Genomic DNA, 56,931 nt, shown 5'->3' with positions numbered 1-56,931 from the left:
ACGAGGGCGTCGAGGCTGGCATCCGGCAGCGGCATCGCCTCGGCGGAGCCGGCGAGCGCGGTGACACCCGGCACGGAGGCGGCGAGCCTGTCGCGCATCGCGTCGACCGGCTCGATCGCCGTCACCTCGGCGCCGGTCGCGGCGATGAGGCGGGTGAACTTGCCGGTCCCGGCGCCGAGATCGGCGGCCCTGCGGCCGGGCCCGAGACGCAGGGTGTCGCGCAGCCAGGCGCCGAGCGCCCCCGGATAGTCGGGCCGGCCCCGCGCGTAGGTCTCGGCACCGGAGGCGAAGCCGGTCGCGGCGGCAGGGTGCAGGTCGCTCATGGGTGATCCTCCGGTCAGCGAAGCCAGCCCTTCAGCCGCCGCACCGCCTCGTGCGCCTCGGCCTCGCCGCCGGCGAAGGAGAGGCGCAGGTGGTGGGCGCCGGCCTCCGGGTCGAAATCGAGACCGGGGGTCGCCGCGACGCCGGCCTCGTCGAGCATGCGGCGGCAGAAGCCGATCGAGTCGTTGGTGAGCCGCGCGACGTCGGCGTAGAGGTAGAAGGCGCCGTCGGCCGGATGCACGTCGCCGAGTCCGATCGACGGCAATTCGTTGAGCAGCAGCGCGCGGGCGCGGGCGTAGTCGCCCTTGACCGCTTCCAGCTCCTCGGTCGCCTCGAAGGCGGCGAGAGCCGCGACCTGCGACAGGTAGGGCGCCGAGATGTAGAGGTTCTGCGCCAGCCGCTCGATCGGCCGCACCAGGGATTCCGGCACCACCATCCAGCCGATGCGCCAGCCGGTCATGCAGTAGTATTTCGAGAACGAGTTGATCACGACCGCGTCCGGATCGACCGCCAGCGCGGTGGCGGCCGGCACGCCGTAGGTCAGGCCGTGATAGATCTCGTCGGAGATGAAGCGGATGTTCATCTCGCGGCAGGCCTCGGCGAGGGAGCGCAGGCCCGCCTCGTCGATCATCGTGCCGGAGGGGTTCGCCGGGCTCATCACCAGCAACCCGGAGAGCGGCGACACCGCGTGCGCCGCCCGGAGGCCGGCCGCCGTCGGCACGAAGCCGTCCTCGGCCCGCAGGGTGAGGCCGACCGGCTCGAGATCGACCGCCTGGAGCACCGAGCGGTAGGCCGGATAGCCCGGCGCGGCGATCGCCACCCGTCCGCCGGCGTCGAACAGGCTGAGGAACGCCAGCACGAAGCCCGCCGAGGAGCCGGTGGTGACGACGACGCGCTCGGGCGCCACCGTCACGCCGTAGGCCTCGGCGTAGTGGCGGGCGATCCGCTCGCGCAAGGGGGCGATGCCGAGCGCCTCGGTATAGGGGATGCGGCCGGAGGCCAGCGCCGCCTGCGCCGCCGCGATGGCGGGTTTCGGTGCCGGAGCGGAGGGCTGGCCCACCTCCATATGGACCACGCTGTCGCCGGCCCGCTCGCGCCGCGCCGCGGCGGCGAGCACGTCCATCGCCAGGAAGGGCGCGACGCGGGCGGCGCGGCGGGAGACGAGGGAGGAGGGATCGGACATGACGGGCCTTGGACGACAGGGGCGCGGGTGCGCCCCCGCACATAGCGGGATTTGCACGCGATTGCGCCCCGCCCCCACCGCAGGCGTGATTTGACAAGGCCGCCGCGAAACCGCCTAACCGAGGGATCAAGGAGCGCGCCAGGATTGCGCGCCACCGACGGTGGACGACCCCCGATGAGGACGACGATGCTGCCCCTGCCCCGCCTTCTGCCCGCCCTCGCCCTCGCGGGCCTCGTCGCCGCGGTTGCCCCGACGCAGGCGCAGTCGCCGACCACCACACCGGCGGCCCCCGCCGCTCAAGGACCCGCTGCGACCGCGATGCCGGATGCCCAGCGCCAGGCGATCGAGGGCGTGGTGCGCGATTACCTGATGAAGAACCCGGAGATTCTCCAGGAGGCGATGGCCGAGCTGGAGAAGCGCCAGCAGGAGGCCCAGAAGGTCGCCCAGGCCAGCGCCCTGAAGGAGACTCGCGACACGCTGCACAACTCGCCGCACGGCTTCGTCGCCGGCAACCCGAACGGCGACGTCACCCTGGTCGAGTTCTTCGACTACAATTGCGGCTACTGCAAGCGGGCGCTCAACGACCTGCAGACTCTGATCAAGGGCGACCCGAAGCTGAAGGTGGTCCTGCGCGACTTCCCCGTGCTCGGGCCCGATTCGCTCGAGGCCAGCAAGGTGGCGCTCGCGGCGAAGCAGCAGCTCAAGGGCGACAAGCTGTTCGACTACCACACCCGCCTGCTCGAGAGCCGCGGCCGGGTGAACGGCGAGCGGGCGATCGCGGTGGCCAAGGAGATGGGCCTCGACGTCGCCAAGCTGCAGAAGGACATGCAGGCCCCCGACATCCAGGCGGCCCTGCAGGAGAACGTGGGCCTGGGCGACAAGCTCGGCCTGTCGGGTACCCCGGCCTTCATCATCGGCGACGAGATCATCCCGGGCGCCGTCGGCGTCGAGCCGATCCGCAAGACGGTGGCGGGCGTCCGCCAGTGCGGCCACGCCACCTGCTGACGCACGCTTGCCCGTCGCGCCGGCGCCACTATCGCGCGCCGGCCGCATGGTTTATGAGGCCCGCCGATCGCCCGCCGGACTTGTGACGCCCCCCGCGTCGTCCGATCCCGGGTTCCGGCGGGCCAACCCCCGCCCCTCCTTGACGAGTGCCGAAGACCGCCGTGCCCTCCAACAACAAGCATGACCCGTTCGACCCCGAGCTCGTGCGTGAGCTCGCGACCCTGATCGCCGAGACCGATCTCAGCGAGATCGAGGTCGAGAAGGGCGACCTGCGCATCCGCGTCGCCCGCGAGCGCGCCGTGCAGCAGGTGCAGGTCCCGGTGGCGGCCGCCATCGCCCCGCCCCTGCCCGCCGCTGCGCTCCCCGCCGCCGCGCCCGTCGCCGACGCCGACCCGAAGGCCCTCGCCGCCCATCCGGGCGCGGTGCTCTCGCCGATGGTCGGCACCGCCTACCGCAAGCCCTCGCCGGAGGCGAAGAACTTCGTCGAGGTCGGCTCGCGGATCGAGAGCGGCGCCCGGGTCCTGCTCGTCGAGGCGATGAAGACCTTCAACGACATCGTGGCGCCGCGCTCCGGCACCGTGACGGCGATCTTCATCGAGGACGGGCAGCCGGTCGAGTTCGGCGAGCCCCTGCTGCTGATCGAGTGATCGCCCCGCGGACAAACCGCTGGCGCGCCACCGCTTTGTCCGCGCCGTTCCTTGTTTTGCCGCAGGTTTTCACCGCGAGACCGGCGGCCATTTTTGCGGAACCTGCTTAGGCGCCCATGTTCGACAAGATCCTGATCGCGAACCGGGGCGAGATCGCGCTCCGCATCCTGCGGGCCGCCAAGGAGCTCGGCATCGCGACCGTGGCGGTGCACTCCACCGCCGACGCCGACGCCATGCACGTTCGGCTCGCCGACGAGAGCGTGTGCATCGGCCCGCCGCCGGCCCGCGACAGCTACCTCAACATCCCGTCGATCATCGCCGCCTGCGAGATCACCGGCGCCGACGCGGTGCATCCGGGCTACGGCTTCCTGTCGGAGAATGCGCGCTTTGCCGAGGTGCTCAACCACCACGGCATCGGCTTCATCGGCCCGAAGGCCGAGCACATCCGCGTGATGGGCGACAAGATCGAGGCCAAGCGCACCGCCAAGCGCCTCGGCATCCCCTGCGTGCCCGGCTCCGAGGGCGGCGTCACCGATACCGACGAAGCGAAACGCGTCGCCGCCGACATCGGCTACCCGGTGCTGATCAAGGCGGCGTCGGGCGGCGGCGGCCGCGGCATGAAGGTCGCCCGCAGCGAGGCCGACCTCGAGACCGCGCTGATGACCGCCCGCACCGAGGCGAAAGCCGCCTTCGGCGACGACGCGGTCTACATCGAGAAGTACCTCGAGAAGCCGCGCCACATCGAGGTGCAGGTGCTCGGCGACGGCCGCGGCAACGCCATCCACCTCGCCGAGCGCGACTGCTCGCTCCAGCGCCGGCACCAGAAGGTCTGGGAGGAAGGCCCCTCCCCGGCGCTCAACGCCGAGATGCGCGAGCAGATCGGCGGCACGGTCGCCCGGGCGATGCAGGAGCTGGGCTATACCGGCGCCGGCACGATCGAGTTCCTCTACGAGGACGGGCAGTTCTACTTCATCGAGATGAACACCCGGATTCAGGTGGAGCATCCCGTCACCGAGATGATCACCGGGATCGACCTCGTCAACGAGCAGATCCGGGTGGCGGCCGGAGCGCCGCTCTCGGTGCGCCAGGAGGACGTGCGGGTCGAGGGCCACGCCATCGAGTGCCGCATCAACGCCGAGCACCCGGCCACCTTCCGCCCCTCGCCCGGCACGATCACCTATTTCCATCCCCCCGGCGGCCTTGGCGTGCGGGTCGATTCGGCGGCCTACCAGGGCTACCGCATCCCGCCGCACTACGATTCGCTGATGGGCAAGCTCATCGTCCACGGCCGCACCCGCAACGAGTGCCTGATGCGCCTGCGCCGGGCGCTCGACGAGTTCGTGGTCGCGGGCATCGACACGACCCTGCCGCTGTTCCGCACCCTGGTGCGCAACGCCGACATCCAGAACGGTCTCTACGACATCCACTGGCTCGAGGAGTTCCTCAAGACCGGCGGTCTCGAGATCGAGTAACCGGCCCCGCGAAGCGGCGTCGCGACAAGGGGCATCCTCGCGGGTGCCCCTTCGCATGTCGGCTCGGGAAATCCCGCCGTTGCGGGTGCGGCATCGCAGCAATCGATGGCGCGCAAGTTTTTTGCGGGCGCTGCGGAACGGCGCGGCGCTCCGCCGGTTCTCCCCGCGACAACGGTCGGAACACCTGGATCGTCCCTGCGTCAGGCAGTGAACAGGTCATTCTGAACTGTAACGGTCGCAGTCGAGAACCGAGAGAGACTGTTCCATGCGCATCATCACGCTCGCCGCCATGGCCGCCCTGCTGGCCACTCCCGCCCTCGCCCAGGCTCCGGCCTATCAGGGCCCTGCCTATCCCGGCCCGGCCGCCCCGGTGGTCGATCCGCTCACCACCGGCACCGTCGTGAACCCCGCTCGGCCCGCCCCGGTCGGCGGCGTCGGCCGCAACACCATCGAGACCGAGATCGACTCGGCCAAGGGCGGCAATGCCGCGATGCCGAGCCGCCTGAACCCGAATCTCGGCCAGACCTCCGGCGGCCCCTCGAACTGAGCCGGGCCAGACCCCGTCGACTTCGGGTAAAACGGCCCGCGGCCAGCCGCCGCGGGCCGTATCTCGTTGCGGGCGGCCCCACGCCCTAGTTCGACCGGGCCTACCCGTGTCCGACCACCCTTTTCGAAAAGTCGGGCCGGGGCGAGAATGCCGTCCCCGCACCCAGTGCCCGGAACCCCTGTCGATGCACGGCAGCCTGAACGTCGAGATCACCGCCGAGATCCTGCTCAAGGCCTATGCCGCCGGCATCTTCCCGATGGCGGAGGATGCCGACGACCCGACCCTGTACTGGGTCGAGCCGAAGGAGCGGGGGATCCTGCCCCTCGATCGCTTCCATCTCGGCCAGCGCCTCGCCCGCACGGTGCGCAAGGGCGATTTCGAGGTGGTGACCGACCGCGACTTCGACGCGGTGATCGAGGGCTGCGCCGCCCCGCGGCGCGACAGCGACCGCACCTGGATCAACGCCCGCATCCGCGCCCTCTACGGCGAGTTGTTCGATCTCGGCCATTGCCACACCGTCGAGGTCTATGCGGGCGAGCCCCGGACCCTGGTGGGTGGGCTCTACGGCGTGTCGCTGGGCTCGGCGTTCTTCGGCGAGAGCATGTTCCATCTGGCCCGGGACGCCTCGAAGGTCGCTCTCGTCCACCTCGCCGCGCGGCTGAAGCGCGGCGGGTACACTCTGCTCGACGCGCAGTTCGTCACCAGCCACCTGGCGCAGTTCGGCGCCGAGGAGGTGCCGCGTCAGGCCTACAAGGCGATGCTGCGCGCCGCCATCGAACGGCCGGCGCAGTGGGACGGTGCGCCGCTCACCGGGTCCGAGGCGGTAGCAACCCTCGGCCATCCGTGACACGATTCGCCCGATCCGGATCGGCCGCATCGAAGTCGATCGAGCAGGAAGATTCGGCAATCCCTACTGCCAAACTTTCCCTGACGCGACGTTGTCGACCCGGCGGATTGTTGCAGGACCGTCACTGTGCCCGGGGTTCGCGCGCCGATCCTGGCCCGGTACTTCCTAAGAGTGCCGTATGACCTTTGCCGGGATTGCGGCGAAACGGTGAAGCTCGTTATCTCTCCTCCAATTCGCGGCGCCGTGCGGCACCGCACGAGTCGGATACCGGCGGGGGGAGTATGTCGGGCATGGTTGCGTCGCGCTGGGGACTTCTCGTCACGACCGCGCTCGTGTCGGCGGCGCTCGCCGCGCCGGCATCCGCTCAGGGGACCATCGCCCTCGAGACCATCGACGTCGTCCCGGTGACGCCGGTGGCCGGTTCCGGCGGCACCGGCCGCTCGGCCACGGGCGAACGGATCGAGAGCGGCGGCGCCCTGCCGCTCTCCAAGGTGCCGTTCACCGTCGAGACCGTGACGGCCCGGAAGTTCGAGCAGGACCGCGCCACCCTCGATCCCACCTTCACGCTCGCCCGCACCACGCCCGGCGTGAACCTGTCGGACGGCCAGGGCAACAGCTTCCGCCAGACCCTGACCTATCGCGGCTTCGACGCCTCGCCGCTCCAGGGCGCGCCGCAGGGGCTGGCCGTCTACCAGAACGGCACCCGCATCAACGAGGCCTTCGGCGACGTGGTGAACTGGGACCTGATCCCCCAGGTCGCGATCAACCGCATCGACATCGTCACCGGCAACCCGATCTTCGGGCTGAACGCGCTCGGCGGCGCGGTCAACATCGAGATGAAGAACGGCTTCACCTGGCAGGGCAAGGAAGTCTCGGTGATGGGCGGCTCGGACGGCCGCATCCTGGGCACCCTGCAATACGGCGAGGTGGTCGGCCCCTGGAGCTTCTACTTCGCCGGCGAGGGCCTGCGCGATGCCGGCTGGCGCTACAAGTCGCCGTCGGAGATCGGCCGGGTCTACGCCGATATCGGCCACCGCACCCTCGATTCCGAGTTCCACGTCATCGCGTCCGGCGCCCGGACCTTCTTCGGCGCCGCGGCCGCCACCCCGGTCGACTTCACCCGCGACAACGAGCGGGCGATCTTCACCTCGCCGCAGACCACCACCACCGAGGTCGGCCAGATCCAGGTCACCGGCAAGGTCAACATCTCGCCGACCTGGGATCTCGCCGGCAACGCCTATGTCCGCCGCTTCAGCCAGCAATACATCGACGGCAACGACGGCAACTTCGAGAACTGCTCCTCGCGCTCGAACTTCCGCGGCAACCTGTGCTTCGAGGATGACGGGTTCTCGGCCGCGCCGGGCCAGACCCAGGCGCAGTTCCGCAACCAGTTCCTGATCCTCGGGCCGCAGAACCAGCGGATTCCGTTCCGGGCCGGCGTGCCCTACGGCACCCTCGACACCGTGCGGACCGAGGCGACCGGCTACGGCGGCACGCTGCAGGCGACCAACCGCGACAAGTGGTTCGGCCACGGCAACACCTTCATCGTCGGCGGCAGCATCGACGTCGCGAACTATTCGTTCAAGTCCGGCAGCACGCTCGGCGTCATCAACCCGGACCTGAGCATCACCACGGATCCGAACAACCCGACCTACGGCAACATCCCGGGCCTCGGCGTCGGGCCGATCCGCACCGCCGGGGCGCTCGGCATCGCGCCGAGCGCGGTGACCGGCTCGAACCTCTATATGGGCCTCTACGCCCTCGACACGTTCGACGTCACCGACCGGCTCTCGCTCACCGCCGGCGCGCGGCTGAACTTCGCCCGGATCAACACCCAGGACCTGACCGGCTTCTCGCCCGACGTCACCGGCACGCACTACTTCAACCGCATCAACCCGGTCGCCGGCCTGACCTACCGGTTCTACGACTGGCTGACCCTGTACGGCGGCTACTCCGAGTCGAACCGGGCGCCGACGCCGCTCGAGCTCGCCTGCGCCAATCCGGACCGGCCCTGCCTGCTGCCGAACTCCCTCGTCGCCGACCCGCCGCTCAAGCAGGTGGAAGCGCGCACCTACGAGGTCGGTTTCCGCGGCGCGGTGCCGAACTTCTACGAGGGCGGGCTGCTCAACTACAAGCTCGGCGCCTTCCGCACCGACCTCACCAACGACATCCTGCAGATCGCGGTGCCGGGCAACGCGGCGCGCGGCTACTACGTCAACGTGCCGGCGACCCAGCGCCAGGGCATCGAGGTCGCGGCCGAGTACGTCACCGAGCGCCTGAACCTCTACGCCAACTACGCGCTGATCGACGCCACCTTCCAGTTCCGCGGCGACCTGTCCTCGCCCAACAACCCGCTCGCCGATGACGGGCTCATCACGGTACGCCCGGGCAACAAGGTGCCGCTGGTGCCCGCGCACCAGTTCAAGGCCGGCTTCGACTACGCGATCACGCCGTTCTGGCGCTTCGGCATGAACATGCAGGCGTTCTCGTCGTCCTACTTCCGCGGCGACGAGTCGAACATCAACCGCAAGCTGCCGGCCTATTTCACCGCCAACCTCAACACCAGCTTCCAGCTGACGCAGAACGTGCAGATCTTCGGCCTGGTGACCAACCTGTTCAACAACCGCTACGCCAATTTCGGCACCTTCCTGGAGCGCAGCAACGACTTCGCCGGCCGCTACGTCCTGAACGACCCCCGCACCACCACCCTGGTGCAGCCGCTGTCGGTCTATGGCGGCGTGCGGATGACCTGGTAGGACGACGGCCAAGCAGGTTTCGCCGAAGCGGATACCGGTTCGGCGGCAAAAATCTGCGACAAAACAGGAACCTGAGCGAGCGAGGCGTCGGCCTGCCGACGCAAGTCTGCTTAAGGCGGACGGAGCGCCGTCCGCCGCGAGACCCGAACCGCTCCCCGCACCGACGCCCCGGTGCGGGACAAAGACCAAGCCGCGTCAGGCGGAATTGCGCGGAGCAATTCCGCCTGACGCGCGTCCGTCGCATTGACAGCGAGCCCGCCCCCAGGCTCGTGTCGCGGGGTTTCCCCGCTCCCCCGAGAGCCCGTTGTTTCCGCGCCCCGCCCCCACACCGCCGTTCCCCGAGACCGACGGGGCCGATCCGCACCGTCCGGTGCCGGTCGGCATTGCCGCTGGACGCGGGCTGGTGCCCGCCCTTTGGTCCGGCCGGCCGATGCGGGCGCGGCTGATGGTGGTGGTCGTCCTCATCAACCTGGTGGCGGCGGCGATCTCCGGCGCGGTCATCATCCACAAGGCGCGCAGCGCGACCGAGGTCGAGACCGCGGCCTCGCTGGCGGTGGTCGAGCCCCTGGTGGCCGAGACCCTGCAGGCGCTGCAGGACGCCCCCCTGCCGGGCCTCTTCCGCACCCTCGCCTTGCGCTTCCAGGGCCTGCGCCACGTCCGGGTGACCCTGCTCGATGCCGGGAACCGGCCGGCCGGGGCCGGGCCGCAGCGGGAGGGCAAGCGACGCGCCCCGCGCTGGTTCGCGGCGCTGATCGCCCCGCCGGCGCAACGCCACGAGGTGCCGCTGGTGCTGCGCGGCGCCCGCATCGGCACCGCGCTCGTCACCGCCGAGCCCTCGGACGAGATCGACGAGGTCTGGGGCTACGCCCTGGCGCTCGGCCTGACCGGCCTGTCGCTCAGCCTCGCCATGCTGGCGATCCTGCACGTCGCCTTCGGGCGGATCCTGAGCCCCCTCGCCCAGCTCGCCGGCGGGCTGACGCGGCTGGAGCAGCAGGATTACGGCGCCCGGGTCGATCGGCCCGACACCCGCGAGCTCGCGGTGATCGCCGCCCGGTTCAACCGCCTCGCCGGGGCGCTCGGGGCGGCCCGGGCCGCCAACCTCCGGCTCCACCGCCGGCTCCTCACCGCCGAGGAGGACGAGCGCCGGCGCACCGCGCTGGAACTCCACGACGAGTTCGGCCCGTGCCTGTTCGCGCTCGAGGCCAATTCCTCGTCGATCGCCCGCATCGCCGGGACCCTGGACGAGCCGGCGCGGGGCCGCCTGACCCAGCGCACCGACGACATCGCGGCGATCGTCAAGCGGGTGCAGACCATCAACCGGGCGCTGCTCAACCGCCTGCGCCCGGCCGGCCTCGGCCAGGTGCCGCTCGCCCGGTGCCTCGAACTCCTGGTGCGCGAGGCCGCCCGGCACCACCCGGAGATCGGTGTCGAGGGCCGCTTCGCGCCGCTCAAGGACGGCTACGGCGATCTCGTCGACCTCACCATCTATCGCTGCGTGCAGGAGGGGCTGACCAACGCGCTCCGCCACGCCGGGGCGGAACGGGTGGTCGTCGCGGTCGCCGAGGAGGCCGACGGCCGCCTGCGCCTCACCGTCGAGGACGATGGCGGCGGCTTCGGACCGCAGCCGGGCGAAGGGCCGACCGAAGGGCAAGCCGAAGGATTCGGCGAAGGCCGGGGCCTCGCCGGGATGCGGGAGCGGGTCGAGGCGCTCGGCGGCCACCTGGCGCTGGCCCCGCGGGCGCCCGGCACGGCCCTGCGGATCGTGCTGCCGGCCGGCCCCGAGACACCCGAGGAGGAGTCGCCGTGACCCGCATCGTCGTGGTCGACGACCACCCGATCGTGCTCCGCGGGGCCCGCCGGCTGCTCGAGGATACGGGCGCCGAGGTGCGGGAGGCCGCGAGCCTGTGCCAGGGCTACCGGGCGATCCTGCGCCACGAGCCGGACGTGGCGGTGATCGACCTCACCTTCCCGGGCCGCGACCTCGGCGGGCTCGCGCTGATCGGGCGCGTCCGCAAGCGGGCGCCGACGACCCGCATGATGGTGTTCAGCATGCATGCCGACCCGGCGGTGGTGGCCCGGGCGCTCGCCGCCGGCGCCGTCGGCTACGTGCTCAAGGACGCGCCCGCCGGCGACCTGGTGCGTGCCTACGAGCAGGTCCGGGCCGGCCGGCCCTACCTCGACGGGACGCTCGCCACCGCGGTCGCCCTGCTCCAGGCCGACCCGCGCCGCACGATGCTGACCACCCTCACCAAGCGGGAACGCCGCGTCCTCACGCTGCTCGCCGAGGGCCGGGGCTACACGGCGATCGCCGAGGACCTGTCGGTCAGCTACAAGACCGTGACCAATGCCTGCGCGGCCCTGCGCCAGCGCTTCGGGCTGGCGAGCCTGACCGAGCTGACGCATTTCGCCGTGCGGCACGCGGGGGATCTGCGCTGAAGCGCTCGGAGCCCGGATCGGTTCGGGTTTTCGCCGAGGGGATGGTCGTCGCCGACCGTGTGCGGAAGCCGGCACTTATCCCCGCCTCGATCTGTGACGAGGCGTGGCCGGGTGATCGGGACGGGCGGACGGTCGTCTGTCCGCTCGGCGGCACGGTGAGGTGCGAGCGGACGCCTTCCATCGACGGGGCCGGCAGGTGGTCGGGCCTTTCACGATGTCGGGAGACGCCGTCCCGCCGGGGCGACGTCACGGGCGGTTAAGCTCGCGCGTCGTAGAGCCGTCGCCGCGTTCTCGCGGCGGCGAGGCGAGGTGGGGGCGGAGCGGCGCATGTCGGACAACGAGCACGAGACGCTCCGGCAGAAGGCCCTGGCCGAGATCGCCCTCCTCGATACGCCGCCCGAGCGCGAGTTCGATGCCCTGGCGAAGCTCGCGCAGCGTATGCTCGGCACCAGCATGTCGTCGATCACGCTGATCGCCCCGGAGCGCCAGTGGTTCAAGGCCTATTGCGGGCCTCTCGCCCCGCAGACCCCCCGGGATCGGGCGTTCTGCCCGATCGTGGTCGAGACCGGGGCACCGCTCGTTGTCGCGGATGCCCGCCTCGATCCTCGCTTCGCCGGCAGCCCGTTCGTCACGGGCGCACCGAACATCCGCTTCTACGCGGGCGTCCCGGTCCGCGTTCAGCGGCCCGGCAGAAGCCCGGTGACGGTCGGGACGCTCTGCGTCCTGGACGAGCGGCCGCGGGAGCCGACGCCGACCGACGTGGAGGTTCTGGAGGGTCTGGCCTGCCTCGCCGAGGCTCTCATCGAGGCGCGATCCGTCGCCCGTCGCGCTGCCGAGGCCGCAGAGGAACACCGTCTGACCGCGGAGCGGCTGGAGCGCGAGCGCCGTCAGTTCAAGCAGGCCGAACGCATGGCGGACATGGGGTCCTACCGATACGACATCGAGAGGCAGTCCACGGCGTGGTCGGACGGCGTCTTCGCCATCCATGAACGGCCGATCAGCGGCGGCGTCCCGACCGACGAGATCCTGAACCACTTTCCCGAGCCGGACCGCACCGCGTTCGTCGCGGCGGTGATGCGCACGCTGGAGACGGGCGAGCCGTTCGAGCTGGATGCCGATTTCGTCACCGCGAAGGGCAATGCGCGGCGCGTGCGATGCTCCTGCGAGATCGAGCTCGCGAAGGGCAGGCCCGTCGCCCTCATCGGCCTGATCCAGGACATCACCGAACGGCACGGCTTGGAGCAGCGCCTGCGTCATCTGGCTCGCACCGACGATCTGACCCAGCTGGCCAACCGCGTCGAGTTTCACCGGGTTCTCGATGCCCGGCTGCGGGCGGCACGCGCGGCGGACGGCGACGTGGCCGTCCTTCTGATCGACCTCGACGGTTTCAAGGGCGTCAACGACGCCCTCGGCCATGCCGCGGGCGATGCGGTGTTGCGCCGTGTCGCCGATCGGCTGCGCGCCTCCTGCACCGCCGGGAGCTTTCCGGCGAGGCTCGGGGGCGACGAATTCGCCGTCGTGCTGTCCGCCGATGTCGACGGCGTGGGAGTGGATCGCACGGTGCGGCGCCTGCTGCACGACCTCGAGATCGTCATGGAAGGCTCCGGTCACATCGCTCGGGTGACGGGAACGATCGGGATCGCGTGGTCGAGCACGGCCGGGCAGGACCGCGATCGGCTCCTGCGTCAGGCCGATGCGGCCCTCTACGCCGCCAAGCGCACCCGGAAGGGAACGGCGGCGACCTACCGTGCCGACGCCGATTACCGGCAGGCGGGTTGAACCCGCCCCCCGCTGCGACGCGCGGGAAAGCGTGCCCTGGCGCTACAACGCCTCCCCCCGCATCAGCCGCGGCTGGCGCCCCCGCAACCCCGCGGCTTCGCGAATGAACAGGCGCTTGAGGCCCGGCATCCGGTCGACGAGGCCGAGGCCGAGGTCGCGGGCGAGGCGCACCGGGAGCGCGTCGGTGGAGAAGAGACGGTTGAGGCCGTCGGTGGCCGCGCCCATCGCCAGAGTGTCGAAGCGGCGGCTGCGCTCGTAGGCTTCCAGCGCCTCGGGGCCGCCGGGGTCGAGGCCGAGGCGCATCGTGTCGGCGAGGGATTCCGCCAGGGCGGCGGCGCTGCGCAGGCCGAGATTGAGGCCCTGCCCGGCGATCGGGTGGATGACGTGGGCGGCGTCGCCCAGCAGCAGCAGGCGCTTCGCGCCGAAGCGCCGGGCGATGCCGAAGGCGAGCGGATAGGCCCTCAGCGGCGATTCGAGGGCGATTTGTCCGAGCGCCAGGCCGAAGCGGCGCTCGACCTCCATCAGGGCCTCCTCCGGCCCGCCGCCGAGGAGCGCCGGCACGTCGGCCTGGCGCTCGGTCCAGACGATCGAGGAGCGGTGGCCGAGGGGCCCGCCGGGGGGCAGCGGCAGCACCGCGAAGGGGCCGGAGGGCAGGAAGTGCTCGATCGCCCGGCCCTCGTGGTCGCGCTCGTGCGCCACCGTCGCGACGATGCCCGATTGCGGATAGGACCAGCCGACCCAGCCGATGCCGGCCGCCTCGCGCAGGCGCGAGCGGGCGCCGTCGGCCGCCACCACGAGGTCGGCCCGGATCGTGCGCCCGTCCGGCAGGCGCGCGACGATGCGGTCGGCGTCCGGTACCGCCGCCTGGACCGGGCTTGCCTCCAGCACCACGCCGGCCGCCGCGGCCGCATCCCGCAGGGCCGCGAGCAGGCCGCCGCCCTCGACCATGTGGGCGAAGGGCTCGCCCTCGGCCACGTCGCCCTCGAAGGTCAGGAAGGTCGGCCGCACCGGGTCGGCGAGGCGGCTGTCGGTGATCACCATCTCGCGGATCGGCTGGGCGCTCGCGCAGACCGCGTCCCAGACCCCGAGGCGCTCGAGCATCCGCCGGGCGGCCGCCGCCACCGCGTAGGCGCGCAGGTCCCGGGGGGCGTCCGCACGACCGAAGGCCGGGTCGCAGACCGTGATCCGCACCGCCTCGCCGAGGGCCTGGCGCAGGGCGAGCGCCAGGGCCAGCCCCGGCAGCCCGCCGCCCGCGACCACGATCTCCCGTGCCGCCGCCCGCCGCCCGCTCACGCCTTCGCCCTGCGCCATGTCGCCAATGCCCGCTGCTCAATCCTCGGGCAGGGCTCTTAGCACGTCGGGCGGCGGGTTGCGTCGCTTGACGGCGCGCATCGGCCTGCGTCAGCTACGCGCCCCTCCCCTGGCCCGGATCTCTTCCCTTGCGCGCGGTCGCCGAACTCCTCGACATCCTCGATCTGGAGACGCTCGAGCAGAACCTCTTTCGCGGCCGCTCGCCGAAGGACCGCTGGCAGCGGGTCTATGGCGGGCAGGTGATCGGCCAGGCCCTCGTCGCGGCGACCCGCACCGTGCCGCCGGAGCGCCGGCCGCACTCGCTCCACGCCTATTTCCTGCTCGGCGGCGACCCGAAGGTCCCGATCGTCTACGAGGTCGACCGCATCCGCGACGGCCGCAGCTTCACGACGCGGCGGGTGGTGGCGATCCAGCACGGCCGGCCGATCTTCTCGATGTCGGCCTCCTACCACGTCGAGGAGCCGGGCTTCGATCACCAGGCCCCGATGCCGGCGGTGCCGATGCCCGAGGACCTGCCGGGCGAGGGCCTGCTCAAGGCCTCGATGATGCCCCGCATGCCCGAGCCGGTCCGGGCCTATTTCGAGCGCGAGCGGCCGATCGAGCTGCGCCCGGTCGAACCCGAGCGCTACGGCGAGCGCAAGCCCGGCTCGTCGCGCTTCCACGTCTGGATCCGGGCGACCTCGCGGCTGCCGGACGATCCCGCCATCCACCAGGCGGTGCTGGCCTACGCCTCCGACATGACGCTCCTCGACACCTCGCTCAGCCCCCACGGCCGCACGGTGTTCGAGAGCGAGATCCAGCCGGCGAGCCTCGACCACGCCCTGTGGTTCCACCGGCCGTTCCGCGCCGACGAGTGGCTGCTCTACGCCCAGGACAGCCCGAGCGCGTCGGGCGGCTGCGGCTTCGCCCGCGGGCTGATCTTCACCCGCGACGGCACGCTGGTGGCCTCGGTCGCTCAGGAGGGCATGATCCGCGAGAAGCGGACGGCTCCGACGCCCGAAGCCTGATCCATTCTGCCTTATTCCCAGGCATATGCTGATTTTTTGAACTGCAATGCCGCCGGGAGCGGCTTCAATCTCCGCAATCGGCCCAGGAACCGGGCAGCGTAGCCGCATCGAGCGGTCCGCTCGCTGGCACGTTCCTTGATTGGATGTCCCCGAGACCGGCGCCGGGCCCCGATGGGTCCGTTCGGGCGCCGGATCACGCCCCGACCCGGCCGCAAGCCGGCGGGAGCGCCAATCGAAAGGGGGCTCGTCCCATGAAGATCGTCATGGCCATCATCAAGCCGTTCAAGCTGGAGGAGGTCCGCGACGCCCTCACCAGCATCGGCGTGCACGGCCTGACCGTGACCGAAGTGAAGGGCTACGGCCGGCAGAAGGGGCACACCGAGATCTATCGCGGGGCCGAGTACGCCGTCAGCTTCCTGCCCAAGCTCAAGATCGAGGTGGCGGTGGCGGTCGACCTCGTCGCGAACGTCGTCGACACCATCGCGGCCGCCGCCCGCACCGGCCAGATCGGCGACGGCAAGATCTTCGTGATGCCGCTCGAGAAGGCCGTGCGCATCCGTACCGGCGAGACCGACGTCGACGCCCTCTGAGACCTTGCCCGCGCGGGGCGGCTTTTCGCGCCCCTCGCCCCCTTTCCCGTCATTGCCTTCGATTCCATCGGGAGTTTCTCTTCCATGAAGCTACGCAACGTCCTGGCTCTGGGCCTGGGAGGCGCCGCGCTCGCGCTCCTCCTGGTGGAGCCGTCCCTGGCGCAGACGCCGACCGTCGAAGCGGCCTCGTCCGCGCCGGCCGCCGCGGCAGCGGCGGCGCCGGTGCCCAACAAGGGCGACACGGCCTGGATGCTGATCTCGTCCGCGCTGGTGCTGATGATGTCGGTGCCGGGCCTGGCGCTGTTCTACGGCGGCCTCGTCCGCACGAAGAACATGCTGTCGCTGCTGACCCAGGTCTTCGCCATCGTCTGCGTCGCCTGCATCGTCTGGGTGTTCTTCGGCTACAGCCTCGCCTTCACCAATGGCGGCGGCCTCAACGATTTCGTCGGCGGCTTCTCGAAGGCGTTCCTGCGCGGCGTCGACGCCAACTCGGTCGCGGCGACCTTCTCGAACGGCGTCGTCATCCCCGAATACGTCTATATCTGCTTCCAGATGACGTTCGCGATGATCACCCCGGCGCTGATCGTCGGCGCCTTCGCGGAGCGGATGAAGTTCTCGGCCCTGCTGCTGTTCAGCACGCTGTGGCTGATCTTCATCTACTTCCCGATGGCGCACATGGTCTGGTACTGGGGCGGCCCGGATGCGGTCGGCAACGCCGCCAAGGCGCTGGCGGCGGCCACCGACGAGGCCTCCAAGAAGGCGGCCCAGGACGCCCTCGACGCCGTCAACGCCGATGCCGGCCTGCTGTTCAAGTGGGGCGCCCTCGACTTCGCCGGCGGCACCGTGGTGCACATCAACGCGGGCATCGCCGGCATCGTCGGCTGCCTGATGCTCGGCAAGCGCATCGGCTACGGCCGCGACCTGCTCGCCCCGCACTCGCTCACCATGACGATGATCGGCGCCTCGCTGCTGTGGGTCGGCTGGTTCGGCTTCAACGCCGGTTCCAACCTGGAGGCCAACGGCTCGGCGGCGCTCGCCATGATCAACACCTTCGTGGCCACCGCGGCGGCCGGCCTGTCCTGGCTCCTCGTCGAGTGGGCCGCCAAGGGCAAGCCCTCGCTCCTCGGCATGCTCTCTGGCGCGGTCGCCGGCCTCGTCGCCGTCACCCCGGCCTGCGGCTTTGCCGGTCCGATGGGCTCGATCGTGCTCGGCCTCGTCGCCGGCGCCGTCTGCTTCGTGATGTGCTCGACGGTCAAGAACGCGCTGGGCTACGACGACTCCCTCGACGTCTTCGGCGTGCACTGCGTCGGCGGCATCCTGGGCGCGCTCGCCACCGGCATCCTGGTCAATCCGGCTCTCGGCGGCGTCGGCGCACCCGACTACGCGACGAAGCCCGGCGAGCTGGTGGCCGCGGCCTACGAGTTCGGCCCGGCCTTCCTGGCCCAGGCCAAGGCGGTCGGCTTCACCATCATCTGGTCGGGCGTCGGCTCGGCGATCCTCTACAAGATCGTCGACGTGGTGGTCGGCCTGCGGGTGACGCAGGACGAGGAGCGCGAGGGCCTCGACCTCGCCGATCACGGCGAGCGGGCCTACAACTACTGAGGATTGGATGCGCCGGGGCGGTCGCCGCCCCGGCGCATCGGAGACGAGAGAAGCCCCGGCGCAGTCGCGCTGGGGCTTCTTTTCTGTGGCATGACCGTCAATCGGCCGTCCGGGGAAGCATGTCGCCCCTCAGGAGCCGATCTTGGATTGCACCTCCGCAAGCAGGGCCTCCGCCTGAGCGACGGCCCATGCTGCCTCGTCGGAACCGGGCGGCTCGGAGGTATCGTCGGCCAGCATCCTGATTTCGTGCACGCGATTGAGCGCCCGTCCAAAGGCGGCATCGCCGTCATCATCATGCATGCCGCGGGCGCGGCTGCCGAACAGCACGACGTCCTTCACCGGATAGCGCCCAACGAGGTGCCGTACGAAGATCCGTGCCGCCCGCGCGGTCTCGGGAGCGGGCAGGACGGGAGCGGGCAGGACAGAAGCGCGCATGACAGAAGCGGGCATGGGCGCCTCACGCGTTCATGACGGGATTTGATCCGGTCACCCGGAAAAGTCCAGCAGAGCCAGCGGCTTCCCGCCGGTCTCCCGCAATGCCGCAAGATCCAGTTAGCCTTAAACCACCATTAACCGCACCGCCCCATCCTCACGGTCCAGTTCCGCGTACCCGGTATCGTCCCGCATGCGTTCGCTTCGTCGCTCGGCATCGCCCTACGATGGCCTCATCGACACGCTCCGCGCGTTCCTGACGCGGCGGGCGACGGAGGTCACCGGCCTCGCCCTGCTCGTCGGGGCGGCGTGCTTCACCGTTGCCCTGGCGACGTGGTCGATCGACGACCCGAGCCTCAACCACGCCACTTCGCGCGCCGCCCGCAACCTGCTCGGCTTCGGCGGCGCGGTGGTGTCGGATCTCGGCATGCAGCTCCTGGGGCTCGGGGCGCTCGCCTTCGCGCTGCCGCCGGCGGTGTGGGGCATGCGGTTGCTGCGCACCCACCGGCTCGCCCGGATGCAGCTGCGGATCGTGCTCTGGATCATCGGCTTCGGGGCGGCGAGCGGCATGGCGAGCGCCCTGCCGCCGACCGCCCGCTGGCCGCTGCCGACCGGGCTCGGCGGGGTCGCCGGCGATGCGCTGCTGGGTGCCGCCAAGGCGATCGCCGGGCCGGCCGGAGCCTTCGCGGGCTTCCTCTACGCGGCGGTCGCGGTGATCAGCCTGACCGGCTCCTGCGGCTTCGGCCTGATCGAGGACGAGGACGGGGACGACGAGGCCGAATCCTTCGCCCCGGTGGTGAGCCGCTACGACGAGCGCCAGCCCCGCCGCGGCACCGCGACGCCGCACGACGACGAGTCGCCCGGCCTCGGCCTCGCCTCCCTGGGCGCGCTGGCGCATCTCGCGATGAGTGCCAAGTCGGCCGTGGTCCAGCGGGTCGATGCGATCCGCGACGGCTCCTGGCGCCAGACCGGCCACGATCCCTATGCCGGCAACTCGCCGGCGCTCGCCGCCCGGCGTGCCTTCGCCGAGCCCGGCGAGGCCGAGGCCTGGGACGAGCCCGAGCCCACGGCCGAGACGCCCGCCCGCGTCAAAGGGTCGGCCAAGGAGGCATCCAAGGTTCCGGCCAAGGGCGGGCGGCGCGAGCCGGTCTTCACCGATGGCGCGCCGCGCCGGGCCGAGCCGGCCTTCGATGAACCGGAGGACGACGAGGACGGGCTCGCCGCCGAGGCCGCGCCGCGCGGCCGGGTCGCCCCCCCTCCCCCGCCGATCCAGACCCGCCGCGCCCCGGCCCCCGGGCCGGCCTCGCCGGATTCCTACGATCTGCCCGCGCTGACGCTGCTCGCCGAGCCGCGCCACCCGGCGCCGAGCGCCGCGGTCTCGACCGACGCGCTGGAGCAGAACGCCACCCTGCTCGAATCGACGCTGGAGGATTTCGGCGTGCGCGGCGAGATCCTGGCCGTGCGCCCGGGCCCCGTCGTCACGCTCTACGAGCTGGAGCCGGCGCCCGGCACCAAGTCGAGCCGCGTCATCTCGCTCGCCGACGACATCGCCCGCTCGATGTCGGCGGTCTCGGCCCGCGTCGCGGTGGTCCAGGGCCGCAACGCCATCGGCATCGAACTGCCGAATGCGCGCCGCGAGACCGTGTACCTGCGCGAGCTCCTCGCCTCCCCGGCCTTCGCCGAGACCAAGCAGAAGCTCGCGCTCTGCCTCGGCAAGAATATCGGCGGCGAGGCGATCATCGCCGACCTCGCCCGCATGCCCCACCTGCTCGTCGCCGGCACCACCGGCTCGGGCAAGTCGGTCGCCATCAACACCATGATCCTGTCGCTGCTCTACCGGATGACCCCGGAGGAGTGCCGCCTGATCATGGTCGATCCCAAGATGCTGGAACTCTCCGTCTACGACGGCATCCCGCACCTGCTCTCCCCCGTCGTCACCGATCCCAAGAAGGCGGTCATCGCCCTCAAATGGGCGGTGCGCGAGATGGAGGAGCGCTACAAGAAGATGTCGAAGCTCGGCGTTCGCAACATCGACGGCTTCAACGCCCGGGTGGCGGAGGCACGGGCGCGGGGCGAGGTGATCACCCGCACGGTCCAGACCGGCTTCGACCGCGAGACCGGCGAGGCGGTCTACGAGGACGAGATGATGGATCTCGCCCCCCTGCCCTACATCGTGATCGTGGTCGACGAGATGGCCGACCTGATGATGGTGGCGGGCAAGGACATCGAGGGGGCGATCCAGCGCCTGGCCCAGATGGCGCGCGCCGCCGGCCTGCACCTGATCATGGCGACGCAGCGCCCGTCGGTGGACGTGATCACCGGCACGATCAAGGCGAACTTCCCGACCCGGATCTCCTTCCAGGTGACGAGCAAGATCGATTCGCGCACGATCCTGGGCGAGATGGGCGCCGAGCAGCTGCTGGGCCAGGGCGACATGCTGTTCATGGCGGGCGGCGGGCGCACGACGCGCGTGCACGGCCCGTTCTGCTCGGACGACGAGGTCGAGCAGGTGGTGGCGCACCTGAAGCGCCAGGGTCGGCCCTCCTACCTCGAGGCGGTGACCGCCGAGGAGGGCGAGGAAGAGCCGGACGCGCCGGTGATGGACCAGGGCGGCTTCGGCGAGCCCGGCGCCGATCTCTACGACCAGGCGGTGGCGGTGGTGCTGCGGGACAAGAAGGCGTCGACGAGCTACATCCAGCGCCGTCTCCAGATCGGCTACAACCGGGCCGCCTCGCTGATGGAGCGGATGGAGCGCGAGGGCATCGTCGGCCCCGCCAACCATGCCGGCAAGCGCGAGATCCTGCTGGAGGAGCAGGACGGCTGAGGCCGTCCTGCTCCGGAGCGCGGTTCAGCGCTGGCCGAAGCTCGCCTCCTTGAACAGGTCCTTCAGGTGGTGGGGCTGCGAGCGCCAGTACTGCTTGGGCGCACGGACCCGGGCGCCGAGTTCGGCGGCAGCGTGCCAGGGCCAGCGCGGATCGTAGAGCAGCGCGCGGGCGAGCGAGACCGCGTCCGCCTTGCCCTCGACCAGGATCGCCTCGGCCTGGCGCGCCTCGGTGATGAGGCCGACCGCGATGGTGACGAGGTCGGTCGCCGCCCGCACCCGCTCGGCGAAGGGCACTTGGTAGCCCGGCCCGATCGCGATCTTCTGCCGGGGCGAGACGCCGCCGGTGGAGACGTGGATGGCCGCCGCGCCCCGCGCCTTCAGGGCCTGCGTGAACGCGATGGTCTGCTCGACCTCCCAGCCCTCCTCCACCCAGTCCGTCGCCGAGACCCGGGCCCAGACCGGCTGGCCGGCGGGAAACACTTCCCGCACCGCCTCGAAGACCTCGAGGGGGAAGCGCATCCGGTTCTCGAGGCTGCCGCCGTATTCGTCGCTGCGCTGGTTGGCCACCGGCGAGAGGAACTGGTGCAGCAGGTAGCCGTGCGCGGCGTGGATCTCCGCCGCCTCGATGCCGAGGCGTGCCGCGCGACGGGCGGTGGCCGCGAACCCGTCGCGGATGCGCTTCATGTCCTCCCGGTCGAGCATTCGCGGCGCGACCTCGCCCTCGGCATGGGCGAGCGGCGACGGCGCCTCGGTCAGCCAGCCGCGGGGTGACTCCGGCGCCACCTGCTGGCCGCCGCGCCACGGCGCCTCGCTCGACGCCTTGCGGCCGGCATGGGCGATCTGGATGCAGATCGGCACCGGCGCGTAGTCGCGCACCGCATCGAGGACCTTGGCCAGCGCCCGCTCGGTGCCGTCGTCCCATAGCCCGAGATCGCCATGGGTGATCCGCGCCTCCGGCGACACCGCCGTCGCCTCCAGGGTCAGGAGCCCGGAGCCCGACATCGCGAGCTGGCCGAGATGCATCATGTGCCAGTCGGTGGCCTCGCCGTCGCGGGCCGAATACTGGCACATCGGGGCGACGATGATCCGGTTCTCCAGCTCCAGGCCGTCGAGGCGAAGGGGCTGAAACAGGGCGGGACGGCTCATGCGGGAACTCCGGGTGAGGATGGCCGCACTGTGCCGCGCCCCGCCCGGTCGTGCCAGCGCGGGCGCTGCAGGGCGCCTGCGCGTTAGCGCCTGCTCATCGGGTGCGGCGGCGCACTCACCACCCCCGGCCGAGGCTCACGGCGATCCGGCTCGGCCGGGTGCCGACCAGGGCGGCGGCGAGGCGCTTGCGCGCGCGGGTCGCCGCGCCGCGCGCCGCGGCGGACGCGCGCGAGCGGAGCGACGGGGCCGCGATCTCGGCCAGCCGCTCGCCTGCGCTCACCACCCGCTCCACGGCCTGGAGGGTCTTGGGGTCGGCCTCGGTCAGGGCGCAGATATCCGACAGGCTGCTGCGGAGCGCGTGCATCGCCTCGCGCGGATCCGCGCCGCGGGCGAGATCGAGGATACCGTGCTCGATGCGCTCCAGAAGCGCCCGGAGCGGCTCCGGCACCACGGCGACGGACGCGACGGCCTCGACGCCTTGGCACGACGACGCCCCACGGACATCCGAAGCGAGCATGACGGTCCCTCACCACGCGGGAACTGAACGCAGGTCACACTTCCATCGTGCCAAAGCCATCAAGAGAATTCAACCACTTGTGTGGTCCGACCGGCTCGGCTAGACGTTCAATGCCTTGCTAAATTCAATATTCCAAAAGCGGGCGCCAGAACAAAGATATCGCGATGTATCTGCCTGCGAACTCCGCCAAGAATGCAAAACATTGTCACGATGTTACATCGTCGACCACGCTGACAAGTCGATCCAAACTTACCCTGCTGAAGCGTCTGCAATATTCGGCAAGACACAAAAAAATTTCTTGAATACGTCGTGACCCCGATGGATCCGGATCGTACGATGCCCCTGCGCCCCGTTTTCGGCGATCATCCCGGCAGCACCAGCGAGCAGGTCCTGTCCGTCCTGCGATCGGTCCGTCGCCACCTGGCGATGGATGTCGGCTTCATCTCGGAATTCGTCGCAGGCGACCGGGTGATTCGCTTCTCGGATGTCGGAGGCCCGGCGCCGAACCCCGTCGTGGTCGGGACCTCCGCCCCGCTCGAACAGAGCTTCTGCTACTACGTCGCCAAGGGCCTGATGCCCGGGCTGATGCCGGATGCGGCGCGGGATCCGGTCGCCGGTACCATGCCGGTCACCCGCGACATGCCGGTCGGAGCGCATCTGAGCGTCCCGCTGCGCCACGCCGACGGCGAGCCCTACGGGACGCTGTGCTGCTTCAGCTACACGCCCGACCGCAGCCTGACCGCCCGCGACCTCGGCATGCTGCGACTATGCGCCGACATGGTGGAGTCGATCCTCTCCCGGGACCGCGACGCCGCGCGCGAACGCGAAGGCAAGCGCCGGCGCATCGCCGCCCTGCTCGACACGCAGGCGATCGAGATGGTCTTTCAGCCGATCTACCGCACGGCGGATGCGAGCCTCGCCGCCTTCGAGGCCCTGGCGCGCTTCCCCTCGCCGCCCGGACAGGGTCCCGACATCTGGTTTGCCGATGCGGCGGAGGTCGGCCTCGGGGAACAGCTCGAATTCCTCGCCCTGCGCAAGGCCCTGGCGGCCTTCCCGGCCTTGCCCGCCGGGGTCAAGCTGTCGGTGAACCTGTCGCCCTCCGCCCTCGCCGCGCCGGGCCTGATCGAGGCCCTGGGCGACGCGCCGTCCGAACGGCTGGTGATCGAGCTCACCGAGCACGCGGCGGTGGCGTCCTACGAGCAGCTGCGCGCCGTGCTCGATCCGCTGCGCGCCCGCGGCCTGTTTCTGGCGATCGACGATGTCGGGGCCGGGCACGCCACGCTGCGGCACGTGCTGGATCTCGCGCCCGAGATCATCAAGCTCGACATGAGCCTGATCCGCCACATCGACACCCATTCCGGCCGCCGCGCCCTGACCGAGGCGCTGACGGGCTACGGACGGCGCATCGGCTGCGAGATCGTCGCCGAGGGGGTGGAGACGCAAGCCGAATACGCCGTGCTCCGGGGCATCGGCGTGACGCGGGTGCAGGGCTTCCTCACCGGCCGGCCGCTGAGCCTCGACGCCGCCGCGGCGCTGCCCCCGGTCGGGCCGGCGGCCCTCGAGGGGGCGTCGGAGGGCTGAGCGGACCGCCGCTCAGCCGAGACCCCGCTCCCGCAGCGCCCCGCCGATCTCGTCGAGGACGCCTGGATCCTCGATGGTCGGCGGCATCGCCCATTCCTCGCCGTCGGCGATCTTCTTCATCGTGCCGCGCAGGATCTTGCCCGAGCGGGTCTTGGGCAGGCGCCCGACGGTCAGCGCGAGCCGGAAGGCCGCGACCGGGCCGATGCGCTCGCGCACCAGCGCCACCAGCTCGCGCTCGATCGCGTCCGGCGCCTGCGACACCCCGGCCTTGAGCACCACGAAGCCGCAGGGCGCCTCGCCCTTGAGGCTGTCGCGGATGCCGATCACCGCGCATTCGGCGACCGCCGGGTGGGAGGCCAGCACCTCCTCCATGCCGCCGGTCGAGAGGCGGTGGCCGGCGACGTTGATGATGTCGTCGGTGCGGCCCATCACCGAGACGTAGCCGTCGGAATCGAGGAAGCCCGCATCCGAGGTGTTGTAGTAGCCCGGATAGGTCGTGAGGTAGCTCTCGCGGAAGCGCTCGTCCTGCTGCCACAGGGTCGGGAGGGCGCCGGGGGGCAGCGGCAGCTTGATGGCGATGGTGCCCATCGTGTCCGGAGGCAGCGGCTTGCCGGCCTCGTCGAGCACCTGCACGTCCCAGCCCGGCATCGCCACCGTCGGGCTGCCGTGCTTGACCGGGAGCGCGCCCAATCCCACCGGGTTGGCGGCGATCGGCCAGCCGGTCTCGGTCTGCCACCAATGGTCGATCACCGGCACGCCCAGGATCCGCTCGGCCCAGGCGACGGTGTCCGGATCGGCCCGCTCGCCGGCGAGAAAGAGGGTGCGGAAGCGCGAGAGGTCGTGGCCCTGCATCAGCCGAGCGTCCGGATCCTCCTTCTTGACGGCCCGAAGCGCGGTCGGCGCGGTGAACAGCGCGACCGCCCCGGTCTCGGCGATGACGCGCCAGAACGCGCCGGCATCCGGCGTGCCGACCGGCTTGCCCTCGTAGAGCACGGTGGTGCAGCCGTGGATCAACGGCCCGTAGACGATGTAGGAATGGCCCACCACCCAGCCGACGTCGGAGGCGCACCAATAGGTCTCGCCGGGGGCGACGCCGTAGAGGTTCGGCATCGACCAGGCCAGGGCCACGAGGTAGCCGCCGGTGTCGCGCACCACGCCCTTCGGCTTGCCGGTCGTGCCGGACGTATAGAGCACGTAGAGCGGGTCGGTGGCGGCGACCGGCATGCAGGGCGCGGTACGGCCCTCGGCCTTGGCCTGGGCCACGGCCTGCGCCCAATCCCGGTCGCGTCCCTCGACCATCTCGGCGACGGCTTGCGGCCGCTGCAGGATCAGGCAGGATTCGGGCTTGTGCGAGGAAAGCCGGCAGGCCTCGTCGAGGAGCGGCTTGTAGGCGACGACCCGGGCCGGCTCGATGCCGCAGGAGGCGGCAAGCACCACCTTGGGGGTGGCGTCCTCGATCCGGGCGGCGAGCTCGCGGGCGGCGAAGCCCCCGAACACCACCGAATGCACGGCGCCGATGCGGGCGCAGGCCAGCATGCCGAACAGCGCTTCCGGCACCATCGGCATGTAGAGCACCACCCGGTCGCCGCGCCCGACGCCGAGACCCTGGAGCACGGCGGCGAGGGCCGCGACCTCGTCCAGAAGCTCGGCATAGGTGATCCGGCGCTTGGTGCCGGTGACGGGAGACTCGTACAGGATCGCCGCCTGGGCGCCGCGTCCGGCCGCGACGTGGCGGTCGACGGCGTTGTGGCAGGCATTGACCTCGCCCCCGGGAAACCAGCGGCCGTAGGCGCCTTCCTCGGGGGCGAAGACCCGGGCGGGCGGCGTCACCCAGTCGATCGCCCCGGCGGCCTGCCCCCAGAACCCCTCCGGGTCGCGCTGCCAGGCGGCGTAGGTCTCCGGGTAGCGGCTCGGGCTGGCCATGGCGTTTCCCTCCGGCGCGCCGCTCGTCTCGGGGCGATCCTGCGCCTCAGATAGAGCAGCGACGGCGATCACCGGAAGTCGAACTTTCGTAAGGAGCGAGACGGATTGATCGCGGCGTCCTCGTGGTTACTCTGGCCGGACAGGCAGCAGGACGATCCATGACCGGCGCGACCCTCTACGACCACGGCCTCGACCGGAATCCGGCCAACCACCAGCCGCTGACCCCGCTCACCTTCCTGGAGCGGGCGGCGGCGGTCTTCCCCGAGCGGACGGCCGTCATCCATGGCGCCTTGCGGCGCGACTACCGCGACCTCTACGCCCGCTGCCGGCGCCTCGCCTCGGCGCTCAAGGCCCGCGGCATCGGGCGGGGCGACACGGTGGCGGTGATGCTCGCCAACACCCCGGCGATGATCGAGTGCCATTACGGGGTGCCGATGGCCGGGGCGGTACTCAACACCCTCAACACCCGGCTGGACGCCGCGATCATCGCCTTCTGCCTCGACCACGGCGAGGCCAAGGTCCTGATCACCGACCGGGAATTCGCCCGCATCATGGGCCCGGCCCTGGCGCAGGCCGGGGTGACGCCGCTCGTCATCGATTACGACGACCCGGAATATGACGGCCCGGGCGAGCGCCTCGGCACGATCGAGTACGAGGAGTTTCTCGAAGCCGGCGACCCCGCTCACAAGTGGGCGATGCCCGCCGACGAGTGGGACGCGATCAGCCTCAACTACACGTCGGGCACCACCGGCGATCCGAAGGGCGTGGTCTACCACCATCGCGGCGCGTCGCTGCTCGCGGTCGGCAACGTGGTGGCGGGCCATCTCGGCCGGCACCCGGTCTATCTCTGGACCCTGCCGATGTTCCACTGCAACGGCTGGTGCTTCCCCTGGACCCTGTCGGTGGTGGCCGGGACCCATGTCTGCCTGCGGCAGGTCCGGGCCAAGGCGATGTACGACGCCATCGCGGATCACGGCGTGACGCATCTGTGCGGCGCGCCGATCGTGATGTCGCTCCTCATCAACGCGCCGGCGACCGAGCGGCGCGACCTGTCGCGCCGGGTCTCGTTCCTCACCGCCGCCGCGCCCCCGCCGGAGGCGGTGCTCGCCGGGATGGCGGAGGCCGGGTTCGACGTGACCCACGTCTACGGGCTGACCGAGACCTACGGCCCGGCGGTGGTGAACGAGTGGCACGCCGACTGGGATGCCCTGAGCAAGGACGAGCAGGCGGCCCGCAAGGCGCGCCAGGGCGTGCGCTACCCGCCGCTCGAGGCCCTCGACGTGCTCGATCCCGAGACGATGCAGCCGGTGCCCGCCGACGGCGAGACGCTCGGCGAGGTGATGTTCCGCGGCAACGTGGTGATGCGCGGCTACCTGAAGAACCCGACCGCGACCGAGGCCGCCTTCCGGGGCGGCTGGTTCCACTCGGGCGATCTCGGGGTGAAGCACCCGGACGGCTACATCCAGCTCAAGGACCGCTCGAAGGACATCATCATCTCGGGGGGCGAGAACATCTCGTCGATCGAGGTCGAGGAGGCCCTGTTCAAGCACCCGGCGGTGGCGGCCGCCGCCGTGGTGGCCAAGCCCGACGAGAAATGGGGCGAGACGCCGTGCGCCTTCGTCGAGCTGAAGGGCTCCGAGATGATCTCGGCCGAGGAGCTGATCGGCTGGTGCCGCCAGTCGCTGGCCGGCTTCAAGGTGCCCCGGCACGTCGTCTTCACGGAACTGCCCAAGACCTCGACCGGCAAGGTACAGAAATTCGTGCTGCGGGAGATGGCGAAGGCGCTGTGACGGAGCCGCGAGCGCTCGGGCTTCCGGATGGGAACTCGGGCGCTTCGGGCCCGCGCGCCGGAGCGTCGATGCCTGTCAGGCTCGACCTCGCCCGATGGTGCGGGCGGGAGCTTCCGGGATCGGAAAAATCACGGTTGCCGGCGGCGCTGGCGGGACTCACCTCCGCGTCGCGCACCCTGCGCATGTCGTCTAGCGGGAGCAAAACCCGCCGGCCGTCGTCGCTATGAAAATGGTCGCAATGAGCGGGGGCCGCCGCGTCGATACGCCGGCGCGGCGGCGCGCTGAATTCTGCCGGGCTAGTGCATCACGCGAGTGGACGTCGTCCGCAGGCGACTGATCTCATCCTTCAGGTGAAGCTTGCGCCGCTTGAGTTCGACTATTCGCAAGTCGTCGGTGGAGAGGTGGGTGCAGGCGTCCTGAATCTCGCGCTCCAGGGCTTCGTGCTTACGCTCGAGCTCGGTGAGATGCGTGTGCAGCGACATCAGCCATTGCCTCCTGTCATGTAGGTGACACACGAAGCCTGCCACAGCCCGCGGCCGATGTCTAAGGCATTCCGTATTGCAATTGCGTAATGTGCACCGCAGCGCGGCGCCGCCGAGAGGCTGCACAACCCCCGCCGAGCCCCCGCGATGCCCTTGCCGGAGGGCGGGCCCTCGTTCATTCTTCGCCGCATCATCCCAGGGCTTAGGGCGGCGATGGCGTTCGAGTTGAGTGCGGAATCGACGGCGGAGTACGAGACCGAGCTGGCGCGGCTCCGGGAGGAGCATCGCGACCTCGACGACGCGATCGAGGCGCTGGCGGGCGTGATGGCCGGCGACCGGCTCCAGCTCCAGCGCCTGAAGAAGCGCAAGCTCGGGATCCGCGACCGCATCTCCTTCCTGGAAGACCAGCTCACGCCGGACATCATCGCCTGAGGGCGGCGTCCCGCGGCGGCTTGCGGGAGCGCGAGCGCGCCGCTACTGCGGAGGGATGACCGGTCGCGGCCCGTTCGCGCGGCTTAGCGGCGCTTTTGCGAGAGGATGCGCTTGACGATGGCGGCATCGCCCCCCGTCGCAGTGATCATGGGCAGCCAGTCCGACTGGGCCACCATGCGCCACGCGGCCGAGACCCTCGACGCCCTCGGCATTCCCTACGAGGCCCGCATCGTCTCGGCCCACCGCACCCCGGACCGCCTGGTGGCCTTCGCCAAGGGCGCCAAGGCGGCGGGCGTCAAGGTGGTGATCGCGGGCGCCGGCGGCGCCGCCCACCTGCCCGGCATGGCCGCCGCGATGACGCCGCTGCCGGTCTTCGGCGTGCCGGTCGAATCGAAGGCGCTGTCGGGCCAGGACAGCCTGCTGTCGATCGTGCAGATGCCGGCCGGCATCCCGGTCGGCACGCTGGCCATCGGCCGGGCCGGCGCCGTCAACGCGGCGCTCCTCGCCGCCGCCGTCCTCGCCCTGACCGACGCCCCCCTGGCCGAGCGGCTCGATGCCTGGCGCGCGCGCCAGAGCGCAGCGGTCGCCGAGCACCCGGATACGAGCGCCCCGTGAGCAAGCCCCTCATCGCCCCCGGCGCCACCGTCGGGATCATCGGCGGCGGCCAGCTCGGCCGCATGATCGCGGTCGCGGCGGCGCAGTACGGGCTCAAGGCCCATATCTACTGCCCCGACCCCGACAGCCCGGCCTTCGAGGTGGCGGGCCGCCGGACCGTGGCGGCCTACGACGACGCGGCGGCGCTCCGGGCCTTCGTCGAGTCCGTCGACGTCGTGACCTACGAGTTCGAGAACATCCCGAGCCGCACCGCCGAGATCCTGGCCGCGCACCGGCCGCTGCACCCGAGCGCCTCGGCGCTCGCGACGACGCAGGACCGGCTGACGGAAAAATCCTTCGTCGCGGGCCTCGGCATCCCGGTCGCGCCGTTCCGCGCGGTGGACGACGCCGCCGGCCTCGCGCAGGCCGTGCGGGAGATCGGCCTGCCGGCGGTGCTGAAGACCCGGCGCTTCGGCTACGACGGCAAGGGCCAGCTCATGCTGCGCCAGGAGGATTTCGGCGAGGCGGGCTTCGACCCCGCCGCCGCGATGGCCTCCCTGCACGACCAGCCCTGCATCCTGGAGGGCTTCGTGCCGTTCGAGGCCGAGGTCTCGGTGGTGGCGGCCCGCAACGCGGAAGGGCGCTTCTCGGCCTACGCCCCCTGCGCCAACGAGCACCGCCACCACATCCTCGCCCGCACCGTGGTGCCGGCGCCCGGCATGACGCCGGAGACCGCCGCCGAGGCGGTGTCGATCGCCCGCGCCATCGCGGAGGCGCTGGACTATGTCGGCGTGCTGGCGGTGGAGATGTTCCTGGTCCGCGGGGCGGACGGGCGGGCGGGCGTCGTCGTCAACGAGATCGCGCCGCGGGTCCACAATTCCGGCCACTGGACCATCGAGGGGGCCGAGACCTCGCAATTCGCCCAGCACGTCCGGGCGATCTGCGGCTGGCCGCTCGGCAGCCCGGCCCTGACCGGCCGCTCGGTCGAGATGCTGAACCTGATCGGCGACCAGGCCGACAACTGGACCCAGATCCTCGCCGAGCCCGGCAGCCACCTGCATCTCTACGGCAAGGGCGCGGCCCGGCCCGGGCGCAAGATGGGCCATCTCACCCGGGTCGCGACCGGCGCCTGACCCGGCGCCCGGCACCGACGGGTGAGGCCGCTGGGCCACACCCGTCGCCACGCAGCGCCCTCCCCTGCCGCAACGGCGCCGGGAGCCACACCTTCGCCACATCGTCCCGCTCAAGCGGAGAGGCGCACTGCCTTTAAGCCGGCCTTCACCTCGATCGAGGAAGGGTCGTCCGGCACCAGGACCGCTTCGAGGCGGCGCGTGCGTGCGGATTGCGATGGTGCGCGGCGCAACGCGGATGCGCCGCCCCGGGGGAGCGGGTGATGAACAACGTGATCGGCTGGAGCCGTGTGACACCGGCGGCCCGGATGCTGGGAGCGACCGTGCTGACCGCGCTCGCGCTCGCCGGCTGCGACACCGTCAGCCGGGCCACCGCGACGCGACAATTCGCGGTGGTCGAGGCCGACAAGTCCGGCGCGACCGAGGTGAACATCGCCTCCCTGTCGGACGTGATCCAGCGCAACCCGAGCGACGCGGCGGCCTACAACACCCGCGGCGCGGCCTATGCCCGGGCGGGGAACTTCGATTCGGCGATCGCCGACTTCACCAAGGCGATCCAGCTCGACCCGAACTCGGCCTCGGCCTACGGCAACCGGGCCCTGGCCTATCGCCAGTCGGGCCGCAGCGACGCGGCGCTGCAGGACTTCACCAAGGCGATCAACGCCGACCCGAACTACACCGCCGCCTATATCGGGCGCGCCAACCTGCAGCGGGCGCAGGGCAACTACGAGGCCGCCTACAGCGACCTCAGCCAGGCGATCCGCCTGACGCCGGAATCCGCCGAGGCCTACCACGCCCGCGGCCTGGTGCGGCAGGCGCAGGGCCAGCACCGCTCCGCGATCGGCGATTTCGACGCCGCCATCGACCGCAACCCCTTCGTGGCGGCGCCCTACGCCGCCCGCGGCCAGAGCCTGATCGCCACCAACCAGTACGACAAGGCGATCGAGGACTACAACGCGGCGCTGAACGTCAACAACAAGGACGCGGATTCCTGGGCCTATCGCGGCCTCGCCTACGAGAAGTCGAACCGCCGCCAGGAGGCGGTGGAGAGCTACCAGCGCGCCATCGCCATCGATCAGGGCAACCCGATCGCCAAGCAGGGCCTCGGCCGGATGCAGGGCGGGATGGCGTCGCTGTTCCGGTAAAGTCCGGAGCAGATTTGATAGGTTTCCAGGGCTCCCGGCGGTACGCTGGGAGCCTTTTTCGTCGCCGCGATTACTGTGCCTCGTCCTATGGCCCTGCCGAGAAGGGCAAGGCGAACAGCCCAAAACCGCTCGACCATGAGCGTCGGGGCGTGTTCGACTGGATTCCACAGGGCCGGAGCTCTCTTGCTCGTTCCGGGCCGTATCATGCTACGGTGATGGAATGTCTCGCATGCGAACCAGAGTTTCCGAGAAGAAGACGCTTCGGCCCTGATCCCCTCGAATAGAGCGCAGGGGCGCTCGGGGTCAGGGCCTGCGTCAGAGGCTCTTTTGGAAAAGCACCATCGTGGTGTGCGTCGACATCACCGTGCGCGGCTGATGAAGACCCGCGAGGATTATCATGGCGGAGCGACTGGCCGGCGGCTTTCGCCCCAGGCTATTCTCTCCTTCTGGTCTCGAACGCCGACCCCATGCTCGTGCTGGATGTGCGGCAATCCTCGCCGATGGCTCGATGAGGTCACGGTACAGGAACGCCGGGCCTTCCAGGCGGATGAAGCAAGAAACGAGGCTGCAGTCGAGCAGATTGCGGAGCGGTGACGGACAGAGCACGAAGACCAGGTATCGCTCCCCTGGCTTCGTGCTCAGGCACTTACCCGTAGCTCGCACCTCGCGGGCGCCGTCCCTGACCGCTGCACCAACCCGAATCTTTGCATCCCACAACCGGCCATCGCCGAGGCGGGAGACCCGCCGGAGATACGCGGGGAACCTTCGGCGCGATCGTCACAGCACCTTCCGGTACTGGATGAATCCCGGCCGGTCGGCCAGCGTGTCGTAGAGCGCCCGGGCGGTGACGTTGGCCTCCTGGGTCAGCCAGTAGACCCGGCTCGCCCCCGCCTCCTTGGCGGCGGCGTAGACCGCCTCGATCAGCGCCCGTCCCACCCCCTGCCCGCGGGCGGCCTGCGCGGTGAACAGGTCCTGGAGGTAGCAATAGGGCCCGGCGGTCCAGGTCGAGCGATGGAAGATGTAGTGGACGAGGCCGGTGACGGTGCCGTCCTGCTCGGCCACGAGGGCGTGCATCGGCTCCGATGCGTCGTGCAGGCGGGTCCAGGTGAGGTCGGTGACCTCGGGGGCGACCGTGGCGCCGTAGAAGGTCAGGTAGCCCTGCCAGAGCGGATCCCAGGCGGCGCGCTCGTCGGGGCGCAGCGGACGGATGATGGGGCTCGGCATGAGCGGCGAATCCTCGGGTGAGAGACGCCGCAGGGTCGCGGGGAAAGGCCCCAGGATCAAGGGGCCGATCAAGGGGGCAGATCAAGGGGGCCGCACCGGGATCCCGGCGCGGCCCCGCTCGGAAGAATCCTACTTCAGGTGGAACTTGTCGAAGTCGCGGTGCTCGGCCTCGATCCGGCGCACGGTGCCGGTATGCGAACGGTAGACCACCGTCTCGGTGCGGATGGTGTCGCGCCCGAACTTCACGCCCTTGACGAGCGCCCCGTCGGTCACGCCGGTCAGCGCCACCACGACGTCGCCGCGGGCGAGGTCCTCGAGGGAATAGATGCGGTTCGGATCGGCGACGCCCATCTTGGCGGCGCGGTCGCGCTTCTCCTCGGTGTCGAGGATCAGGCGGCCCTGCATCTGGCCGCCGATGCAGCGCAGCGCGCCCGCCGCCAGCACGCCCTCGGGCGCCGCGCCGATGCCGAGATAGATGTCGATGCCGGTCTCCTCCGGCATCGTCGTGAAGATCACGCCGGCGACGTCGCCGTCGGAGATCAGGCGCACGCCCGCGCCCGTCCGGCGGATCGCCGCGATCAGGTCGGTGTGGCGCGGCCGGTCGAGGACGAGGGCGGTGATCTCGGACGGCGGCACGCCCTTGGCCTTGGCCAGCGCGTGGATGTTCTCCTCGGGGGTCGCGTCGAGGTGCACGGTGCCGACCGGGTAGCCCGGGCCGATGGCGATCTTGTGCATGTAGACGTCGGGCGCGGCGAGCAGGGTGCCGCCCTCGGCCATCGCCATCACGGCGACGGAGCCCGGCATGTCCTTGGCGCACAGCGTGGTGCCCTCGAGCGGATCGACCGCGATGTCGACCTTCGGGCCCGAGCCGTTGCCGAGGGTCTCGCCGATGAACAGCATCGGGGCCTCGTCGCGCTCGCCCTCGCCGATGACGACGGTGCCGTCGATCGGCAGGCGGTTCAGCTCGCGGCGCATGGCGTCGACGGCGGCCTGGTCGGCGGCCTTCTCGTTGCCCTGGCCGCGCAGGCGCGCCGCCGCGACGGCGGCCCGCTCGGTGACGCGCACCAGTTCGAGGGTCAGGATGCGCTCGATGACCTGGCTCGGCCCCGGCTTCTTGGCGTCCGACATGCGTTCGTGATCCTCGTTCTGGTCCTTGGGGCCGGGTCTTAGAGGAGAAACCGGCGCCGCTGAACTGAATTCTGTCAGTCGGCCGGCCGATCACCGGTGGAGGGTGCGGGATCGGCGGACGACGGTAACTTGCGAACGACCTTGCAGGCCGGCCTCACTCGCGCTCGATGCGGATGAGCTGGGGCGGCTCGGACAGGAGCCCGTCTGCCGCCATCGCGTCGAGGCTCGCGCGGATCGCGGCTTCCGTCGCCGCGTAGGTGATGAGCACGAGCGGCACCGGCAGGCCCGAGCGGCCGTGGCGGTCGCGGGCCGCGGCGCTCTCGGAGCGGTGCTGGAGGATGCTCTCGAGGGAGATCTCGCGCTCGGCCATCTTCGTCGCGACGCCGGCGGCGACGCCGGGGCGGTCGTGCACGGTAAGGCGGATGTAGTAGCCCCCCTGGTGGCGCTGCATCTCGGCCCGCACCGGGACCGTGAGGCCGGCGACCGGGCGGCCGAAGGCCGGGGGCGTGCGGCCCGCCGCCACGTCGGCGATGTCGGCGACCACCGCCGAGGCGGTGGCCTCGCCGCCGGCGCCGGGGCCGATCAGGGTGAGCTCGCGCAGGGCATCGGTGTCGATGGTGACGGCGTTCGTCACGCCCATCACCTGGGCGATGGCCGAGGATTTCGGCACCATCGTCGGGTGGACCCGCTGCTCGATGCCGGCCTCGGTCGCCTCGGCGACGCCGAGGAGCTTGATCCGGTAGCCGAGCTCGTCGGCCATGCGCAGGTCGAGGGGCGTGATCGCCGAGATGCCCTCGACCGAGACGCCCTCCGCGTCGAGTTCGGTGCCGAAGGCGAGGCTCGTCAGGATCGCGAGCTTGTGGGCGGTGTCGAAGCCCTCGACGTCGAAGGTCGGGTCGGCCTCGGCGTAGCCCAAAGCCTGGGCGTCCTTGAGGCAGGCCTCGAAGGTCAGGCCCTCCAGCTCCATCCGGCTCAGGATGTAGTTGCAGGTGCCGTTGAGGATTCCGTAGACCCGGGAGATCCGGTTGCCGGTCAGCGCCTCGCGCAGGGCCTTGACCACCGGGATGCCACCCGCCGCCGAGGCCTCGAAGGCAAGCGCGACGCCCGAGGCCTCCGCCGCGCGGGCGAGCGCCGGGCCGTGCTTGGCGAGCAGCGCCTTGTTGGCCGTCACCACGTGCTTGCCCGCGGCCAGAGCCGCCTCGACGGTCTCGCGGGCCTTGCCCTCAGCGCCGCCGATCAGCTCGACCACGCAATCCACCTCGCCCGAGCGGGCGAGCGCCACGGGATCGTCGAACCAGGTCACGCCCTGAAGGTCGAGGCCGCGGTCGCGCGAGCGGTCGCGGGCGGCGACCGCGGTCACGACGACCGGCCGGCCGGCGGTGGCGCCGATCGCCTCGGCGCGGCGCGCGACCATGCGGACGACGGAGGCTCCGACGGTGCCGAGACCGGCGATGCCGAGGCGGAGGGCTTGAGTCATGGCAAAGAATCCGGGCAGGCAGGCGCCGGGCCCCACGCATGGTGCCCCTGCGGCGGCGTTCTTCTGCAACGGTTTCGGGACCCGTGCAAGGAAGCCGGGGGTGAGGCCGGCTCCCGTCGCGTCAGGCCGCCCGCGGCACCCCGGCGGCACGCGCCGCCCGCACCAGGGCGTAGAGCACGCAGGCATTCAGCAGATGCCAGAGCCAATGGGTGCCGAACGGCACGACCGGGCAGAGGGCGGCGTCCAGGGTCCGGGCGGCGAGCGAGACGAGAAACAGGAGGCCGATGCCGATCAGGGCGGCCCCCTCCCGCCGGCCGAACCGACGCGAGGCCGTCCCGACACCGAACAGGGCCAACGCCGCCGGCGCGTAGGCGACCGACCCGTTCGTGAGCGGGCCGAGCGGGCGCCCGGCGAGGTTCGACAGGGCGGGCTCGAAGACCGCGGCCGCCACCGCGAAGGCGAGGGTCCCGGCGAGCGCCGCCGGGGCCGGGAGCACGAGGAAGCGCCTGAGCGCCAGGAAGACGTAGGCGTGGATGAAGAGCGCGATCGGGATCACGTCGGCGAGCATCGCCCATTGCACCGCCAGCGTGTGGAAGAGAGCGCTGCCGATCCCGATCACCCCGACCAGCACCGCGAACCCGTCGGCCACCGGGTCCGGCGCCCGGCCGCGCCGCAGGAGCAGGAAGGCCGCGACCAGGAAGGCGGCGTTCGAGATCGCGTTCAGCGGCTCGGCCAGGAGCTCCGGCCCGGTCCGCTCGCAATAGTCGCGCACCGGCTCCCACCATCCCGCCATGTTGCCCGCCATGTCGCCTGCCATGTCGCCCGCCCTCTCGGGTCCCCAGCTCACACCCGGCGCCCGGCTTGCCAGCGCGGCGCGAAACCCCGATGACGGGAGCCCTCGATACGAGTGCGGTTCACGAGCGGCGCGGGACGCGATGCGGATCACCACCTGGAACGTCAACTCGGTCAAGCAGCGCCTGCCGCACCTCCTGGCCTTCCTGGCCGAGGCGCAGCCCGACGTGGTCTGCCTCCAGGAGCTGAAATGCGTCGACGACGCGTTTCCCCGCACGGAGATCGAGGAGGCCGGCTACGTGGTGGCGACCCACGGCCAGAAGGCGTTCAACGGCGTGGCGCTCCTCGCCCGCCGGCCGCTGCCGCTTCAGGAGATCCGCCGCGGCCTGCCGGGCGATCCGAGCGACGAGCAGGCGCGCTACATCGAGGCGGTGATCCCGACGGGCACCGTGCCGGTGCGGGTGGCCTCGATCTACCTGCCGAACGGCAACCCGGTCGGCACGCCGAAATACGAGTACAAGCTCGCCTTCATGCGCCGCCTCCAGGCCCATGCCGTGGCCCTGCGGCAGAAGGAGGAGGTCCTGGTGCTCGCCGGCGACTACAACGTGATCCCCGAGCCCGAGGACGCGGCCGACCCGGCGGCCTGGACGAGCGACGCGCTCTTCCTGCCCCAGACCCGGGCGGCGTTCCGTGCGCTCCTCGCCGAGGGCTTTACCGACGCCCTGCGGGCCTGCGACGGGCGGGCGGGGGTCTACAGCTTCTGGGATTACCAGGCCGGCTGCTGGCCCCGGAACCAGGGCATCCGCATCGACCACCTGCTGCTCGCGCCGCAGGCCCTCGACCGCCTGGTCTCGGCCTCGGTGCAGAAGCACCTGCGCGGGCTGGAGAAGCCGTCCGACCACGTGCCGGTGACGGTGGAGCTGGCGGTGGATCCGGCCTGACGGCCGCTCACTCCGCGGCAGGCCGCAGGTAGCCGTCCTGGAACTCGGCGACGCGCCGGAGGCCGGCGAGGTCGAGGATGTCGACCCGCCGGCCGCCGACCTCGACCAGCCGCATCAGGCGCAGCTGCCGCAGCACCCGGTTGACGTGGACGTTGGACAGGCCCGCCGTGTCGGCGATGTCCTGCTGCGTCAGGGGGAAGTCGTAGCCGGAGCGGGTCGCCCAGCCGACGGTGCCGAGCCGCTCGTGCAGCTCGCACAGCAGGTGCGCCACCCGCTCGATCGCGGAGCGGCAGCCGACATTCATCATCCACTCGCGGGTCGTCTCCTCCTCGGCGAGCTTGGCCAGCCGCAGCGCCCGGGCGATGCCGGCATGCCGGGCCGTGAGATCGGACAGCACCTCGTGCGGCACCCGCGCCACCCGGCAGGGGCCGATCGTGCCGACGCTGTGGTTCATCCGGCCGAGATGGACGAGGTCGGGGTCGCACAGGTCGCCCGGCAGGAGATAGCCGGTGATCTGGCGGGCCCCGCTCGGGCGGTGGCGGTAGCGGCACGCCACGCCCTCCACGATCAGGACGGCGCTCTCGGGTGCGGCGCCCTCGGCCAGGAGATCCTGGCGTCCCTCCACGCGCTGAGCGCCGGTGCCGAGGCCGGCCAGGACGGCCTCCTCGTCCGCACCCAGAGGGCCGAAGGCCGCGAGCTTGCGCACGATGGGATGCAGCAGGTGCGGGGCATGGTGCCCGCAGCCGGCCGGGGCGAGCGCGTGGGCCATCATCGTCGTCATGGACGTTGTCGTGGGCGTCGTCAGGGACGTCGTCATGGGCGAACCTCGCGGGCGAGCTGGTCGAGCACGTGGACGAGGTCCCGGTGCCAGGCCGGCTTGGTCAGTCGGGGCGCGGCGCTGAGCTCGGTGCAGGCGGCGGCGTCGCGGGGTCGGTCGGCATGGACGAGGAACGGCACGCCCCGCGCCCGCAGGGCCCGGGCGAGCCGGCTGCCGTCGCCGTCCCGGAGCGGAAGATCGATCACGGCGAGATCGAGGGGGCGGCTCGCCAGCCAGGCGAGCGCCTGGGCCTGCGTCGCCAGCGGCCCGGCGACCCGGTAGCCGGCCTCCTCCAGCGTCTCGCCGACCGCGAGGCCGACGAGCGGATCCTCCTCGATCAGCAGCACCGTCGGACGATGGTCGTCCCGTCTCACGAGAGGCCCCTCCGTATGGATCCGGGACATGCCCGGCCGGCAGATCGGCCAGCGCGCGAAAGCGCGTCGGTAAAGAGTTATGGGCGCGGCTCATCACCACGCAAGCAATCACTCCGCTTGGTGTTGTATCGAACCAATCGCAGCCCGCGATTCAGGTTCCCGAATTGACGAAGATTACATAATTTTCCAAAGCCAAGAAGTGGTAATGGCCAAGAATATCATTTGTTATACGCTTCGATGACGGCGATTATTTTCTTTGATGCCCACAGTGAAAGCTGATAGTGATCATTCCTGGTTCGTCGTCGGACAGGTCGCCTCGGCTGTCGGGTCAGCGAGGAGAATGTCATGCCGCGACCCCCGCACTCGACCGTCCGCAACCGCCTCCTGAGGGCGATGGCGCCCGAGGACTTCGCGCGGCTGCAGCCGCATCTCGACCCCCTGTCGCTCCAGTTGCGGGAGGTCGTGATCGCCCCGGACGCGCCGGTGGAGGAGCTGTTCTTCCTCGAGAGCGGCATGGTCTCGATCTCGGCCGCGCATAATGAGCGCCGAGTCGAGGTCGGCCTGGTCGGAAGCGAGGGGCTGGTCGGCGCGGTGCCGGTCGCCCTCGACTGTCTCACCACGCCGCAAGTCTACTTCGTCCAGCTCTCGGGCGAGGGCTGGAGCATCGGCCGCGGCGCGCTCTGCGCGGCCCTCGACGAGAGCCCGGCCTTGCGCCGGCTGCTCCTGCGCTACGTCCACACCCTGATCGTCCAGATCACCCAGACCGCCTACGCCCACGCCTCCCTGAGCCTGGAGAGCCGCCTCGCGCGCTGGCTGCTGATGTGCCACGACCGGACGGAGGGCGACGAGCTCGTGCTCACGCACGAGTTCCTGTCGATGATGCTGGGGGTGCAGCGGGCGGGGGTGACGCTGGCGATCCAGAACCTGGAGGGAGCCGGCCGGATCCGGGCCAAGCGGCGGCGGATCGAGGTGCTCGACCGCGCCAAGCTCCTGGCGCTGACGAACGGCAGCTACGGCACGCCCGAGGGCGAGTATGCCCGCCTCATCGAGGGCGCCTGATGCCGCGCTACTTCTTCCATCTCCGGCACGGACCCGGCCCCGACGGCCTGGCGCGCGATCCCGAGGGGGACGCCCTGCCGGACACCGACGCGGCCCGCGCCCACGCCCTCGCCGTCGCCCGCGACCTGATCGCCCGGACGCAGCTGCACGCGATCCGGGACTGGTTCGCCTGCGCGTTCGAGGTCACGGACGAGAACGGTGCTCCGGTGATGACGGTGCCGTTCTCCGACACGGTCACGGAGGACGGGGCGTAGGCTCGGCGGCGAGGCGGTGGGCGATCCAGGTCTGGGCCGCGTCGAGGTCGGCGAAGGCCGCCGGCTGGTGCGACGCCAGGGCGCCGAATCCCGCCTCGAGGAACCAGGAGCCGGCTTCGTCTCCGTAGGAGTCGGAGAGGCAGACCAGCACGGCCGCGAGCGCGCCGTCCGCGAAGACGAGCAGGCCCTGCTCGTCCTCGCTGCCGGTCCTGACGCGCACGGGCTGGAGCGTGAGATCCATGGCGGGGCAACGAGACGCCGCTGCGTTGGTTCGGGTCGGTCCCGCAAAGTCTTCCCCGTCCCGCGATGTCTCGCGGCGGAGGGCCGGAATGCGGGACGCCACGATCGCGCGCTCGGTCCCGCGCGACCGGCGCTGGACCGGACGTGCCTCGATGCAGGGGGATCTGGACGCAGGGGATCCGGGCGCGAGGGAGATTTTGCAGGGTCGATCGTCCGGGCCGCCTAAATCGCCGGACATTGATCCAAGTTGAGGACGGGGGCGGCCAGCCGGCCCATTCTCGTCCTCGCCACGCCGGCCTTGTCCCGTCAGACCGACGGCACTCGGCTGGTGTCGCGACCCGCGGGCCGGGACACCTCTCCTCGGCGTTCAGCGCATCGCCCGGCCCGCCCTTTTTCTTCGACGCGCCCGCGCCGCACTCACGCGGCCCGCTCCTCCTCTTCCGGCACCACGTCCACGGCGACCCGCAGGCTCTGCGCACCCGATCCGGCGATGATGCCGGCGACCGGCGCGACGTCGGCATAGTCGCGGCCGCGGGCGACGACGATGTGATCGTCCTGCACGCCGATCCCGTTGGTCGGATCGAGGCCGACCCAGCCCTCCCCGCACCAGACCGCCACCCAGGCGTGGCTCGCATCCGCTCCTTCGAGCCGCGGCTGTCCCGGGGGCGGCAGGGTGCGCAGGTAGCCGCTGACATAGGCCGCCGGGAGGCCGAGGCCGCGGAGCGCCGCGATCATGATGTGGGAGAAATCCTGGCACACGCCGCGCCGGCCGGCGAAGGCCTGGGCGAGCGGCGTGCCGACCTCGGTCGCCTCGGCGTCGAAGGTGAAATCCTCCCGGATGCGGCGCATCAGGTCGAAGGCGCCCGCATAGGCGCCGCCGCCCGCGGGGAAGCTCGCCCGGGCGTAATCGGTGACCTCGGGCAGGAGCGGGACCCGCCGGCTCGGCGCCGCGAAATGCGCCGGCGCGTCGGGCCCGAGGCCCGGCCGGGTCAGCACCCGCTCGCGCACCTCCTCCCAGGCCGGGCCGGAATCGCGGTCCGGCAGCGGCGGCCGCTCGACCCGGACGCGGGACTGCGCGTCGATCCGGAAATCCCGGTGCGGCGTCTCGACGGTGACCGACACCGTGCGGTTGCCGAAGAAGTCGCCGCGCTCGGTCGCGGCGCGGGGCGCGGGCTCGACCACGACCTCGTGCGAGAGCGGCACCTGCCCGTCCCCCGCCGCCGGCGCGAGGCGCAGGGTGCAGCGGGCATAGCCGACCGGGTTGCGGTAGGCGTAGGCCGTCAGGTGGCGCAGGCGGTAGAGCATCGAGGGCGGTCGTCCAGAAACCGGGCGAGCAGGAGCCGGCGAGGAGGGCGCCGGGCGCGTCCGGCCGGCGCTCACGCCAGGGTGACGAGGGTTTCGGGCCGCGCGGCGTCGGACCCGCCGGGGAAATAGCGCGCACCGACCGCCTCGGCGATCTCCCACAGGCGATTCTCCCAGACCGCCACGGTGTCGAGCGGCAGGGTCCCGGCCTCGGCGCCGGCGATCTCTCCCGCCAGGCTCGCGACGAGGCGCACCGGCGCCTCCGCCACCCCGTCCTGGCGCAGCGACGGCAGGCCGGCCAGGCGCTCGGCCAGGCGCTCGACCTGGAAGGCGAGGGAGCGCGGGTTGTAGGGATCGAGCAGCACCATGTCGCGTACCGGCGCCAGCGCGACCCCGAGGATGTAGCGCGCGCCGTAGGAGATGCGGGAATCGGCGAGTTCGAGCAGCACCCCGAGATCGTCGGTGCTGGCGCCGGCCGCGCCGAATTCGAGGGCGAAGCGGCAGGCATGGACCGCGCGCTCGACCCGCCGCCCCATGTCGACGAAGACGAAGCCGCCGGCCCGGTTCATGTTCTCCTGGGCGAGGCCGGCGAGCGCGGCGGTGAGCGAGAGCGCGCGCTCGGCCCGGTCGAGAAGCGCGGCCTCCGAATCGGTCCCCTCGGCCGGGGCCTCCAGGACCTCGCGCAGGGCCGAGAGCGCCCGCCAGGTCTCGCCCGACAGGCGCTCGCGCAGGGCGGCGGCGTTGCGCCGGGCCGACAGGGCGTGGGCGAGCGCCGACCCCCATTGGCTCCCGTCCGAGAGGGCGTGGTGGGCGAGCTGCGCCGCCGGTCCCCCGGTCGCCGGCACGGCGCCCCAGGCCTGCAGCAGGGCGCGCAGGCGGGCCGAGGTGGCGCGGTCCTCGGTCGCCATCGAGACGCTGCCGGCCCCGTCGAGGAGGCAGGCGGTGAGGCGGATCACCGCCTCGGCCCGCTCCAGGTGGCGGCCGAGCCAGAACAGGTTGTCGGCAGCCCGGCTCGGCAGCAGGCCGGGCACCCGGCGCACCGCGATCCGGTCGCTCGGCGGCAGGAGGCTCGCCTGCGCGGCGGTGGAATCGTCGGAGAGCACCCAGACGTCGGCGGCGCGCACGCCGGCCCCCATCGCCACCGGGCGCACGTCCGGCGTCTCGGAGATGCGGCAGAAGCCGCCGGGCATCACCCGCCAGCCCTCGGGCGTCGCAGCGGCGAAGACCCGGAGCACGAAGGGGCGCGGCACCAGCCGGGTGCCGTCCCAGACCGGAGCGGTGGAGAGGCGCACCGGCTCGTGGGCGACGAGGTCGCCGGGGCGGTCGCGCAGCACCCCGCGCAGGCGCTCGGTCTCGGCCGCGTCGCGACCCTCGCCGAAGGCGCGGCTGGTGAAGGCCCCCTGCGCGGGCGCCGCGGCCGGGCGGAAGGCCAGGGTGTCGAAGCGGTCGAGCACCGCATCGCGCTGGTCGGGGTCGCCGCACCACCAGGTCGGCAGCCCGGGCAGGCGCAGGGGCTCCCCGAGCAGCCGCTCGCAGAGTGCCGGCAGCGAGGCGGCGAGCCAGGCGCTCTCGACGAGGCCGGTGCCCGGCATGTTGCCCATCGTCACCGCGCCGGCCCGGAGGGCCTCGACGAGGCCCGGGGCCCCGAGGCGCGAGGCGGGGTTGAGCTCCAGGGGATCGACGAAGTCGCCGTCGATGCGCCGCCAGAGCACGTCGACCCGCTTGAGGCCGGCGACCGTGCGGATGAAGACCTGGCCATCGCGGACCAGGAGGTCGTCGCCCTCGACGAGGGCGAAGCCGAGATAGCGGGCGAGCACCGCCTGCTCGACATAGGTGTCGCTGTAGGGCCCCGAGGTCATCAGCCCGATGCGCGGCTCCTCGCGGGAGGCCGTGGCGGCCAGGCCGTCGCGGAACGCCTGGAAGAACGAGGCGACGCGCTCGACGTCGAGCGCCCCGTACACCTCCGGCAGGGCCCGGGCCATGACGAGCCGGTTCTCGAGGGCGTGGCCGGCGCCGGACGGGGCCTGGGTCCGGTCGGACAGCACCCGCCAGGCGCCGTCCGGCCCGCGGGCGAGATCGGCGGCGTAGAAGTGCATGTGGCGGCCGCCCGGAGGGGCCACCCCGACGAGGGGGCGCAGGAATTCCGGATCGCCCGCGACGGCCGCCGCCGGCAGGAGGCCGGCCCGGGCAAGCGTTCCCTCGCCGTAGAGGTCGGCGAGCACCGCCTCGAGCAGCTCGGCGCGCTGCGCCACCCCGGCGGCGATCGCCTGCCACTCCGCCCCCTCGATGAGGAGCGGCAGGGCGCCGATCGGCCAGTCGCGCTCGGTCGCCTCGCCGTAGGCCCGGTAGGCGATGCCGGTGTCGTGGATGTGCCGCCCGGCCGCCGCCAGCCGGGCGGCGATCTCGTGATCCGGCAGTTCGGCCAGCCGGCCGAGGAACAGGGCCCAGGCCGGACGCAGCGCACCGTCCGCGGCCACCAGCTCGTCGGGCAGGCCCGGCAGGGCGGCGTACCCGGCGGTCCAGCGCGCCAGGCGCTCCTCCGGTCCGTCCTCCCGGGCGGTCTCGACCCGGCTCGGGGCCTCCCGGCCGCCCGGGTCCCCGGCCGGCGCGCCCCGGGGCCCGGGATCCGTGGCGACGAGGCCCTCGCGGGCCGGATCTTCGCCGGCGAGGTCCTCGTCGGCGAGACCGTGAGCCGGCCCTCCCCCGCTCATCGCGACGCGGGCGTGCGCAGGTCGAGGGTGAACGGGAATTCGCGCCGGGGCTCCTCCGGCGGCGGGCTGACCCGGCCCGGGGTGTGGCCGTTCTCCTGGAAGCGGGCGAGGCGGCGCCCCTCGGCCTCGTAGGTGTTGATCGGGAAGGTCTCGTAGTTGCGCCCGCCCGGATGGGCGACGTGGTAGACGCAGCCGCCGAGCGAGCGCCCGCTCCAGGTATCGAGCACGTCGAAGGTGAGCGGCGCGTGGACCGGCAGGGTCGGGTGCAGGGCCGAGGCCGGCTGCCAGGCCTTGAAGCGCAGGCCCGCCACCGCCTCGCCGGAGCGGCCGGTATCGGTCATCGGCAGGCGCCGTCCGTTGCAGGTGACGACGTGCCGGCTCGGCACGAATCCCGAGACCTTGACCTGCAGCCGCTCGACCGACGAATCGACGTAGCGCACGGTGCCGCCGATCGCGCCCTCCTCGCCCAGCACGTGCCAGGGCTCCAGCGCCTGGCGCAGCTCGAGCTTGACCCCGCCGCGCTCGACCTCGCCGTAGCGCGGGAAGCGGAACTCTCCTTGAGCCTCGTACCAGGCCGGGTCGAAGGCGTAGCCCGCGCGGCCGAGATCGGCGAGGACCGAGGAAAAATCCTCCCAGAGGAAATGGGGCAGCATGAAGCGGTCGTGCAAAGCCGTGCCCCAGCGCACGAACCCGCCCTCCTGCGGCTCGCGCCACAGCCAGGCGACGAGGGCGCGCAGCAGCACCTGCTGGGCGAGGCTCATCCGCGCCTCGGGCGGCATCTCGAACGAGCGGAACTCCAGGAGGCCGAGGCGCCCGGTCGGGCCGTCCGGGGAGTAGAGCTTGTCGATGCAGATCTCGGACCGGTGGGTGTTGCCGGTCACGTCGGTGAGGATGTTGCGAAAGAGCCGGTCGACGAGCCAGAGCGGCACCTCGGGCCCGCCCGGGGGCGGCACCTGGGCGAGCGCGATCTCGAGCTCGTAGAGACCGTCGTGGCGCGCCTCGTCCATCCGCGGCGCCTGGCTGGTCGGGCCGACATAGAGGCCGGAGAACAGGTAGGACAGGGACGGGTGGCGCTGCCAGTAGAGCACCAGACTCTTCAGGAGGTCGGGCCGGCGCAGGAACGGCGAATCCGCCGGGGTCGAGCCGCCGAGCACGACGTGGTTGCCGCCCCCCGTCCCGGTATGGCGCCCGTCGGTCATGAACTTCTGCGCGCCGAGCCGGGTCTGGCGGGCGTCCTGGTAGAGGCCGGTGGTGATCTCCACCGCCTCGCGCCAGGTCGCGGCCGGCTGCACGTTGACCTCGATCACGCCGGGATCGGGCGTGACCTTGACCACCGACAGGCGCGGATCGAAGGGCGGCTCGTAGCCCTCGATGTGGAGCGGCTGACCGATCTCGGCCGCCGCCGCCTCCAGGATCGCGAGCAGGCTCAAATACTCGTCCACCCGCTCGATCGGCGGCATGAACACGCACAGGATCCCGTCCCGCGGCTCGACGGCGAGCGCGGTGCGCACCGCGACGCCGACCGGGGCGGGCTTGGGCGGCGGCGCGGCGGGGCCGGGCACCAAGGGCCCGCGCTGCTCCAGGGGATCCTGGGGCACGTAATAGGGATAGGCGCCCGGCGGCACGTAGGGCAGCGAGGCGAGCGGCAACCGGAAGCCCGCCGGGGAATCGCCCGGCACCAGGTAGAGGGCGCCGCGCTTGAGCTGCCAGACCTCCGAGACCCAGTGCCGCTCGGGCCCGACCGCGATGTTGGCGAGCGGCAGCACGTAGCCGACGGCGTTCTCGACCCCGCGGGTGAAGACCCGGGCCATCCTGGCCTGGGATTCCGCGTCGCCGACCTTGGAATCGAGGGGCGTGACGTTGACCGGCAGCTCGGCCGCCTTGCGCTCCCAGTGCTCGGGATCCTCGAACAGCGGCTGGACGTAGGCGTCGAGCCTGAGACGGCGGGCGAGGCTCCGAATCAGGGCCTCGGCCTCCGCGATGCCGGCGGTCCGCGGGCCGGTCTCGGAGGCGATCAGGGCGGGGTCGCGCCAGATCGGCGTGCCGTCCTTGCGCCAGTAGAGCGCGAAGGCCCAGCGCGGCAGGCTCTCGCCCGGATACCACTTGCCCTGGCCGTAATGCAGGAAGCCGCCGGGGCCGAACCGGTCGCGCAGGCGCCGGATCAGCTGGTCGGCGAGCCCGCGCTTCGTCGGCCCGACGGCGGCGGCGTTCCATTCCGGCGACTCGAAATCGTCGACCGACACGAAGGTCGGCTCGCCGCCCATGGTCAGGCGCACGTCCTGCGCGGCGAGGTCGCGGTCGATCCGCTCGCCGAGCGCGTCGAGGGCGGCCCAGGCCTCGTCGGAGAAGGGCTTCGTCACCCGCGGCGCCTCGGCGACCCGGGTCACCGTCATGGCGAAGTCGAACTCGACCTCGGCCGGCTCGGCGAGGCCGGCGATGGGCGCCGCCGAGCGGTAATGCGGGGTCGCCGCCAGAGGGACGTGGCCCTCGCCGCAGAGGAGACCCGAGGTGGCGTCGAGCCCGATCCAGCCGGCGCCCGGGACGTAGGCCTCGGCCCAGGCGTGGAGGTCGGTGAAGTCGGTCGAGGTGCCGGCCGGTCCGTCGACCGCCGTGGTGTCGGGCACGAGCTGGAGCAGGTAGCCGGAGACGAAGCGGGCAGCCATCCCGAGGCGGCGCAGGAGCTGCACCATCAGCCAGGCCGAGTCGCGGCACGAGCCGCTGCCCTTCCCGAGCGTCTCGGCCGGGGTCTGCACCCCGGGCTCCATCCGCACGACGTAGGACACCGTGTCCCGCACCAGCGCGTTCAGCGCCACCAGGAACTGCACGGTGTTGGGCTCGGCCGGCAGCCGCGCCATCAGGGCGTCGATCTCGGGGCCCCCCTCCTCGACCGCGAGGTAGGGGCCGAGCTCGGCCTTCAGTTCGTCCGGATAGGCGAAGGGCCGGGTCTGGGCGTAGTCCTCGACGAAGAAGTCGAACGGGTTGATCACCGACATGTCGGCGACGAGGTCGACCTCGACGCGGAACTGCGTCGTCTTCTCGGGGAAGACCAGCCGGGCGAGCCAGTTGCCGTTGGGATCCTGCTGCCAGTTCACGAAGTGGTTGGCCGGCGTGACCTTGAGGGCGTAGCTCTCGATCCGGGTCCGCGTATGCGGCGCCGGGCGCAGGCGGACCACCTGCGGACCGAGGGCGATCGGCCGGTCGTAGGTGTAGGACGTGACGTGATGCAGGGCGGCCTTGATCGACACGACGACTCCGAACCTTGATGCTGGAAGAAGGGGCGCCCGCCGGCCTGTCCGCGCGTTCGGGGGTGTTTTACACCGTGGCCGGGCCCGCGTCAGCCGCCGCGTCGCGGGCGTCAACCGGTGTCGCGTCTCTCTACGTCATCGCGGGGCCTCGTCCGGGCGGCTGGGCGAAATTGAGGCAAGTCCCGTGCCGCCGGCGGCGGAACTTCCGGCCGGTATCCGTCCTTGGTGAGCCATGGCCCCGCCCGGCATCCGGCCGGGGCCCGCCGGACGCCGCGATGAAGATCTTCCAGTGCCAGGCCTGCGCCCAGCCGGCCCATTTCGAGGCCGATGCCTGCGAGAGCTGCGAGTGCCGCCTCGGCTACGACCCGGACCTCGCCGACCTGACCGCCATGGTCCCGGCCGGCTCGCGCTGGCGCGGGCTGGCCGATGCGCGCCGCCGCTACCGCCCTTGCGCCAACCGCGAATCGGGAGGCTGCAACTGGCTCGTTCCCGCGGGCTCGGCGGACACCTTCTGCGTCGCCTGCCGGCACAACCGGGTGGTGCCCGACCTCTCGATCCCCTGGAACCAGACCCGCTGGCGCGAGGTCGAGGCGGCCAAGCGCCGGCTGTTCTACGCCATGCTGCGGCTGCGCCTGCCGCTCGCCTCCCGCCGCGAAGACCCGGCGGGCCTCGCCTTCGACTTCCTGGTCGACCCCGCGGAATCCTACCTGATCGGCCCGCCGGTGCTCACCGGGCACGACAACGGCCTCATCACCCTCAACATCGCGGAGGCCGACGACGTCGAGCGCGAGCGCCGGCGCACGCAGTTCGGCGAGCATTACCGCACATTGCTCGGGCACTTCCGCCACGAGATCGGGCACTATTTCTGGAACGTGCTGGTGCGGGCCGATCCCTGCCTCGACGCGTTCCGGGCGGTGTTCGGCGACGAGCGGACCGATTACGGCGCGGCGCTCCAGCGCCACTACGCCCACGGCCCGGCGGAGGGCTGGCAGGAGACCTTCGTCTCGGCCTACGCCACCTCCCACCCCTGGGAGGACTTCGCCGAGACCTGGGCGCATTACATGCACATCGTCGATACGCTGGAAACCGCCAGCCAGTTCGGCGTCAGGGTGCAGCCCAAGCTCCAGGCCGGGCCGGCGCTGCACGCGCCGATCACGCTCGCCGCCAAGGTCGATTTCGACCCCTATCGCAGCCCGGATTTCGGCCGCCTCATCGAGTCCTGGCTGCCGCTCACCTTCGCGATGAACTCGCTCAACCGCAGCATGGGCCAGCCCGACCTCTATCCGTTCCGGATGACCCCGGCGACCATCGGCAAGCTCTCCTTCGTCCACGACCGCATCTACGCCCGCACCGACGCCCCGGAAGCCGAGGCCGGCACGCTGCGGGCGGTGATCGCCGGCCTGCGCCACCCGGTGGCGGCGCCGCGCTCGGCCTGAGCGGAACTGCCGCGTGCAACGCGGCTCGACCTTTGGACCGTGCACCGTCGCGTCGCCGGAGCGGTCGCCGCTTGGGTGACGAGACGCCCCGCGGGCAAGGTCGACAACCACGTCCCGTTCGACGGCCACCTCTCGGCCGAAGAGGGGACCGGCTTGACCCAGAAGCCCTGGCTCGGTCATGTCCCGCTCGGACGCGGAGATCGCCTCGATGCGGCGATTCAAGGCGTTGCCGGACCGGGCCGGATTGCTCGAATCCGGCAAGGTCGTCCGAGGGGAGAACCATCCGTGATCGTCTGCTTCGGCTCCCTCAACGCCGACCTCATCTTCCGCCTGCCCGAGGTTCCGCGCTCGGGCCAGACCCTGCTCGCCGACGACCTCGCCGTGCAGGCGGGCGGCAAGGGGGCGAACCAGGCGGTGGCGGCGGCCCGCGACGGAGCCGCGGTCGCGATGGTCGGCGCGGTCGGGAGCGACGCGCTGGCCGAGGTGGCCGTGTCGGGCCTGCGCGAGGCCGGGGCCGATACCGGCCGGGTCCGGGCGGTCGCGGCGGCGACGGGCTGCGCCTCGATCTGGATCGACGCGCAGGGCCGCAACCGGATCGTGGTGGCGCTCGGCGCCAACGGGCACACGCGGGCGGACCAGGTCGCGGATGCCGACCTCGCCCGGGCGACGTCGCTGCTCTTGCAGATGGAGGTCGACCCGGCCGAGACCACGGCGTTGCTGCGCCGCGCCCGGGCGCTCGGCCTGCGCAGCATCCTCAACCTCGCCCCGGCCCTGCCGCTCGATCTCGACACGATGCGCCTCGCCGGCCTCCTCGTCGTCAACGAGGACGAGGCGGAGGCGACCGCCGCGCGCCTCGGCTGCGCGCCGGAGGCCGCGGCCCTCCAGGCCGCCCTCGGCATCGACGTGGTGCGCACCCTCGGCGAGGCCGGCTCGGAGGCGGCGACGGAGAGCGGCGCCTGGCACGTTCCGGCCCGCGCGGTCGAGCCGGTCGACACCACGGCGGCGGGGGATTGCTTCGTCGGCGTGCTCGCCGCGGCCCTCGACCGCGGCGCGCCGCTCCGCGCCGCGATGGAACGGGCGAGCGTCGCGGCCGCCCTCGCCTGCGGGCGGCGGGGCAGCCAGGCGAGCCTGCCCTGGCGGGAGGAGACCGACCGGGCGCTCGGGGCCTGATCAGGCCGGGCAGCACGCGGGGTCGGCCCGGACCGGAAAGGCGGTCTCGCGCGCCTTGATCAGCGCCACCACCGTGTCGTTGACCGGGGTCGGCACGCCGCAGCGGCGTCCGAGCCGGGGGATCGATCCGTTGATGGCCTCGACCTCGCCGCGGCGCCCGGCCCGGTGGTCGAGCAGCATCGAGGGCCGGGCTGCCGGGATCTTGCCGCCGAGGCGGCGGATATGCGCGACCGGGTCGCCGACCTGCAGCGTCACGCCCATCGCGGCCGCCACGGCGATCGCCTCCTCGGCGCAGGCCCTCGCGACCTCCCAGGCATCCGGATCGGCCATCACCTCGCCGATGGTGAGGCCCGTCAGCGTCGTGGTGCCCGAGAAGGTGACGTTCATGATCAGCTTCTCCCACACCATCCGGCCGATGTCGTCGAACAGGCTGACCTTGAACCCGGCCGAGTCCCAGATCGCCGCGGAGGCCTCCAGGCGCTCCCGCGAGAGTCCCGCAAGGGCGCCGAAGCGGATCATCTCGAGGCCGTTATGGTGCGCGTGGCCGGGCCCGCGCATCGAGGCGCCGAAGCCCCCGACCACGCCGACGGCGATCCGGTCGGGGTCGATGACGGCGGCGGCGACCTCCGGCGAGCCGAGCCCGTTCTGGATCGTCTGCACCACGGTCCCGGGGCCGATCAGGGGCGCTGCGCTCGCGGCGGCCGCCGCGACGTCGAAGGCCTTGGTGGCGACGATGACGAGGTCGCACGGGCCGATCCCCTCGGTCGTCGTGCCGGCGCCGGCCAGCCTCACGGTGCGGTCGCCGCTCGCGCCCTCGACCCGGAGGCCGTGCTCGCGCATCGCCGCCGCGTGGTCGGCCCAGAGCGTGACGGCATGGACCTCGTGGCCCGCGGAGGCCATCAGCGCCGCATAGACCGAGCCCATGGCGCCGCACCCGACGATCGCGACCTTCGCCATCCCGTCCCCTCCCCCGATGTCTCGTCCTTCGGGGCGTCGTCCGGTCCGGCGCGCCCGTCGCATTGGAGCACGATCGACGGGTACGGCCAAACCCACGGGTTGCGGGCATACCGTCCTTGCCATTCGCGCCCGGTGCCGTATCAGGACGTAGGAACTTTTCGCGTGTTCGTCATACCCGGGGCCCGATGTCAAAGCCGGCGATCCGTGTTCAGGTCCGCTCCGCGCTGCTGGCCCTCGCCCTGTTCGCCGCTCCGGCCGCGGCGCAGCAGCTCACCACGGCCTGGCCGAGCAATGTCGGGCCGCTGAACCCGCATCTCTACGCCCCCAACCAGATGTTCGCCCAGGCGAGCGTCTACGAGCCGCTGGTGAAGTACCGGGCCGACGGCACGGTCGAGCCCTGGCTCGCCACCGCCTGGACGGTCTCGCCGGACGGGCTCACCTACGACTTCACCCTGCGCCCCGGCGTGACCTTCAGCGACGGCACGCCCTTCGACGCGCCGGCCGTGAAGGCGAATTTCGACGCGATCCTCGCCAACCGGGCCCGTCACGCCTGGCTCGACCTCGCCCGGCAGATCGACCGGACCGAGGTCACCGGGCCGCTCGCCGTCCGCCTCGTGCTGAAGGCCCCGCACGCGCCGACGCTCAACGAGCTCTCGCTGCCGCGGCCGTTCCGCTTCGTCTCCCCGGCCGCCATGAAGGCGGGCGGCACCACGGCGGGCGGGATCGCGGCCCCCGTCGGCACGGGCCCCTGGAGGCTCGTCGAGACCCGGCTCGGCGTCTCGGACACGTTCGCCGCCAATCCGACCTACTGGGGCGAGAAGCCCGGCTTCGCGCGCCTCGTCGTCAAGGTGATCCCGGACCCCAACACCCGGGCCATCGCGCTGCAGACCGGCGAGGTCGACCTGATCACCGGTGCCGCCGGCCTGATTCCGTCCGAGGCCTTCCTGCGCCTGCGCGACCAGGCGCCGGCCTTCTCGGCCGCGCTCTCGCCGCCGCTGGCGACCCGGGTGCTGGCGCTCAATTCGGCGCGCGCCCCGACCGACGACCTGGCCGTCCGCCGCGCGATCAACCGGGCGGTCGATAAGGACACCCTGGTGCGCACGGTCCTCGACGGGCTCGAGCCCCGCGCCGACTTCCTGTTCGGACGAGACGTCCCCGATGCCGATGCCGGCCTCACCCCCTACGGCTTCGACCGGGCGGCGGCCGAAACGCTCCTCGACGCGGCCGGCTGGGTCCGGGGCCGCGACGGCGCGCGGGCGAAGGACGGCCGGCCGCTCGCGGTCGAGCTCGCCTTCGTCGGCACCAACGCCCAGCAGAAGGCCATCGCCGAGGTGGTCCAGGCCGACCTCGCCCGGATCGGCATCGCGGTGCGGCTCGTCGGCGAGGAGGAGAGCGCGATCCTCGCCCGCCAGAAGGACGGGCGCTTCGGCCTGATCTTCGGCGAGACCTGGGGCCCGCCCTACGATCCGGCCTCCTTCGTCAGCGCCATGCGGGCGCCCTCCCACGCCGACTACCAGGCGCAGAAGGGCCTGCCCGACAAGCCGATGATCGACGCCACCATCACGGCGGCGCTCGCCGCCACCGATCCGCAGGAGCGCCGCCGCCTCTACGGCCGCGTCCTCACCGCCCTGCACGAGGCGGCGGTCTACCTGCCGATCTCCTCGGCGGTGGCGATCGAGGTCCACCGCCCGACCGTGACCGGCGTGCGCTTCGGCGCCACCCTCAACGAGATCCCGTTCGCGGCGATGCGCCCGGGACCGGGCCGCTGATGCCGCGCTTCGTCCTCGCCCGCCTCGCCCTGATCCCGCCGATGCTGCTCGGCGTCTCGCTCCTCGTCTTCGTGATGCTGCGGGTCGGGCCGGGCGACCCGGCGCTCGACTACCTGCGCCTGTCGCAGGTGCCGCCGACCGACGCGGCGCTCGCCGATGCCCGATCGATGCTCGGCCTCGACCGTCCCTTCGCGGTCCAGTACCTCGACTGGCTGTGGCGGGCGCTCCAGGGCGATTTCGGCCTCTCCTACGCCACCCGCCGGCCAGTGCTGCCGGAACTCCTCGGCTACCTGCCGGCGACGCTCGAACTCGCCGGGACGGCGCTCGTCGTCAGCCTAGCCTTGAGCTTGCCGCTCGGCGCCTGGGCGGCGGCGCATCGCGACGGCTGGCAGGACCGGCTGGTGCGGGGGATCGCGGTGCTGGGCGTCTCGCTGCCGAACTTCTGGGTCGCCTTCCTGCTCGTCGTCGTCTTCTCGGTCACGCTCGGCTGGCTGCCGGCGATGGGCCGCGGCGGGGCCGCCCACCTGGCGATGCCGGCGCTCGCCATCGGCCTGATGTCGCTCTCGGTGAATGCCCGGCTCCTGCGGGCGAGCATGCTGGAGGCGGGCCGCGGGCGCCACGTCCTCTACGCCCGCCTGCGCGGCCTCTCCGAGGGCGCGGTGGCGCGCCGGCACGTCTTCCGCAACGCGCTCGTGCCGGTCGTCACCGCCACCGGCATGCATGTCGGCGAACTCCTGGGTGGGGCCCTCGTGGTCGAGACGATCTTTTCCTGGCCGGGCGTCGGCCGCTACGCGGTCTCGGCGATCTACGACCGCGACTATCCGGTGATCCAGTGCTTCACCCTGGTGATGACGATGGTGTTCGTGCTGTGCAACCTCGCGGTGGACCTGGCCTATGCCTGGCTCGACCCGCGCCTGCGCCTCGGCCAGGAAGCCGCGTGAGACCCGCCGTGCTCGCCTCCCGCCCAGCCGCCTCCCACGCGATCATCGCGGCGGGCACCCTCGCCGGGGGCTTCCTGCTGCTGGCGCTGCTCGGACCCCTGATAGCGCCGCACGATCCCCTGGCGGTCGACCTCGCCCACCGCTTCGCGCCGGCGAGCCCGACCCATCCCCTCGGCACCGACCATCTCGGCCGCGACATCCTCTCGCGCCTCGTCGCCGGGGCGCGCACGACCCTCGGCGCGGTGCTGGTGGTGCTGGCCCTCGTCCTGAGCCTCGGCCTCGCGGTCGGGGGGCTTGCCGGGATGCTCGGCGGCCGGCTCGACACGGCCTTGATGCGGCTCTGCGACGTCTTCCTCACGGTGCCGACCTTCGTGCTGGCCCTCTTCATGATCGGGGCGCTCGGCACCGGGCTCGCCAACGTGGTGGCGGCGATCGCGCTGTCGCACTGGGCCTGGTACGCCCGGATCGTGCGGGGCCTGGTGCTGGAGCTGAAGACCCGCGACTACGTGCTCGCCGCGCGGATCGCCGGGGCGCCGCGGCGGGCGATCTTTTTCGAGCACATCCTGCCGGGAGTGGTGCCGTCGCTCGCCGCGCTCGCCACCCTGGATATCGGCCACATGGCGCTCCACGTCGCCGGCCTGTCCTTCCTCGGGCTCGGGGTGCAGCCGCCGACGCCGGAATGGGGCGTGATGATCAACGACGCCCGCGCCTTCTTCTGGACCCGGCCGCTCCTCGTCGTCTGGCCGGGCCTCGCCATCGCGCTCGCGGTGCTGGCCTTCAACCGGCTGGGCGACGCGCTCCGCGACCGGCTCGATCCGGCGCTCACCGCGGAGCGGGGCCTGTGAGCGCCCGCACGCTGCGGGCCGAGGGCCTGTCGGTCGAGACCTGGTGCAAGCCCCGGCACGAGACCCGGGCCGGCCGCGAGCCGGTGCCGCTGGTGCGCGCGGCCGGCCTCGACCTCGTCACCGGCGAGGTCCTGGCCCTCGTCGGCGCCAGCGGGTCGGGCAAGTCGCTGGCCTGCGCGGCCCTCCTCGGCGTGCTGCCGCCGGGCACCCGGTCGAGCGGCGGGCGGATCCTCCTCGACGGCATCGAGGCGGATCCGGCGGCGTTGCGCGGCCGGGCGGTCGCGACCGTGCTCCAGGCGCCGCGCACCGCCTTCAACCCGTTGCGCACCCTCGCCGACCACGCCGCCGAGACCCTGGCGGTGGCGGGAATCCGCGGCGGGGCCGCCCGGACGGCGATGCGGGAGGCCTTCGCGGCGGTCGGGCTCGGCGACGATCCCCGCGTGCCGGGCCTGCATCCGTTCCAGCTCTCCGGCGGGATGCTGCAACGGGCGATGATCGCGCTGGCGCTGATGTCCGGCGCGCCCTTCCTCGTCGCCGACGAGCCGACCACCGACCTCGACCTCGTCGCCCAGAAGCGCATCCTCGACCTCCTCGCCGGGCTGGTGCGGGCCCGCGGCCTCGGGCTCCTGATCGTCACCCACGACCTCGGCGTCGTCGCCCGCCTCGCCGACCGGATGGCGGTGATGGAGGCCGGACGGATCGTCGAGGCGGGCCCCGTCGCGCGGGTCTTCGCCACGCCGGCCGCGCCGGCGACGCGGGCGCTCCTCGCCGCCCACCGGGCCCTGCACGGGGAGCCGGCATGACGGCCCTGCTGACGGCCCGGGGGCTCGGCCACTCCTATCCGGGGCCCGGCGCGCGTCGCACCGTGCTCGCGGGCATCGACCTCGCCCTCGTGGAGGGCGAGTGCGTCGCCCTGATCGGCCGCAGCGGCTCGGGCAAGAGCACGCTCGCCCGCCTGCTTCTCGGGCTCGAACCGGCCGAGGCCGGAGAGGTGCTGTTTCGCGGCACGCCCCTGTCCCGCCTCGACCGGGCCGGGTGGCGGGCCGTCCGGGCCGCGATCCAGATGGTGCTCCAGGACCCGCTCTCGGCGGTCAACCCGCGCCACCCGGTCGGCCGGATCGTCGCCGAGCCGCTACGCCACCTGACCGGCCTGTCCGCTCCCGAACGGCAGGCGCGGGTGGAGGAGGTGCTGGCGACGGTCGGCCTCGACCCCGCCGTGGCCCTGCGGCTCCCGGGACAGCTCTCCGGCGGGCAGGTGCAGCGGGTGGGCCTCGCCCGGGCGCTCGCCACGCGGCCGGCCCTGGTCGTCCTCGACGAGGCGGTCTCGAACCTCGATGCGCCGCGCCAGGTCGAGATCCTCGATCATCTCGCGGCCCTGCGCCGCCGGCACGGCACCGCCTTCCTGCTCGTCACCCACGACGTGCGGCTGGCGCGCCGCTTCGCCGACCGGATCGTGGTGCTGGGTGACGGGCGGATCGTCGACGCCTCGCCGTGCCGGCCGGTCCTCTCGCTCACCCATCCGGCGGCGCGCGAACTCCTCGACGCGGTCCTGCCGGCCGAGCCCGCGGAGGCGCGCTGATGCAGCGGATCACCGTCACCCTCGATCCCGGCCTCGTGGCGGAGGTCGACCGGATCGCGACGCTGCGCGGCTATGCCGGCCGCTCGGAGGCGATGCGCGACCTGCTGCGGCGCGGCCTCGCCGAGGCGCGCCGCCAGCTCGATCCCGACCTCTCCTGCGTGGCGACCTTCGGCTTCGTCGCCGAGGCGGGGGTGCGCGATCTCGGCCAGCGCCTCGCCGAGATCCAGCAGCGCCGCCACGACCTCGTGATCGCCCAGGTCCAGGCGCCCCTCGACCACGACGCCAGCCTGCACACGCTGATGCTGCGCGGCCGCGCCCGCGACATCCTCGCCTTCGCCGACGAGGTCGCGACCCAGCGCGGCATCCGCCACGACAGCCTCTCGCTGATCCCCGCCCGGATCGAGCTCGACGACCACGGCCACGGCCCGGAGCCGCATCCGCACGAGCACATCCGGACGTGAGCCCCTTTCACCGGGCCCGGGGGCCAGGGGTGGAATCGAACGGATCGATCGAGCCGGCTCGAGCATTTTCCGACGAAGCGGCCACCGGTTCGTCGATAGAAAATGCGGCAGGACCGATGATCGAGAGCAGCGCCCGGTTGCAAAGCGATCGGGCGCTGCTCTCGACGCTCGCCTCGCCGAGGCCATGGCCGGGGCTCCGGCCCATATCGGATGCGGTAAGCCGACCTCGATTGCGCCCGCCGGCACGCCACTTACGCGGAACTCGGACCGGCGAAAGGTCTGCGCCTCGGCCAGGTCCGACGGGGTCGGGCAGTCGCACGAGAGGCAGAGCCGAGACGCGAACGTCCGCGCCGCGCCGCCGCGGTCGATCGAACACCGCCAAAGCCACCATCGCGAAGGAACATCGCCGCAGGAGGCGATGCCCTGAAGGAACGAAACTGCGCGGCCGGCATTCCTCATGCCAGCCAGCTTGGCCTTAAGGACTACAGCCCATGACGCTCCTGATCGTCCTCATCCTGCTCATCCTGCTCTTCGGTGGCGGCGGCAGCTTCTACGGTGGCGGCCGCTACCGGACGGGCGGCCTCGGCATCGGCGGCATCCTCCTCATCATCCTGATCGTGCTCCTGCTCACCGGCCGGCTGACCATCTGATCCCTCCCGCCGGCCACCCGCCGCGGCTCGACCCTCGGCGGGTGATCCCGGTCGCCATGG

At 72.0% G+C, this 56,931-nt stretch carries 50 protein-coding genes (1 of these 50 running past the window's edge); 31 read left to right on the top strand and 19 right to left on the bottom strand.

Features of this window, described 5'->3' with window-relative positions; translation table 11 throughout:
- On the bottom strand, window positions 1-323 hold the beginning of the coding sequence (locus tag miv_RS03105; RefSeq protein ID WP_207181375.1) for a class I SAM-dependent methyltransferase. It extends 448 nt beyond the left edge of the window; 323 of the gene's 771 nt are visible here — the first part of the coding sequence; its start codon is at window positions 321-323; its stop codon lies beyond the left edge, outside the window.
- A gap of 14 nt (window positions 324-337) precedes the next feature.
- Window positions 338-1,504, bottom strand: a complete 1,167-nt coding sequence (locus tag miv_RS03100) for an aminotransferase class I/II-fold pyridoxal phosphate-dependent enzyme (protein ID WP_048425782.1) — start codon at window positions 1,502-1,504, stop codon at window positions 338-340.
- A 186-nt stretch (window positions 1,505-1,690) separates the two neighbouring features.
- On the opposite strand from miv_RS03100, the gene miv_RS03095 reads away from it, so the two are divergent.
- The 9 genes from miv_RS03095 to miv_RS03055 all read left to right on the top strand — a co-directional run bounded on the left by miv_RS03095 (window position 1,691) and on the right by miv_RS03055 (window position 12,993).
- Entirely contained in the window at window positions 1,691-2,509 is an 819-nt protein-coding gene (locus tag miv_RS03095) for a DsbA family protein (RefSeq protein WP_048425781.1), read from the top strand.
- Between the two features lie 161 nt (window positions 2,510-2,670).
- A complete protein-coding gene (accB, locus tag miv_RS03090) occupies window positions 2,671-3,156 on the top strand; it encodes an acetyl-CoA carboxylase biotin carboxyl carrier protein (protein ID WP_207181374.1) in 486 nt (161 codons plus the stop codon).
- A 116-nt stretch (window positions 3,157-3,272) separates the two neighbouring features.
- Window positions 3,273-4,628 carry an acetyl-CoA carboxylase biotin carboxylase subunit gene (accC, locus tag miv_RS03085; protein WP_048430660.1) on the top strand — a complete coding sequence of 452 codons (1,356 nt, stop codon included), beginning with the start codon at window positions 3,273-3,275 and terminating at the stop codon, window positions 4,626-4,628.
- Window positions 4,629-4,893: 265 nt separating this feature from the next.
- On the top strand, window positions 4,894-5,175 hold the full coding sequence (locus miv_RS03080; protein WP_048430661.1) for a hypothetical protein: 282 nt from the start codon (window positions 4,894-4,896) through the stop codon (window positions 5,173-5,175).
- Window positions 5,176-5,359: 184 nt separating this feature from the next.
- Complete coding sequence (gene aat / locus miv_RS03075) at window positions 5,360-6,022, top strand: leucyl/phenylalanyl-tRNA--protein transferase (protein WP_207181373.1); 663 nt, start codon at window positions 5,360-5,362, stop codon at window positions 6,020-6,022.
- A 290-nt stretch (window positions 6,023-6,312) separates the two neighbouring features.
- On the top strand, window positions 6,313-8,778 hold the full coding sequence (locus tag miv_RS03070) for a TonB-dependent receptor (protein ID WP_058617964.1): 2,466 nt from the start codon (window positions 6,313-6,315) through the stop codon (window positions 8,776-8,778).
- Between the two features lie 430 nt (window positions 8,779-9,208).
- Window positions 9,209-10,585, top strand: a complete 1,377-nt coding sequence (locus miv_RS03065; protein WP_082172056.1) for an ATP-binding protein — start codon at window positions 9,209-9,211, stop codon at window positions 10,583-10,585.
- Entirely contained in the window at window positions 10,582-11,214 is a 633-nt protein-coding gene (locus tag miv_RS03060) for a response regulator (RefSeq protein ID WP_048426849.1), read from the top strand. The genes miv_RS03065 and miv_RS03060 overlap by 4 nt, the downstream gene beginning before the upstream one ends.
- Window positions 11,215-11,541: 327 nt before the next feature.
- The gene (locus tag miv_RS03055) at window positions 11,542-12,993 is read left to right on the top strand and encodes a diguanylate cyclase domain-containing protein (RefSeq protein ID WP_207181372.1); all 1,452 of its coding nucleotides are present in this window, start codon (window positions 11,542-11,544) and stop codon (window positions 12,991-12,993) included.
- Between the two features lie 42 nt (window positions 12,994-13,035).
- Here miv_RS03055 and miv_RS03050 read toward each other — a convergent pair whose 3' ends face one another.
- Window positions 13,036-14,304 carry an FAD-dependent monooxygenase gene (locus miv_RS03050; protein WP_048426847.1) on the bottom strand — a complete coding sequence of 423 codons (1,269 nt, stop codon included), beginning with the start codon at window positions 14,302-14,304 and terminating at the stop codon, window positions 13,036-13,038.
- Between the two features lie 128 nt (window positions 14,305-14,432).
- On the opposite strand from miv_RS03050, the gene tesB reads away from it, so the two are divergent.
- The 3 genes from tesB to miv_RS03035 all read left to right on the top strand — a co-directional run bounded on the left by tesB (window position 14,433) and on the right by miv_RS03035 (window position 17,503).
- The gene (tesB, locus tag miv_RS03045; RefSeq protein ID WP_048426846.1) at window positions 14,433-15,311 is read left to right on the top strand and encodes an acyl-CoA thioesterase II; all 879 of its coding nucleotides are present in this window, start codon (window positions 14,433-14,435) and stop codon (window positions 15,309-15,311) included.
- A 251-nt stretch (window positions 15,312-15,562) separates the two neighbouring features.
- Window positions 15,563-15,901, top strand: a complete 339-nt coding sequence (locus miv_RS03040) for a P-II family nitrogen regulator (protein WP_048426845.1) — start codon at window positions 15,563-15,565, stop codon at window positions 15,899-15,901.
- An 84-nt stretch (window positions 15,902-15,985) separates the two neighbouring features.
- A complete protein-coding gene (locus miv_RS03035) occupies window positions 15,986-17,503 on the top strand; it encodes an ammonium transporter (protein WP_207181366.1) in 1,518 nt (505 codons plus the stop codon).
- 129 nt (window positions 17,504-17,632) lie between these two features.
- On the opposite strand, the gene miv_RS03030 is transcribed toward miv_RS03035, so the two are convergent.
- A complete protein-coding gene (locus tag miv_RS03030; protein ID WP_125901271.1) occupies window positions 17,633-17,953 on the bottom strand; it encodes a nucleotidyltransferase family protein in 321 nt (106 codons plus the stop codon).
- 175 nt (window positions 17,954-18,128) lie between these two features.
- Here miv_RS03030 and miv_RS03025 point away from each other — a divergent pair, with 175 nt between their 5' ends.
- On the top strand, window positions 18,129-20,759 hold the full coding sequence (locus miv_RS03025; protein ID WP_207181364.1) for a DNA translocase FtsK: 2,631 nt from the start codon (window positions 18,129-18,131) through the stop codon (window positions 20,757-20,759).
- A 24-nt stretch (window positions 20,760-20,783) separates the two neighbouring features.
- Here the strand turns inward: miv_RS03025 and miv_RS03020 are convergent, their stop codons facing one another.
- A complete protein-coding gene (locus miv_RS03020) occupies window positions 20,784-21,905 on the bottom strand; it encodes an NADH:flavin oxidoreductase/NADH oxidase (RefSeq protein ID WP_048427329.1) in 1,122 nt (373 codons plus the stop codon).
- Between the two features lie 115 nt (window positions 21,906-22,020).
- Complete coding sequence (locus tag miv_RS03015; protein ID WP_207181362.1) at window positions 22,021-22,422, bottom strand: hypothetical protein; 402 nt, start codon at window positions 22,420-22,422, stop codon at window positions 22,021-22,023.
- A 336-nt stretch (window positions 22,423-22,758) separates the two neighbouring features.
- Between miv_RS03015 and miv_RS03010 the strand changes: the two genes are divergently transcribed.
- Window positions 22,759-24,003, top strand: coding sequence for a sensor domain-containing phosphodiesterase (locus miv_RS03010; protein ID WP_207181360.1), 1,245 nt, complete (start codon window positions 22,759-22,761; stop codon window positions 24,001-24,003).
- 12 nt (window positions 24,004-24,015) lie between these two features.
- Here miv_RS03010 and miv_RS03005 read toward each other — a convergent pair whose 3' ends face one another.
- The gene (locus tag miv_RS03005) at window positions 24,016-25,926 is read right to left on the bottom strand and encodes a propionyl-CoA synthetase (RefSeq protein WP_207181358.1); all 1,911 of its coding nucleotides are present in this window, start codon (window positions 25,924-25,926) and stop codon (window positions 24,016-24,018) included.
- Between the two features lie 158 nt (window positions 25,927-26,084).
- Here miv_RS03005 and miv_RS03000 point away from each other — a divergent pair, with 158 nt between their 5' ends.
- Entirely contained in the window at window positions 26,085-27,716 is a 1,632-nt protein-coding gene (locus miv_RS03000) for an acyl-CoA synthetase (RefSeq protein WP_207181356.1), read from the top strand.
- Between the two features lie 296 nt (window positions 27,717-28,012).
- Here miv_RS03000 and miv_RS02995 read toward each other — a convergent pair whose 3' ends face one another.
- A complete protein-coding gene (locus miv_RS02995) occupies window positions 28,013-28,198 on the bottom strand; it encodes a YdcH family protein (protein ID WP_048427332.1) in 186 nt (61 codons plus the stop codon).
- Between the two features lie 213 nt (window positions 28,199-28,411).
- Here miv_RS02995 and miv_RS02990 point away from each other — a divergent pair, with 213 nt between their 5' ends.
- From miv_RS02990 to miv_RS02975, 4 genes are all read left to right on the top strand, one after another.
- Window positions 28,412-28,630 carry a YdcH family protein gene (locus tag miv_RS02990; RefSeq protein ID WP_048427363.1) on the top strand — a complete coding sequence of 73 codons (219 nt, stop codon included), beginning with the start codon at window positions 28,412-28,414 and terminating at the stop codon, window positions 28,628-28,630.
- 117 nt (window positions 28,631-28,747) lie between these two features.
- Entirely contained in the window at window positions 28,748-29,245 is a 498-nt protein-coding gene (gene purE, locus miv_RS02985) for a 5-(carboxyamino)imidazole ribonucleotide mutase (RefSeq protein ID WP_048427333.1), read from the top strand.
- Window positions 29,242-30,357 carry a 5-(carboxyamino)imidazole ribonucleotide synthase gene (locus miv_RS02980; RefSeq protein WP_207181354.1) on the top strand — a complete coding sequence of 372 codons (1,116 nt, stop codon included), beginning with the start codon at window positions 29,242-29,244 and terminating at the stop codon, window positions 30,355-30,357. The genes purE and miv_RS02980 overlap by 4 nt, the downstream gene beginning before the upstream one ends.
- Window positions 30,358-30,617: 260 nt before the next feature.
- Window positions 30,618-31,499 (top strand): tetratricopeptide repeat protein, encoded by an 882-nt coding sequence (locus miv_RS02975; protein ID WP_048427335.1) that lies wholly within the window; start codon window positions 30,618-30,620, stop codon window positions 31,497-31,499.
- 777 nt (window positions 31,500-32,276) lie between these two features.
- On the opposite strand, the gene miv_RS02970 is transcribed toward miv_RS02975, so the two are convergent.
- The 4 genes from miv_RS02970 to miv_RS02955 form a co-directional block, all read right to left on the bottom strand.
- Window positions 32,277-32,723 carry a GNAT family N-acetyltransferase gene (locus miv_RS02970; protein WP_207181352.1) on the bottom strand — a complete coding sequence of 149 codons (447 nt, stop codon included), beginning with the start codon at window positions 32,721-32,723 and terminating at the stop codon, window positions 32,277-32,279.
- Window positions 32,724-32,852: 129 nt separating this feature from the next.
- Window positions 32,853-33,851 carry a class II fructose-bisphosphatase gene (glpX, locus tag miv_RS02965; RefSeq protein ID WP_048427337.1) on the bottom strand — a complete coding sequence of 333 codons (999 nt, stop codon included), beginning with the start codon at window positions 33,849-33,851 and terminating at the stop codon, window positions 32,853-32,855.
- A gap of 154 nt (window positions 33,852-34,005) precedes the next feature.
- On the bottom strand, window positions 34,006-35,328 hold the full coding sequence (locus miv_RS02960; RefSeq protein ID WP_048427338.1) for a homoserine dehydrogenase: 1,323 nt from the start codon (window positions 35,326-35,328) through the stop codon (window positions 34,006-34,008).
- 121 nt (window positions 35,329-35,449) lie between these two features.
- Window positions 35,450-36,145: a ceramidase gene (locus miv_RS02955; protein ID WP_244496469.1), complete on the bottom strand. Its 696-nt coding sequence runs from the start codon at window positions 36,143-36,145 to the stop codon at window positions 35,450-35,452.
- A gap of 118 nt (window positions 36,146-36,263) precedes the next feature.
- Here miv_RS02955 and xth point away from each other — a divergent pair, with 118 nt between their 5' ends.
- Complete coding sequence (xth, locus tag miv_RS02950; RefSeq protein WP_048427339.1) at window positions 36,264-37,061, top strand: exodeoxyribonuclease III; 798 nt, start codon at window positions 36,264-36,266, stop codon at window positions 37,059-37,061.
- 7 nt (window positions 37,062-37,068) lie between these two features.
- Here the strand turns inward: xth and miv_RS02945 are convergent, their stop codons facing one another.
- Window positions 37,069-37,842, bottom strand: a complete 774-nt coding sequence (locus miv_RS02945) for a Crp/Fnr family transcriptional regulator (RefSeq protein WP_082711247.1) — start codon at window positions 37,840-37,842, stop codon at window positions 37,069-37,071.
- A gap of 32 nt (window positions 37,843-37,874) precedes the next feature.
- Window positions 37,875-38,252 (bottom strand): response regulator, encoded by a 378-nt coding sequence (locus miv_RS02940; RefSeq protein ID WP_158004031.1) that lies wholly within the window; start codon window positions 38,250-38,252, stop codon window positions 37,875-37,877.
- A gap of 345 nt (window positions 38,253-38,597) precedes the next feature.
- On the opposite strand from miv_RS02940, the gene miv_RS02935 reads away from it, so the two are divergent.
- A complete protein-coding gene (locus miv_RS02935) occupies window positions 38,598-39,311 on the top strand; it encodes a Crp/Fnr family transcriptional regulator (protein ID WP_207181350.1) in 714 nt (237 codons plus the stop codon).
- Window positions 39,311-39,565, top strand: a complete 255-nt coding sequence (locus tag miv_RS02930; protein ID WP_048427342.1) for a DUF6894 family protein — start codon at window positions 39,311-39,313, stop codon at window positions 39,563-39,565. The genes miv_RS02935 and miv_RS02930 overlap by 1 nt, the downstream gene beginning before the upstream one ends.
- Here miv_RS02930 and miv_RS02925 read toward each other — a convergent pair.
- From miv_RS02925 to miv_RS02910, 4 genes are all read right to left on the bottom strand, one after another.
- Window positions 39,546-39,806, bottom strand: coding sequence for a hypothetical protein (locus miv_RS02925; RefSeq protein ID WP_048427343.1), 261 nt, complete (start codon window positions 39,804-39,806; stop codon window positions 39,546-39,548). The two genes, miv_RS02930 and miv_RS02925, sit on opposite strands and share 20 nt — an antisense overlap.
- A 416-nt stretch (window positions 39,807-40,222) precedes the next feature.
- Window positions 40,223-41,110: a transglutaminase family protein gene (locus tag miv_RS02920; RefSeq protein WP_048427344.1), complete on the bottom strand. Its 888-nt coding sequence runs from the start codon at window positions 41,108-41,110 to the stop codon at window positions 40,223-40,225.
- A gap of 71 nt (window positions 41,111-41,181) precedes the next feature.
- Window positions 41,182-43,818: a circularly permuted type 2 ATP-grasp protein gene (locus tag miv_RS02915; RefSeq protein ID WP_082171677.1), complete on the bottom strand. Its 2,637-nt coding sequence runs from the start codon at window positions 43,816-43,818 to the stop codon at window positions 41,182-41,184.
- On the bottom strand, window positions 43,815-47,063 hold the full coding sequence (locus miv_RS02910; RefSeq protein ID WP_058617519.1) for a transglutaminase family protein: 3,249 nt from the start codon (window positions 47,061-47,063) through the stop codon (window positions 43,815-43,817). The genes miv_RS02915 and miv_RS02910 overlap by 4 nt, the downstream gene beginning before the upstream one ends.
- Window positions 47,064-47,338: 275 nt before the next feature.
- Here miv_RS02910 and miv_RS02905 point away from each other — a divergent pair, with 275 nt between their 5' ends.
- The gene (locus miv_RS02905; RefSeq protein ID WP_048427346.1) at window positions 47,339-48,499 is read left to right on the top strand and encodes a zinc-binding metallopeptidase family protein; all 1,161 of its coding nucleotides are present in this window, start codon (window positions 47,339-47,341) and stop codon (window positions 48,497-48,499) included.
- 285 nt (window positions 48,500-48,784) lie between these two features.
- The gene (locus miv_RS02900; RefSeq protein WP_048427347.1) at window positions 48,785-49,669 is read left to right on the top strand and encodes a ribokinase; all 885 of its coding nucleotides are present in this window, start codon (window positions 48,785-48,787) and stop codon (window positions 49,667-49,669) included.
- Here the strand turns inward: miv_RS02900 and miv_RS02895 are convergent, their stop codons facing one another.
- Entirely contained in the window at window positions 49,670-50,626 is a 957-nt protein-coding gene (locus miv_RS02895) for a ketopantoate reductase family protein (protein ID WP_082171676.1), read from the bottom strand. It lies immediately after the preceding gene.
- 185 nt (window positions 50,627-50,811) lie between these two features.
- Here miv_RS02895 and nikA point away from each other — a divergent pair, with 185 nt between their 5' ends.
- The 7 genes from nikA to miv_RS02860 all read left to right on the top strand — a co-directional run bounded on the left by nikA (window position 50,812) and on the right by miv_RS02860 (window position 56,871).
- Window positions 50,812-52,395, top strand: a complete 1,584-nt coding sequence (nikA, locus tag miv_RS02890; RefSeq protein WP_207181348.1) for a nickel ABC transporter substrate-binding protein — start codon at window positions 50,812-50,814, stop codon at window positions 52,393-52,395.
- Window positions 52,395-53,336: a nickel ABC transporter permease subunit NikB gene (gene nikB, locus miv_RS02885; RefSeq protein WP_207181347.1), complete on the top strand. Its 942-nt coding sequence runs from the start codon at window positions 52,395-52,397 to the stop codon at window positions 53,334-53,336. Before nikA ends, nikB begins: the two co-directional genes overlap by 1 nt.
- A gap of 41 nt (window positions 53,337-53,377) precedes the next feature.
- Window positions 53,378-54,181 carry a nickel ABC transporter permease subunit NikC gene (gene nikC / locus miv_RS02880; protein WP_244276370.1) on the top strand — a complete coding sequence of 268 codons (804 nt, stop codon included), beginning with the start codon at window positions 53,378-53,380 and terminating at the stop codon, window positions 54,179-54,181.
- Window positions 54,178-54,984 (top strand): ATP-binding cassette domain-containing protein, encoded by an 807-nt coding sequence (locus miv_RS02875; RefSeq protein ID WP_244748835.1) that lies wholly within the window; start codon window positions 54,178-54,180, stop codon window positions 54,982-54,984. Before nikC ends, miv_RS02875 begins: the two co-directional genes overlap by 4 nt.
- On the top strand, window positions 54,981-55,760 hold the full coding sequence (locus miv_RS02870; protein ID WP_048427351.1) for an ATP-binding cassette domain-containing protein: 780 nt from the start codon (window positions 54,981-54,983) through the stop codon (window positions 55,758-55,760). Before miv_RS02875 ends, miv_RS02870 begins: the two co-directional genes overlap by 4 nt.
- Entirely contained in the window at window positions 55,760-56,221 is a 462-nt protein-coding gene (nikR, locus tag miv_RS02865) for a nickel-responsive transcriptional regulator NikR (protein ID WP_091888230.1), read from the top strand. Before miv_RS02870 ends, nikR begins: the two co-directional genes overlap by 1 nt.
- Before the next feature lie 491 nt (window positions 56,222-56,712).
- On the top strand, window positions 56,713-56,871 hold the full coding sequence (locus miv_RS02860; protein WP_089504140.1) for a DUF3309 domain-containing protein: 159 nt from the start codon (window positions 56,713-56,715) through the stop codon (window positions 56,869-56,871).
- Window positions 56,872-56,931 lie beyond the last annotated feature (60 nt).

It is taken from the genome of Methylobacterium indicum, assembly GCF_017347565.1.
Classification (GTDB): domain Bacteria; phylum Pseudomonadota; class Alphaproteobacteria; order Rhizobiales; family Beijerinckiaceae; genus Methylobacterium; species Methylobacterium indicum.
This window is presented reverse-complemented; position numbering and strand designations above follow the sequence as displayed.

Bases quoted from the DNA above. Each gene is read 5' to 3' on its own strand.
- miv_RS03070 (WP_058617964.1), top strand. From the start codon at position 6,313: ATGGTTGCGTCGCGCTGGGGACTTCTCGTCACGACCGCGCTCGTGTCG.
- miv_RS03025 (WP_207181364.1), top strand. From the start codon at position 18,129: ATGCGTTCGCTTCGTCGCTCGGCATCGCCCTACGATGGCCTCATCGAC.
- miv_RS03095 (WP_048425781.1), top strand. From the start codon at position 1,691: ATGCTGCCCCTGCCCCGCCTTCTGCCCGCCCTCGCCCTCGCGGGCCTC.
- nikR (WP_091888230.1), top strand. From the start codon at position 55,760: ATGCAGCGGATCACCGTCACCCTCGATCCCGGCCTCGTGGCGGAGGTC.
- miv_RS03040 (WP_048426845.1), top strand. From the start codon at position 15,563: ATGAAGATCGTCATGGCCATCATCAAGCCGTTCAAGCTGGAGGAGGTC.
- miv_RS02920 (WP_048427344.1), bottom strand. From the start codon at position 41,110: ATGCTCTACCGCCTGCGCCACCTGACGGCCTACGCCTACCGCAACCCG.
- miv_RS03015 (WP_207181362.1), bottom strand. From the start codon at position 22,422: ATGCTCGCTTCGGATGTCCGTGGGGCGTCGTCGTGCCAAGGCGTCGAG.
- miv_RS02895 (WP_082171676.1), bottom strand. From the start codon at position 50,626: ATGGCGAAGGTCGCGATCGTCGGGTGCGGCGCCATGGGCTCGGTCTAT.
- miv_RS03030 (WP_125901271.1), bottom strand. From the start codon at position 17,953: ATGCCCGCTTCTGTCATGCGCGCTTCTGTCCTGCCCGCTCCCGTCCTG.
- miv_RS02925 (WP_048427343.1), bottom strand. From the start codon at position 39,806: ATGGATCTCACGCTCCAGCCCGTGCGCGTCAGGACCGGCAGCGAGGAC.
- miv_RS03000 (WP_207181356.1), top strand. From the start codon at position 26,085: ATGACCGGCGCGACCCTCTACGACCACGGCCTCGACCGGAATCCGGCC.
- miv_RS03065 (WP_082172056.1), top strand. From the start codon at position 9,209: ATGCGGGCGCGGCTGATGGTGGTGGTCGTCCTCATCAACCTGGTGGCG.
- glpX (WP_048427337.1), bottom strand. From the start codon at position 33,851: ATGTCGGACGCCAAGAAGCCGGGGCCGAGCCAGGTCATCGAGCGCATC.
- miv_RS02960 (WP_048427338.1), bottom strand. From the start codon at position 35,328: ATGACTCAAGCCCTCCGCCTCGGCATCGCCGGTCTCGGCACCGTCGGA.
- miv_RS03050 (WP_048426847.1), bottom strand. From the start codon at position 14,304: ATGGCGCAGGGCGAAGGCGTGAGCGGGCGGCGGGCGGCGGCACGGGAG.
- miv_RS03005 (WP_207181358.1), bottom strand. From the start codon at position 25,926: ATGGCCAGCCCGAGCCGCTACCCGGAGACCTACGCCGCCTGGCAGCGC.
- miv_RS02945 (WP_082711247.1), bottom strand. From the start codon at position 37,842: ATGACGACGATGATGGCCCACGCGCTCGCCCCGGCCGGCTGCGGGCAC.
- miv_RS02915 (WP_082171677.1), bottom strand. From the start codon at position 43,818: ATGAGCGGGGGAGGGCCGGCTCACGGTCTCGCCGACGAGGACCTCGCC.
- nikB (WP_207181347.1), top strand. From the start codon at position 52,395: ATGCCGCGCTTCGTCCTCGCCCGCCTCGCCCTGATCCCGCCGATGCTG.
- miv_RS03035 (WP_207181366.1), top strand. From the start codon at position 15,986: ATGAAGCTACGCAACGTCCTGGCTCTGGGCCTGGGAGGCGCCGCGCTC.
- miv_RS03010 (WP_207181360.1), top strand. From the start codon at position 22,759: ATGCCCCTGCGCCCCGTTTTCGGCGATCATCCCGGCAGCACCAGCGAG.
- xth (WP_048427339.1), top strand. From the start codon at position 36,264: ATGCGGATCACCACCTGGAACGTCAACTCGGTCAAGCAGCGCCTGCCG.
- miv_RS02905 (WP_048427346.1), top strand. From the start codon at position 47,339: ATGAAGATCTTCCAGTGCCAGGCCTGCGCCCAGCCGGCCCATTTCGAG.
- accC (WP_048430660.1), top strand. From the start codon at position 3,273: ATGTTCGACAAGATCCTGATCGCGAACCGGGGCGAGATCGCGCTCCGC.
- miv_RS02995 (WP_048427332.1), bottom strand. From the start codon at position 28,198: ATGTCGCTGCACACGCATCTCACCGAGCTCGAGCGTAAGCACGAAGCC.
- miv_RS02970 (WP_207181352.1), bottom strand. From the start codon at position 32,723: ATGCCGAGCCCCATCATCCGTCCGCTGCGCCCCGACGAGCGCGCCGCC.
- miv_RS02990 (WP_048427363.1), top strand. From the start codon at position 28,412: ATGGCGTTCGAGTTGAGTGCGGAATCGACGGCGGAGTACGAGACCGAG.
- miv_RS02870 (WP_048427351.1), top strand. From the start codon at position 54,981: ATGACGGCCCTGCTGACGGCCCGGGGGCTCGGCCACTCCTATCCGGGG.
- miv_RS03100 (WP_048425782.1), bottom strand. From the start codon at position 1,504: ATGTCCGATCCCTCCTCCCTCGTCTCCCGCCGCGCCGCCCGCGTCGCG.
- miv_RS02860 (WP_089504140.1), top strand. From the start codon at position 56,713: ATGACGCTCCTGATCGTCCTCATCCTGCTCATCCTGCTCTTCGGTGGC.
- nikA (WP_207181348.1), top strand. From the start codon at position 50,812: ATGTCAAAGCCGGCGATCCGTGTTCAGGTCCGCTCCGCGCTGCTGGCC.
- miv_RS02975 (WP_048427335.1), top strand. From the start codon at position 30,618: ATGAACAACGTGATCGGCTGGAGCCGTGTGACACCGGCGGCCCGGATG.
- miv_RS03020 (WP_048427329.1), bottom strand. From the start codon at position 21,905: ATGAGCCGTCCCGCCCTGTTTCAGCCCCTTCGCCTCGACGGCCTGGAG.
- aat (WP_207181373.1), top strand. From the start codon at position 5,360: ATGCACGGCAGCCTGAACGTCGAGATCACCGCCGAGATCCTGCTCAAG.
- miv_RS03055 (WP_207181372.1), top strand. From the start codon at position 11,542: ATGTCGGACAACGAGCACGAGACGCTCCGGCAGAAGGCCCTGGCCGAG.
- miv_RS02955 (WP_244496469.1), bottom strand. From the start codon at position 36,145: ATGGCAGGCGACATGGCGGGCAACATGGCGGGATGGTGGGAGCCGGTG.
- miv_RS02930 (WP_048427342.1), top strand. From the start codon at position 39,311: ATGCCGCGCTACTTCTTCCATCTCCGGCACGGACCCGGCCCCGACGGC.
- purE (WP_048427333.1), top strand. From the start codon at position 28,748: ATGGCGGCATCGCCCCCCGTCGCAGTGATCATGGGCAGCCAGTCCGAC.
- miv_RS03080 (WP_048430661.1), top strand. From the start codon at position 4,894: ATGCGCATCATCACGCTCGCCGCCATGGCCGCCCTGCTGGCCACTCCC.
- miv_RS02935 (WP_207181350.1), top strand. From the start codon at position 38,598: ATGCCGCGACCCCCGCACTCGACCGTCCGCAACCGCCTCCTGAGGGCG.